Origin of the sequence: Mesorhizobium sp. M0243 (assembly GCF_040321775.1) — a bacterium.
Classification (GTDB): domain Bacteria; phylum Pseudomonadota; class Alphaproteobacteria; order Rhizobiales; family Rhizobiaceae; genus Mesorhizobium.
This window is the reverse complement of the sequence record NZ_JAMYSF010000005.1, coordinates 279,357-328,152: the sequence shown is the minus strand read 5'-3', so window position 1 is coordinate 328,152 and position 48,796 is coordinate 279,357. Positions and strand designations below refer to the sequence as shown.

General features: G+C 63.4%; 53 protein-coding genes (1 of these 53 running past the window's edge). 37 read left to right on the top strand and 16 right to left on the bottom strand.

Going from position 1 to position 48,796, the window contains the following annotated elements; genetic code table 11:
* Positions 1-118: 118 nt before the first annotated feature.
* Positions 119-2,809 carry an aconitate hydratase AcnA gene (gene acnA / locus NKJ11_RS09605; protein WP_352612836.1) on the bottom strand — a complete coding sequence of 897 codons (2,691 nt, stop codon included), beginning with the start codon at positions 2,807-2,809 and terminating at the stop codon, positions 119-121.
* Between the two features lie 280 nt (positions 2,810-3,089).
* Between acnA and ccmA the strand changes: the two genes are divergently transcribed.
* The 4 genes from ccmA to NKJ11_RS09585 all read left to right on the top strand — a co-directional run bounded on the left by ccmA (position 3,090) and on the right by NKJ11_RS09585 (position 5,255).
* Entirely contained in the window at positions 3,090-3,695 is a 606-nt protein-coding gene (gene ccmA / locus NKJ11_RS09600; RefSeq protein ID WP_352555580.1) for a heme ABC exporter ATP-binding protein CcmA, read from the top strand.
* Between the two features lie 25 nt (positions 3,696-3,720).
* Positions 3,721-4,386, top strand: a complete 666-nt coding sequence (gene ccmB / locus NKJ11_RS09595; RefSeq protein WP_352442575.1) for a heme exporter protein CcmB — start codon at positions 3,721-3,723, stop codon at positions 4,384-4,386.
* 123 nt (positions 4,387-4,509) lie between these two features.
* On the top strand, positions 4,510-4,677 hold the full coding sequence (gene ccmD, locus NKJ11_RS09590) for a heme exporter protein CcmD (protein WP_013528831.1): 168 nt from the start codon (positions 4,510-4,512) through the stop codon (positions 4,675-4,677).
* Complete coding sequence (locus tag NKJ11_RS09585) at positions 4,674-5,255, top strand: DsbE family thiol:disulfide interchange protein (RefSeq protein ID WP_352612838.1); 582 nt, start codon at positions 4,674-4,676, stop codon at positions 5,253-5,255. The genes ccmD and NKJ11_RS09585 overlap by 4 nt, the downstream gene beginning before the upstream one ends.
* Before the next feature lie 103 nt (positions 5,256-5,358).
* On the opposite strand, the gene NKJ11_RS09580 is transcribed toward NKJ11_RS09585, so the two are convergent.
* Positions 5,359-5,526, bottom strand: coding sequence for a hypothetical protein (locus NKJ11_RS09580; protein ID WP_013528833.1), 168 nt, complete (start codon positions 5,524-5,526; stop codon positions 5,359-5,361).
* A gap of 363 nt (positions 5,527-5,889) precedes the next feature.
* Here NKJ11_RS09580 and NKJ11_RS09575 point away from each other — a divergent pair, with 363 nt between their 5' ends.
* A complete protein-coding gene (locus tag NKJ11_RS09575; RefSeq protein ID WP_023811298.1) occupies positions 5,890-6,810 on the top strand; it encodes an SMP-30/gluconolactonase/LRE family protein in 921 nt (306 codons plus the stop codon).
* A gap of 73 nt (positions 6,811-6,883) precedes the next feature.
* On the top strand, positions 6,884-7,090 hold the full coding sequence (locus NKJ11_RS09570) for a tautomerase family protein (protein WP_023811297.1): 207 nt from the start codon (positions 6,884-6,886) through the stop codon (positions 7,088-7,090).
* A gap of 276 nt (positions 7,091-7,366) precedes the next feature.
* Here NKJ11_RS09570 and NKJ11_RS09565 read toward each other — a convergent pair whose 3' ends face one another.
* From NKJ11_RS09565 to NKJ11_RS09530, 8 genes are all read right to left on the bottom strand, one after another.
* Positions 7,367-7,897, bottom strand: coding sequence for an NADPH-dependent FMN reductase (locus tag NKJ11_RS09565; RefSeq protein WP_352793148.1), 531 nt, complete (start codon positions 7,895-7,897; stop codon positions 7,367-7,369).
* Positions 7,898-7,933: 36 nt separating this feature from the next.
* Positions 7,934-8,554, bottom strand: a complete 621-nt coding sequence (locus tag NKJ11_RS09560; protein ID WP_023811295.1) for a pyridoxamine 5'-phosphate oxidase family protein — start codon at positions 8,552-8,554, stop codon at positions 7,934-7,936.
* Positions 8,555-8,605: 51 nt separating this feature from the next.
* Positions 8,606-9,280 (bottom strand): septation protein A, encoded by a 675-nt coding sequence (locus tag NKJ11_RS09555; RefSeq protein WP_352793147.1) that lies wholly within the window; start codon positions 9,278-9,280, stop codon positions 8,606-8,608.
* 61 nt (positions 9,281-9,341) lie between these two features.
* On the bottom strand, positions 9,342-11,153 hold the full coding sequence (gene ftsY, locus NKJ11_RS09550) for a signal recognition particle-docking protein FtsY (protein ID WP_352793145.1): 1,812 nt from the start codon (positions 11,151-11,153) through the stop codon (positions 9,342-9,344).
* A gap of 12 nt (positions 11,154-11,165) precedes the next feature.
* Positions 11,166-12,479: a tRNA (N(6)-L-threonylcarbamoyladenosine(37)-C(2))-methylthiotransferase MtaB gene (gene mtaB / locus NKJ11_RS09545; RefSeq protein ID WP_352555106.1), complete on the bottom strand. Its 1,314-nt coding sequence runs from the start codon at positions 12,477-12,479 to the stop codon at positions 11,166-11,168.
* A complete protein-coding gene (gene dapF / locus NKJ11_RS09540) occupies positions 12,479-13,363 on the bottom strand; it encodes a diaminopimelate epimerase (protein ID WP_352793143.1) in 885 nt (294 codons plus the stop codon). Before dapF ends, mtaB begins: the two co-directional genes overlap by 1 nt.
* A gap of 96 nt (positions 13,364-13,459) precedes the next feature.
* Positions 13,460-13,621, bottom strand: coding sequence for a DUF1328 family protein (locus tag NKJ11_RS09535; protein WP_128304269.1), 162 nt, complete (start codon positions 13,619-13,621; stop codon positions 13,460-13,462).
* Between the two features lie 78 nt (positions 13,622-13,699).
* Positions 13,700-14,719 carry an MBL fold metallo-hydrolase gene (locus tag NKJ11_RS09530; protein ID WP_352793141.1) on the bottom strand — a complete coding sequence of 340 codons (1,020 nt, stop codon included), beginning with the start codon at positions 14,717-14,719 and terminating at the stop codon, positions 13,700-13,702.
* 262 nt (positions 14,720-14,981) lie between these two features.
* On the opposite strand from NKJ11_RS09530, the gene NKJ11_RS09525 reads away from it, so the two are divergent.
* The 13 genes from NKJ11_RS09525 to lpdA all read left to right on the top strand — a co-directional run bounded on the left by NKJ11_RS09525 (position 14,982) and on the right by lpdA (position 28,923).
* Positions 14,982-15,521 (top strand): protease inhibitor Inh/omp19 family protein, encoded by a 540-nt coding sequence (locus NKJ11_RS09525; protein ID WP_023811288.1) that lies wholly within the window; start codon positions 14,982-14,984, stop codon positions 15,519-15,521.
* A gap of 53 nt (positions 15,522-15,574) precedes the next feature.
* Complete coding sequence (zapE, locus tag NKJ11_RS09520) at positions 15,575-16,777, top strand: cell division protein ZapE (RefSeq protein ID WP_352793140.1); 1,203 nt, start codon at positions 15,575-15,577, stop codon at positions 16,775-16,777.
* 748 nt (positions 16,778-17,525) lie between these two features.
* The gene (mdh, locus tag NKJ11_RS09515) at positions 17,526-18,494 is read left to right on the top strand and encodes a malate dehydrogenase (RefSeq protein ID WP_013528846.1); all 969 of its coding nucleotides are present in this window, start codon (positions 17,526-17,528) and stop codon (positions 18,492-18,494) included.
* A gap of 43 nt (positions 18,495-18,537) precedes the next feature.
* Entirely contained in the window at positions 18,538-19,731 is a 1,194-nt protein-coding gene (gene sucC, locus NKJ11_RS09510) for an ADP-forming succinate--CoA ligase subunit beta (RefSeq protein WP_023811286.1), read from the top strand.
* Positions 19,732-19,735: 4 nt separating this feature from the next.
* Positions 19,736-20,107 carry a cupin domain-containing protein gene (locus tag NKJ11_RS09505; protein WP_023811285.1) on the top strand — a complete coding sequence of 124 codons (372 nt, stop codon included), beginning with the start codon at positions 19,736-19,738 and terminating at the stop codon, positions 20,105-20,107.
* 64 nt (positions 20,108-20,171) lie between these two features.
* The gene (locus NKJ11_RS09500; protein WP_023811284.1) at positions 20,172-20,402 is read left to right on the top strand and encodes a hypothetical protein; all 231 of its coding nucleotides are present in this window, start codon (positions 20,172-20,174) and stop codon (positions 20,400-20,402) included.
* Entirely contained in the window at positions 20,392-20,811 is a 420-nt protein-coding gene (locus NKJ11_RS09495) for a PIN domain-containing protein (RefSeq protein ID WP_127296323.1), read from the top strand. Before NKJ11_RS09500 ends, NKJ11_RS09495 begins: the two co-directional genes overlap by 11 nt.
* 15 nt (positions 20,812-20,826) lie before the next feature.
* Positions 20,827-21,729, top strand: coding sequence for a succinate--CoA ligase subunit alpha (gene sucD / locus NKJ11_RS09490; protein ID WP_352555110.1), 903 nt, complete (start codon positions 20,827-20,829; stop codon positions 21,727-21,729).
* 120 nt (positions 21,730-21,849) lie between these two features.
* Positions 21,850-24,837, top strand: a complete 2,988-nt coding sequence (locus NKJ11_RS09485) for a 2-oxoglutarate dehydrogenase E1 component (RefSeq protein ID WP_352793139.1) — start codon at positions 21,850-21,852, stop codon at positions 24,835-24,837.
* A 47-nt stretch (positions 24,838-24,884) separates the two neighbouring features.
* Positions 24,885-26,165, top strand: coding sequence for a 2-oxoglutarate dehydrogenase complex dihydrolipoyllysine-residue succinyltransferase (gene odhB / locus NKJ11_RS09480; protein WP_023811280.1), 1,281 nt, complete (start codon positions 24,885-24,887; stop codon positions 26,163-26,165).
* A gap of 57 nt (positions 26,166-26,222) precedes the next feature.
* The gene (locus NKJ11_RS09475) at positions 26,223-26,741 is read left to right on the top strand and encodes a hypothetical protein (protein WP_352793138.1); all 519 of its coding nucleotides are present in this window, start codon (positions 26,223-26,225) and stop codon (positions 26,739-26,741) included.
* Complete coding sequence (locus NKJ11_RS09470) at positions 26,738-27,493, top strand: SDR family oxidoreductase (RefSeq protein WP_127296321.1); 756 nt, start codon at positions 26,738-26,740, stop codon at positions 27,491-27,493. Before NKJ11_RS09475 ends, NKJ11_RS09470 begins: the two co-directional genes overlap by 4 nt.
* A gap of 23 nt (positions 27,494-27,516) precedes the next feature.
* Positions 27,517-28,923 carry a dihydrolipoyl dehydrogenase gene (lpdA, locus tag NKJ11_RS09465; protein ID WP_352793136.1) on the top strand — a complete coding sequence of 469 codons (1,407 nt, stop codon included), beginning with the start codon at positions 27,517-27,519 and terminating at the stop codon, positions 28,921-28,923.
* A gap of 114 nt (positions 28,924-29,037) precedes the next feature.
* Here the strand turns inward: lpdA and NKJ11_RS09460 are convergent, their stop codons facing one another.
* Positions 29,038-29,382 carry a hypothetical protein gene (locus tag NKJ11_RS09460; RefSeq protein WP_352793135.1) on the bottom strand — a complete coding sequence of 115 codons (345 nt, stop codon included), beginning with the start codon at positions 29,380-29,382 and terminating at the stop codon, positions 29,038-29,040.
* 192 nt (positions 29,383-29,574) lie between these two features.
* On the opposite strand from NKJ11_RS09460, the gene NKJ11_RS09455 reads away from it, so the two are divergent.
* The gene (locus NKJ11_RS09455) at positions 29,575-30,045 is read left to right on the top strand and encodes a DUF2867 domain-containing protein (RefSeq protein ID WP_352793133.1); all 471 of its coding nucleotides are present in this window, start codon (positions 29,575-29,577) and stop codon (positions 30,043-30,045) included.
* 2 nt (positions 30,046-30,047) lie between these two features.
* Here the strand turns inward: NKJ11_RS09455 and NKJ11_RS09450 are convergent, their stop codons facing one another.
* Entirely contained in the window at positions 30,048-31,118 is a 1,071-nt protein-coding gene (locus NKJ11_RS09450) for a TraB/GumN family protein (protein WP_352793154.1), read from the bottom strand.
* 124 nt (positions 31,119-31,242) lie between these two features.
* Positions 31,243-32,181: a tyrosine recombinase XerC gene (locus NKJ11_RS09445; protein WP_352630957.1), complete on the bottom strand. Its 939-nt coding sequence runs from the start codon at positions 32,179-32,181 to the stop codon at positions 31,243-31,245.
* 129 nt (positions 32,182-32,310) lie between these two features.
* Here NKJ11_RS09445 and rimM point away from each other — a divergent pair, with 129 nt between their 5' ends.
* Positions 32,311-32,910, top strand: coding sequence for a ribosome maturation factor RimM (gene rimM / locus NKJ11_RS09440; RefSeq protein ID WP_352793131.1), 600 nt, complete (start codon positions 32,311-32,313; stop codon positions 32,908-32,910).
* The gene (trmD, locus tag NKJ11_RS09435) at positions 32,907-33,611 is read left to right on the top strand and encodes a tRNA (guanosine(37)-N1)-methyltransferase TrmD (protein WP_352555118.1); all 705 of its coding nucleotides are present in this window, start codon (positions 32,907-32,909) and stop codon (positions 33,609-33,611) included. Before rimM ends, trmD begins: the two co-directional genes overlap by 4 nt.
* Here trmD and NKJ11_RS09430 read toward each other — a convergent pair.
* The gene (locus NKJ11_RS09430; protein WP_352555119.1) at positions 33,593-34,345 is read right to left on the bottom strand and encodes a sulfite exporter TauE/SafE family protein; all 753 of its coding nucleotides are present in this window, start codon (positions 34,343-34,345) and stop codon (positions 33,593-33,595) included. The two genes, trmD and NKJ11_RS09430, sit on opposite strands and share 19 nt — an antisense overlap.
* 328 nt (positions 34,346-34,673) lie before the next feature.
* On the opposite strand from NKJ11_RS09430, the gene rplS reads away from it, so the two are divergent.
* The 7 genes from rplS (at position 34,674) to leuC (ending at position 40,665) form a co-directional block, all read left to right on the top strand.
* On the top strand, positions 34,674-35,222 hold the full coding sequence (gene rplS, locus NKJ11_RS09425) for a 50S ribosomal protein L19 (RefSeq protein ID WP_023811269.1): 549 nt from the start codon (positions 34,674-34,676) through the stop codon (positions 35,220-35,222).
* A 140-nt stretch (positions 35,223-35,362) separates the two neighbouring features.
* On the top strand, positions 35,363-35,797 hold the full coding sequence (locus NKJ11_RS09420) for an organic hydroperoxide resistance protein (protein ID WP_023811268.1): 435 nt from the start codon (positions 35,363-35,365) through the stop codon (positions 35,795-35,797).
* On the top strand, positions 35,794-36,297 hold the full coding sequence (locus NKJ11_RS09415) for a MarR family winged helix-turn-helix transcriptional regulator (protein WP_352793130.1): 504 nt from the start codon (positions 35,794-35,796) through the stop codon (positions 36,295-36,297). The genes NKJ11_RS09420 and NKJ11_RS09415 overlap by 4 nt, the downstream gene beginning before the upstream one ends.
* Positions 36,298-36,473: 176 nt before the next feature.
* On the top strand, positions 36,474-37,271 hold the full coding sequence (locus tag NKJ11_RS09410; protein ID WP_128304255.1) for a transporter substrate-binding domain-containing protein: 798 nt from the start codon (positions 36,474-36,476) through the stop codon (positions 37,269-37,271).
* A 210-nt stretch (positions 37,272-37,481) separates the two neighbouring features.
* Positions 37,482-38,294 (top strand): amino acid ABC transporter permease, encoded by an 813-nt coding sequence (locus tag NKJ11_RS09405; protein ID WP_352793129.1) that lies wholly within the window; start codon positions 37,482-37,484, stop codon positions 38,292-38,294.
* A gap of 54 nt (positions 38,295-38,348) precedes the next feature.
* Positions 38,349-38,984: a class I SAM-dependent DNA methyltransferase gene (locus NKJ11_RS09400; protein ID WP_352555123.1), complete on the top strand. Its 636-nt coding sequence runs from the start codon at positions 38,349-38,351 to the stop codon at positions 38,982-38,984.
* A gap of 271 nt (positions 38,985-39,255) precedes the next feature.
* Positions 39,256-40,665: a 3-isopropylmalate dehydratase large subunit gene (gene leuC / locus NKJ11_RS09395; RefSeq protein ID WP_023811262.1), complete on the top strand. Its 1,410-nt coding sequence runs from the start codon at positions 39,256-39,258 to the stop codon at positions 40,663-40,665.
* Positions 40,666-40,704: 39 nt separating this feature from the next.
* Here the strand turns inward: leuC and NKJ11_RS09390 are convergent, their stop codons facing one another.
* Positions 40,705-41,022, bottom strand: coding sequence for a hypothetical protein (locus NKJ11_RS09390; RefSeq protein WP_352442073.1), 318 nt, complete (start codon positions 41,020-41,022; stop codon positions 40,705-40,707).
* Positions 41,023-41,181: 159 nt separating this feature from the next.
* On the opposite strand from NKJ11_RS09390, the gene NKJ11_RS09385 reads away from it, so the two are divergent.
* Both NKJ11_RS09385 and NKJ11_RS09380 read left to right on the top strand, forming a co-directional pair.
* Positions 41,182-42,378: a GGDEF domain-containing protein gene (locus NKJ11_RS09385; RefSeq protein ID WP_352555124.1), complete on the top strand. Its 1,197-nt coding sequence runs from the start codon at positions 41,182-41,184 to the stop codon at positions 42,376-42,378.
* A 75-nt stretch (positions 42,379-42,453) separates the two neighbouring features.
* On the top strand, positions 42,454-43,671 hold the full coding sequence (locus NKJ11_RS09380; RefSeq protein WP_352793128.1) for a GGDEF domain-containing protein: 1,218 nt from the start codon (positions 42,454-42,456) through the stop codon (positions 43,669-43,671).
* Positions 43,672-43,732: 61 nt separating this feature from the next.
* Here the strand turns inward: NKJ11_RS09380 and NKJ11_RS09375 are convergent, their stop codons facing one another.
* Positions 43,733-44,095 carry a hypothetical protein gene (locus NKJ11_RS09375; RefSeq protein WP_352793127.1) on the bottom strand — a complete coding sequence of 121 codons (363 nt, stop codon included), beginning with the start codon at positions 44,093-44,095 and terminating at the stop codon, positions 43,733-43,735.
* A gap of 262 nt (positions 44,096-44,357) precedes the next feature.
* Between NKJ11_RS09375 and NKJ11_RS09370 the strand changes: the two genes are divergently transcribed.
* From NKJ11_RS09370 to NKJ11_RS09345, 6 genes are all read left to right on the top strand, one after another.
* Positions 44,358-44,786, top strand: a complete 429-nt coding sequence (locus tag NKJ11_RS09370) for a hypothetical protein (protein ID WP_352793126.1) — start codon at positions 44,358-44,360, stop codon at positions 44,784-44,786.
* A gap of 261 nt (positions 44,787-45,047) precedes the next feature.
* Positions 45,048-45,467 carry a succinate dehydrogenase, cytochrome b556 subunit gene (gene sdhC, locus NKJ11_RS09365; RefSeq protein WP_128304249.1) on the top strand — a complete coding sequence of 140 codons (420 nt, stop codon included), beginning with the start codon at positions 45,048-45,050 and terminating at the stop codon, positions 45,465-45,467.
* 2 nt (positions 45,468-45,469) lie between these two features.
* Complete coding sequence (gene sdhD, locus NKJ11_RS09360; protein ID WP_128304248.1) at positions 45,470-45,865, top strand: succinate dehydrogenase, hydrophobic membrane anchor protein; 396 nt, start codon at positions 45,470-45,472, stop codon at positions 45,863-45,865.
* A 1-nt stretch (position 45,866) separates the two neighbouring features.
* The gene (gene sdhA, locus NKJ11_RS09355; RefSeq protein ID WP_352793125.1) at positions 45,867-47,702 is read left to right on the top strand and encodes a succinate dehydrogenase flavoprotein subunit; all 1,836 of its coding nucleotides are present in this window, start codon (positions 45,867-45,869) and stop codon (positions 47,700-47,702) included.
* Between the two features lie 9 nt (positions 47,703-47,711).
* Positions 47,712-48,491: a succinate dehydrogenase iron-sulfur subunit gene (locus NKJ11_RS09350; RefSeq protein WP_013528877.1), complete on the top strand. Its 780-nt coding sequence runs from the start codon at positions 47,712-47,714 to the stop codon at positions 48,489-48,491.
* A 7-nt stretch (positions 48,492-48,498) separates the two neighbouring features.
* Positions 48,499-48,796 carry the 5' end (the start) of a nucleotidyltransferase domain-containing protein gene (locus tag NKJ11_RS09345; RefSeq protein ID WP_245472976.1) on the top strand. 515 nt of this gene lie beyond the right edge of the window, so 298 of the gene's 813 nt are visible here — the first part of the coding sequence; its start codon is at positions 48,499-48,501; its stop codon lies off the right edge, out of view.

Sequence of the window (48,796 nt, the reverse complement as noted above, 5' to 3'; positions counted from 1 at the left end):
ACATGTGTACAAGACACAGTAGGGCAATAGCTGACTCGGGGAATAGCGCAAAAGGGGAATAGGGGAATAGGGGAATAGGTCTTCACCTTCCCTACTCCCTTACTGCCCTACTCCCTTACTAAGCAGCAAGATCGCGCAGCACGTATTGCAGGATGCCGCCGTTCTTGAAGTAATCGAGCTCATCCAGCGTATCGATGCGGCAGATGATCGGCACATTCTTCACCGTGCCGTCGCCATAGGTGACCTTGGCGATCATCGTCTGGCGCGGTTTGATGGTGCTCAAGCCGTCGATCTCGACCAGCTCGTCTCCCTTGAGGTTGAGCGATGCCCATGAGGTGCCTTCCTCGAAGACGAAGGGGATAACGCCCATGCCGACCAGGTTCGAGCGATGGATGCGCTCGAAGGACTGGGCGATGACCGCGCGGACACCGAGGAGATTGGTACCCTTGGCAGCCCAGTCGCGCGACGAGCCGTTGCCGTATTCGACGCCGGCGAAGACAACCAGCGGCACGCCTTCCCTTTTGTACTCCATCGCCGCGTCGTAGATCGATTCCTCTTCCTTCGACGGGTAGTGGATGGTGTAGCCACCCTCGCGGCCGTTCTCGCCCAGCATGTGGTTGCGGATGCGGATGTTGGCGAAGGTGCCGCGCATCATCACCTCGTGATTGCCGCGCCTTGTGCCGTACTGGTTGAAGTCGGCGACGCCGACACCGTGATCGGTGAGGTATTTGCCGGCCGGCGAGGCCGCCTTGATCGAACCCGCCGGCGAAATGTGGTCGGTGGTGATCTTGTCGCCGAACAGGCCAAGCACGCGGGCGCCCTTGATGTCGCCGATCTTGCCGAAACCTGATGTCATGCCAGCGAAATAGGGCGGGTTCTGCACATAGGTCGAGTTGTCGTCCCAGGCATAGGTCTGGCCTTCCGGCGCCTTGACGTTCTGCCAGTACTCGTCGCCCTTGAAGACGTCGGCATATTTGCGGGCGAACAGCTCGCGGGTGACGTTCTTCTCGATGAACTCCTGGATCTCGGCCGAGCTCGGCCAGATATCCTTGAGGTAGACCGGCTCGCCGTTCTTGTCCTCGCCGAGCGGCTCGGTGGTCAGGTCCTTTGTGACGGTGCCGGCCAGCGCGTGCGCGACGACCAGCGGCGGCGAGGCCAGATAGTTCGCCTGCACGTCGGGCGAGACGCGGCCTTCGAAGTTGCGGTTGCCGGACAAGACCGCGGCAGCGATCAGGCCCTTGTCGTTGATGGTCTTCGAGATCGGCGCCGGCAGCGGGCCGGAATTGCCGATGCAGGTGGTGCAGCCGAAACCGACCAGGTTGAAGCCGATCTGATCGAGTTCCTTCTGCAGGCCGGATTTCTCCAGATACTCGGCGACCACCTGGCTGCCCGGCGCCAGCGAGGTCTTCACCCATGGCTTCTGCTTCAAACCGAGGCGGTTGGCGTTGCGGGCCAGGAGGCCGGCGCCGATCAGCACACTCGGGTTCGAGGTGTTGGTGCACGAAGTGATGGCGGCGATGACGACGTCGCCATGACCGAGATCATGGTCGGCGCCTTCGACTGCGTAGCGTTTGGAGATTTCGGCGGCCTTCTTGTATTCGGTCTCCATCGCCTTGGCGAAACCTTCCGGAATGCCTTCCAGGGCGACGCGGCCCTCGGGCCGCTTGGGTCCGGCCATCGACGGCACGACGGAGCCAAGTTCCAGCTCGAGCAGATCGGTGAACACCGGATCGGTCGAGCCGGTCTCACGCCACATTCCTTGAGCCTTGGCATAAGCCTCGACCAGCGCGATGCGGTCCTCGCTGCGGCCGGACATTGTGAGGTAGCGGATGGTTTCCGAGTCGACCGGGAAGAAGCCGCAGGTGGCGCCATATTCGGGCGCCATGTTGCCGATGGTGGCGCGGTCGGCCAGCGTCATGTTGGAGAGGCCCGGCCCGAAGAACTCGACGAACTTGCCGACGACGCCCTTCTTACGCAGCATCTGGGTGACGGTGAGCACGAGGTCGGTGGCGGTGACGCCTTCTTTGAGCTTGCCGGTGAGGCGGAAGCCGATCACCTCAGGCAAAAGCATGGAGACAGGCTGGCCGAGCATGGCCGCCTCGGCCTCGATGCCGCCGACGCCCCAGCCGAGCACGCCAAGGCCGTTGATCATGGTGGTGTGCGAATCGGTGCCGACGCAGGTGTCGGGATAGGCTGTCGTTTCGCCGTCCTCGGTGTTGGTCCACACCACCTGGCCGAGATATTCGAGGTTGACCTGATGGCAGATACCGGTGCCGGGCGGCACGACGCGGAAGTTGCGGAACGCCTGTTGGCCCCATTTGAGGAATTTGTAGCGCTCCTCATTGCGCTCATATTCCAGCTCGACATTGCGGGCAAAGGCCATCGGCGTGCCGAATTCGTCGACGATGACGGAATGGTCGATGACGAGGTCGACCGGCACCAGCGGGTTGATCTTCTGCGGATCGCCGCCGAGCGAAGCCATGGCGTCGCGCATCGCGGCAAGGTCGACCACGGCCGGAACGCCGGTGAAATCCTGCATCAGCACGCGGGCCGGGCGATAGGCGATCTCGACACCGGCGGTGCCCTTGTCGGTCAGCCAGCCGGCCACCGCCTGGATCGATTCCTTGGTGACGGAGCGGCCGTCTTCGTTGCGCAGCAGGTTTTCCAGCAGCACCTTCATCGAATAGGGCAGCTGCGAGATGCCGGTGAGGCCGTTCTTCTCGGCCTCGATGAGGTCGAAATAGGCATACTCCGCGCCGCCTGCGGTCAGCGTGCGGCGGCAATTGAAACTGTCGAGGGATTTTGACACGTGCGATCCTTGTCTGTTCAGCCTGAAAGGGAACGGACGCCGATGGCATGCAATCACGCGCAAAGGTGCGGGTACGGCCATTTCCGCTGTCCGTTCCCAAGCAACCCGAGCCGTTCAAGGCGGCGCGTGCGCTGGTTCGGCGCTAATTCTGTTCCCGTGCCGACCGCTGGCACGGATGCACCGCATATAGAGAATTTTCTGGAATAGTTCTAGACAGTTGGAAAGCAAATTTGTGCGATGCGGCAGCGGCCGCGACACATGGTTTCAGGGCAGGCGAGGAATGCGGCTGATCGCCGAAAATCTGTGCGGCGAGCGAGGCGGCGAGGCGGTGTTTTCCGGCATCGATTTTGCCTTGGAGGAGTGTCGGGCGCTCATCGTCACGGGGCCGAACGGATCGGGCAAGTCGACCCTGCTGCGGGTCATCGCCGGGCTGCTGCCGGTGGCGCAAGGCAGCGTGAGGATCGAGGGTGGCGGCGAAGCGTTTCCGTCTGTTGCCTCGGCCTGTCACTACCTTGGCCACCAGAACGCAATGAAACCGGCGCTCAGCGTGGCGGAGAATTTGCGCTTCTGGCGCGACTTCAACGGCGACGGACAGCTCGGCGTCAAAGAGGCGCTGGAAACGGTCGGGCTCGGTGGCATCGGCCACCTGCCATTCGGCTATCTATCGACCGGGCAACGGCGCCGGGCGGCGATCGCGAAACTGCTGGTCAGCCACCGGCCATTGTGGTTGCTGGATGAGCCGACAGCAGGGCTGGACAAGGCGTCGGAGGCGCGGTTTGCGGGGTTGATGGCCAAGCATTGCACGGATGGCGGGATGATTGTCGCGGCGACGCATCTGCCGCTGGGGATCGAGGGGATGGAGTTGAGGATGGGGGAAACGGGTTGATGATGGCGCGCGAGCATCTCATACCATGCTAGCCCTCTTCCTGCGCGACATCCGCCTCAACATCCGTGCGGGCGGCGGGGCGCTGACCGGGGTCATCTTCTTTCTCGCCGTCATCGCCACCATCCCGTTCGGAGTAGGGCCGGACCTGAAGCTGCTGGCCCGCATCGGGCCGGCCATCCTGTGGATCGGCGCGCTGCTGTCCTGCCTGCTCGGTCTCGACCGGCTGTTCCAGGCCGACCGCGAGGATGGCTCGCTCGATCTCCTGGTGCTCGGCAATGATCGCCACATGCTGGCCTTGACGGTGCTGGTGAAATGCCTGGCGCATTGGGCGGGCAGTGTGCTGCCGCTGGTGGTCGCCGCGCCCCTGCTCGGGCTGTTCATGAACATGGAGCCGCTCGGCATCGGCGCCACGGCGCTGACGCTGCTGGTCGGCACCCCGGCAATCACGTTCATCGGCGCCGCCGGTGCTGCGGTGGCAGTGGCGCTGCCGCGTGGCGGGCTGCTGATCTCGGTACTGGTGCTGCCGCTGACCATTCCGGTGCTGATCTTCGGCGTTTCGGCAAGCTATGGGGCGACCGCCAATCCCGATCCGTTTCTGCAGCCCTTCCTCATTCTTGCCGCGCTAACCCTGTTTCTTGGCGTGCTGGGTCCGGTCTCGGCGGCGCTGGCGCTGCGCCATGGCACGGATTGACGCGGCGTATGACTGCGGCGCGGCGACCGATTGCGAAGCCGACGGAGCGAGGCTAAGGAAAAGCATGTCTAGACTGGGCGACATGATCGGCTTGGAAGGCCGCACTTCAGCGGGGCCTGCCGCGTGAGCGCGCATGCACTCTACGTGACCGCCGCCTATGGCATCACTGCCGTGGTGCTGGCCGGATTGATCGGCTGGATCCTGCTCGACCAGCGGGCGCGCAAGCGTGAGCTTGCCGAACTGGAGGCGTCCGGCGTGAGGCGTCGCTCCGACAAGGTCGCAAAGCCATGAGCATCGAAACGGAAACGCCGCCCCCGCGCACTCGTCGCCTGTTCGTGCTGTTGCCGCTGCTGATCTTCCTCGGCCTGGCCGGACTGTTCCTGTCGCAGCTGCTGTCGGGACGCGATGTTTCGGAAGTGCCGTCGGCCCTGATCGGCCTGCCTGCACCGCAAACCAGCCTGCCGGCGCTGGAGGGGTCAAACCTGCCGGGGCTCGATTCGAAAACCTTCGCCGGCAAGGTCACATTGGTCAACGTCTTCGCGTCGTGGTGCGCGCCATGCCGCGAAGAGCACCCGGTGCTTCTGGCGCTGTCGCAGGACAAGCGTTTCACCATGGCGGCGCTGAACTACAAGGACCGGCCCGAAAACGCACGCCGGTTCCTCGGCGATCTCGGCAATCCGTTCCAGGCGATAGGGGTCGACGAAGCGGGCCGCGCGGCGATCGACTGGGGCGTCTATGGCGTGCCGGAAACCTTCGTCATCGGCAAGGACGGCAAGATCGCCTACAAGCATGTCGGCCCGCTGACGCCCGAGACGGCGAGGGATCTCTTACTGCCACAGATCGACAAGGCGCTGGCGGCGTCGAACTGACGTCGCGACGCGCCTATACGCGTAGCTTCGTCATCCTTGGGTCTTCGCAACGCTACGCGTCGCTACGCCCAAGGATGGCGAACGTGATGAGGCGATCGAATACTCAGCCGTAGATCTGCTTGTGGATCTGGTAGAGCATTTCCGAGCGGTCGGCGCGCATGTCGGCCAGATCGCGGCTGGAAAAGCTGTCGATTTCGGCGACCAGGCGGTTGTAGTGCTTGCGCTTGGCAATGCTGTTGCGAGCGCGGGTCATGAGACTGTCGAGGATCATAGCAAGGTTCCTTTTTGGCGCCGCGTTTCGGCGGCCGTTTCTTCCTCCCTTGATCGATACGAAGCATGACATAGTAATTGTGCATTGCAAAAAGAAGATGTTGCAATGCACCATTGCGCTGAACGCATAGCCGGTTAATGCGGCGCTAAAGCGCGTCGCGTTTGAACGGATTCAGGCGACGCGCTTCAGGTCTTTGTTTTTATGCATGTCGTTCTCCCAAAACCGGGGCCACTTTTGGGCGACATGCATTAACGTCATGCGCAGAGCCGGCAAGCGATCTTTTGCATGCACTGTGCGTACCCACATTGCCTTCTGTCCCTCCGGCTGTCTTGATCCGGTGTCATTGATGCCGGGAGGAAAAGCATGGCGGCTGCGGACTATTATGAAATTCTCGATCCGCGCTTCGCGCGCCTGTTCAACGGCAACGCGCAGGTCGAGAAGCTGTTCACCGGATGCCAGTGGGCGGAGGGGCCGGCCTGGTTCGCCGCCGGCCGCTATGTCGTCTGGTCCGACATCCCCAACAACCGCATGCTGCGCTATGACGAGACCGACGGCAATGTCAGCGTCTTCCGGCAGCCGTCCGGCAATTCGAACGGCAACAGCGTCGACCGGCAGGGCCGGCTGATCACCTGCGAGCATTCGGGCCGCCGCGTCAGCCGCACCGAGTTCGACGGCTCGGTCACCACGATCGCGGCCAAATGGAAGGGCAAGCGGCTGAATTCGCCCAACGACGCGGTGGTGAAATCCGACGGTTCTATCTGGTTCACCGATCCGAGCTACGGCATCGATACGGATTATGAGGGCGACAGGGCCGAGAGCGAAATCGGCGCCTGCCATGTCTACCGGGTCGATCCCGGCACCGGCGAGGTCGAAGCCGTCATCACCGACATGGTCCGGCCCAACGGCCTGGCCTTCTCGCTAGACGAGAGCCAGCTTTATGTCGTCGATACCGGCCGCACGCATGGCGCGCAGAATCCGGCGCATATGCGGGTGTTCAATGTCGGCAAGGGCGGCAAGAAGGTTTCGGGCGAGAAAGTCTTCGCCGACTGCACGGCCGGCCTGTTCGACGGCTTCAGGCTCGACGAGGACGGCCGCATCTGGACCAGTGCCGCCGACGGCATCCATTGCTACGATCCGGACGGCACGCTGATCGGCAAGGTCAAGGTACCGGAAGTCACCGCCAACTGCGTGTTCGGCGGCAACAAGCTGAATTGCCTCTACATCGCCGGCACCACGTCGCTCTACATGGTGCGGCTGATGGTCAACGGCGCCAAGACATACTGAGACTTGAGCACTGGCGGCCGTTCGATGGTTTCATCGAAGCGGATCGCGAGCACGAACATCCCGGGAGGAAAAAATGCCATTCGTCAACATCCGCATCGTCAAGGAAGTGATATCAGCCGATCCGGCGGGCAAGAAGGCGGACATCGCCAAAAAGGTCACGGCGGCCATCATGGACGCCACCGGGCTGAGCAACGACGATGTCTGGGTGGTTTTCGAGGAGGTCAATGCGCGTGATTGGTATGTTGGGAAGACGGATGTGGAGACGCTGCGAAAGGGTTGATTTCGAAGGCATGGCGAAGCCCCTTTCCTTCGTCATCCTAGGGCGAAGCAGTCGCGAAGCGACGTCGCGGAGACCCTAGGATCCATGCCGCGACTTTCGAGCAGGGCACAACGGTGCAATACTGTCTTTGGCGGTCCGTGTAGTATCCAACGTTAGGCTGCCCTTCTTGGACCGATGCATTCTCGGCAAAGGTCGCGGCATGGATCCTAGGGTCTGCGCCGCGTCGCTTCGCTCCTTGCTTCGCCCTAGGATGACGAATGCGTGGTGGGTCGGCACTCAACGGGCGCGGATAAAGTCCGCGAAAGCATTCAGCGCATCGCGCATCGCTTGCCGGTTCGCCGGCTCCGCCAGGATGCTCTCGACCTCCGGCGGCTTCTTGCCGAGCAGGGCAATCTCCAGCACATCGTCGCAAAGCGCGAACGACATGGTGCGCATGATCTCGGCCAGTGCGGCGCGGGCGAACAGCGAGCGCGGCGAGGCGTGCACCAGCATAGCCGGCTTGGCGACGGCGGCGTCGCGCGAGACCAGCCAGTCGAGCCCGTTCTTCAGCCCGCCCGGCACGCCATGGGCATATTCCGGACAGGAGACGATCACGCCGTCGGCTCGGGTGACGGCATCGATCAGTTCGGAGGCTTCGAGCGGCGTCCGCTCGCCCTCGTTGTCGGGATTGAAGATCGGCAGACAGCCAAGCCCGTCATAGACGCTGACGCGGCAGCCGGACGGTGCGTTGCGCGCCAGTGCTGCGATCAGGGCCGAATTGGTGGAAGCCGCGCGCAGGCTTCCGGAAATGGCAAGAATGTTCAGCAAGATGGACCAGTCAGGACGAATCGTGGGTCGAAAAACCTACCACATCGTCTTCTTGTATTCCTCGTCGAGCCAGCGGTCGGTCGCCTCGGCGGAATCGGCAACCGCCAATTGATCGCGCATGATCTGGCCGAGCGTCGGCAGCGTCGCGCGGTCGTACCAGGTTTCCGGCTTCCACAGGTCCGAGCGCATGAAGGCTTTTGCGCAGTGCATGTAGGCGGCCTTGACGCTGACCACGACGACGCTTTGCGGCTCCCTACCGTCGACGGCGAGCCGTTCGCGCAAATTTGCGTCGACGGTGATGCGGGCATCGCCGTTGACGCGCAGCGTCTCGTTCATGCCGGGAATGAGGAAGAGCAGCCCGACAGAGGGATTGAGGAGAATGTTTTCCAACGTGTCGAGCCGGTTGTTGCCGGGCCGATCGGGAATGGCGATGGTGGTGTCGTCGAGAACGGTGGCAAAGCCCGGCTTGTCGCCCTTCGGCGTCACGTCGGCATTGCCGGCACCGTCGGACGAGCCGATCAGCACGAACGGGCTCTTGCCGATGAAGGAGCGGCAATGGCCGTCAAGTTTTTTCAGCTCCTTGCGGATAGAACCGTCGGTCGGCCGTGGCGTCTTGTAGATCGTCCTCAACTGGTCGCGCGTGGTGATGAATTCCATGTCCCTCTCCCCAGAACGGTTCATTGTTTCACGAACGCAGAACCGCTTTTTCTATTTTCCGGTTCTCTCTTCTTTGCCGGCCTTGTCCTCGAGTGAATGACGCAGGATCAGCGGCATCTGGCTGAAGGTGAACAGAAGCGTGATCGGCATGATGCCCCAGACCTTGAAAGTAACCCAGGCGTTGGTGGAAAAATTGCGCCACACCACCTCATTGACGATGGCCAGGAACAGGAAGAACAGGCCCCAGCGGAAGGTCAGTTTCCGCCAGCCTTCGGCGTCGAGGCTGAAGGCCGAATCGAAGACATAGCCAAGCAGCGACTTGCCGAAGTAGAGCCCGCCGAGCAGCACGCCGCCGAACAGCGTGTTGACGATGGTCGGCTTCATCTTGATGAAGATGTCGTCCTGCAGATAGAGCGTCAGCGCGCCGAAGATGAAGACGACGACGCCCGACACCATCGGCATGATCGGCAAGGTGCGGGTGAGCAGCCACGAGGCGATCAGGGCGATTGCCGTGGCGGCCATGAACAGCCCGGTGGCGACGAAAATCGGCCCGCCGAACTCGGCCAGAACAGGGAATTTCTGCACCAGCCATCCGCCGCGCGCATTGGCGAAGAAGAACACCATCAACGGACCCAGCTCCAGCACTAGCTTGAGCAGCGGATTGACGCCTTCCTTCTTCTGCTTCTGCGGGTCCGACGGATCGCGTTCGAGAATGGGTGGGTTCATGGAATCTCTTTCTTGCGCATGATCTGATCCAAAAAGTCTGCAACTTTTTGGGACATGCTTGTTAAGCTACTCCAGCGATCGCCCTGGCGAATTCGCTTGCCGAGAAAGGTTCGAGGTCGTCGACCTGTTCGCCGACGCCGATGAAATAGACCGGCAATTTGTGCTTTGCCGCGATCGCCACCAGAATACCGCCGCGCGCCGTGCCGTCCAGCTTGGTCATCACCAGGCCGTTGACGCCGGCGATATTGCGGAAGATCTCGACTTGGTTGAGCGCGTTCTGGCCGGTGGTGGCGTCGACCGTCTGCAGCACGGTGTGCGGTGCTTCCGGGTCGAGTTTGCCAAGCACGCGGACGATCTTTTCGAGCTCCGCCATCAGTTCAGTCTTGTTCTGCAGGCGGCCGGCGGTGTCGATGATCAGCACGTCGGAACCGGCCTCCTTGGCCTTCTCGAAGGCGTCATAGGCCAGTCCCGCGGCATCGGCGCCGATCTTTGAGGCGATCACAGGCGATTTCGTCCGCTCGCCCCAGATCTTCAGTTGCTCGATCGCGGCGGCGCGAAAGGTGTCGCCGGCGGCGAGCATCACCGACAGGCCACCATCGGTGAGCTTGGCGGCCAGCTTGCCGATAGTTGTGGTCTTGCCGGTGCCGTTGACACCGACCACCAGGATGACATGCGGCTTGTGTGAAAGGTCGAGCTCCAGCGGCATGGCGACATGGGCCAGCACTTTTTCCACCTCGGCCGCCATGATGGCGCGGACCTCGGTGTCGGAGACGTCCTTGCCGTAGCGGCTGGCGGCCAGCGCGTCGGTAACGCGCAAGGCCGTCTCCATGCCGAGATCGGCACGGATCAGCACATCCTCAAGGTCCTGCAAAGTCTCTTCGTCCAGCTTGCGCTTGGTGAAGACGCCGGCAATGTTGCCGGTGAGCTCCTTGGAGGAGCGGGCAAGCCCGTCCTTCATGCGCTGGAACCATGAGCGCCTCGGTGCCGGCTCCGGCGCCTTCTGTGGCTCGGCCTTCTGCTCGACCTTCTTGGTGACGGTCACCTTGCCGGGTGCGGCTTTTGGCTCCGGCGCGGGTTGTGGAAGAGACTGCGGCTCGGGCGCAATTTCCGCAATGACCGGCTGCGATTCCATCGGCGCCGGCTGGCGAATGGGAGGTGCGATTTCGGCAGGCGGGGCTTCGGGCGTCGGTGCTGAAACTTCTTCCTTCTCCCCGTCTTCAGACGGAGAGAAGGTGCCAGCAGGCGGATGAGGGGCGGCGCTGACCTCTGATAATGGCTGAGCAGGGGCCGGCCCCGGTGTCGGCACCTCGATCGGGGCTGGTGTCTCGGCCGGAACCTCGGCAGGCGTCGGCACTTCGACCGGTTCCGGTTCCGGCTGCTGTTCCGGGCGTGACGGGACGATCTCCGGCTCGGCCGGCGCGGGTGGCGGGACCTCCTGCGGCTGCGGTTCGGGAGCAGGCTCCGGAACGGCGGGAGGTGTTGGTATCTCCTCGGGCGCCGGCGGCTCGGCAGGCGTCTCGGGCGCGGGTTCTTCTTCCGGCTCGGGCTCCGGCAGGGGTTCCGGCTCGGAGGGAATAGTCGGCTCCGGTGCTGGCGGAATGGCCGGTGCCGGCTCGGGCACCGGCTTCTCGACAGGCGCCGATTCCGGCGCGGGGATCACTTCCGGCTCGACCGTCGTCGGCGTCGGCGCAGTTTCCGCCTCGCGCTCCAGCTCGTCACGCTTCAAGAACTCCGGAACGACCTGCTCGGCCGCCGGCTTCAGCGCCTCGAGCGCTTCCCATTTGATCGGCGGCAGCGGGGCGGTCTCGTCGACCCGCTCCTCGACCACCTCTTTCTTGCCGAACGAAAATATCTTCTTGAAAAAACCAGCCATGCTTTGCGTTTCTCAGGCCGCGCGGGCGGCGAGGGGCGCCGCGATCAGCCTGCTACCATCGTGGCCTGATATATCGGCCTCGACGATCTCACCCGGTGCGCCCGTGCCGAGTGCGGCAAGCGTAAAACCCTCGGTGCGGCCAAGGCCGTCGCGCTCGATCAGGATCGACTGACGCGTACCGGTGAGCGACGACAGATGCCTGATATACGCAACTTCACCGGCGGCGCGCAGCCGGGCGGCGCGCTGCTTGACCAATTCGCGGCGGAGCTGGGGCATGCGCGCGGCAGGCGTGCCTTCGCGTGGGCTGAACGGGAAGACGTGGAGATGGGTCAGGCCACACTCCTCGACGATTTTTTCCGAGTTCTCGAACATTTCGTCGGTCTCGGTCGGGAAGCCGGCGATGATGTCGGCGCCGAAGACGATACCGGGGCGCAGCTTGCGCACATCCTCGCAGAAGCGGATCGACTGGTCGCGCAGATGCCGGCGCTTCATCCGCTTCAGGATCATGTCGTCGCCCGACTGCAGCGACAGATGCAGATGCGGCATCAGCCGCGGCTCGGTGGCGATGGCGTCGAGCAGATCGTCGTCGGCCTCGATCGAATCGATGGAGGACAGCCGCAGGCGCTTCACGTCCGGCACCTGTTTCAGGATTGTTTTCACCAGCCTGCCGAGCTTCGGCGCGCCCGGCAGATCGGCGCCGAATGATGTCATGTCGACGCCGGTCAGAACGATCTCGGCATAGCCGTTGCCGGCGAGCCGCTTGACCTGCTCGACCACGGCGCCCATCGGCACCGAGCGCGAATTGCCGCGGCCGTAGGGAATGATGCAGAAGGTGCAGCGGTGGTCGCAGCCATTCTGCACCTGGACGAAGGCGCGTGCCCGGCCCTCGATGGCGTCGACCATGTGGCCTGCGGTCTCACGCACCGAAAAGATATCGTTGACGCGTGCCTTTTCGGTGTCGTTGACGCCGAAATCCGGCAGTGCGCGATAGGAGTTGGCCTTCAGCTTCTCTTCATTGCCGAGCACGAGATCGACCTCGTCCATGGCGGCGAATTTTTCAGGCTCGGTCTGCGCGGCGCAGCCGGTGACGATGATGCGCGCCTGCGGGTTGTCGCGGCGCGCCTTGCGGATCGCCTGCTTGGCCTGGCGCACTGCTTCGCCTGTCACGGCGCAGGTGTTGAAGATCATGGCGCCACCTTCCAGCGCGCCCAGACCGGCACTTTCAGCCTCGCGCCGCATCACCTGCGATTCATAGGTGTTGAGCCGACAGCCGAAGGTGACGACATCGATGCCCTGGGACATCGGGCTCTTGGGCAGAGCGGACATCAGGCCGCGCTTTCGGTGTCGCGGGCCCATGTCCCGTTCGACGGGTCGAAGCTGCCGGAAAATTCCCATTCGGCGGCGCCCGTCAGGATCACGTGGTCATCGTCGCGCCATTCGACATGCAGCATGCCGCCGCCGGGGGTCAACAGACTGACGCTGTGGCCGGTCCGGTTGGTGCGGGCAGCGGCCACGACGGCGGCGCAGGCGGCCGAGCCGCAGGCCTTGGTCAGTCCGGCGCCGCGCTCCCAGGTGCGGATGATCATCGTTTCGGGCGAAGTAACCTGAGCGATGGTGATGTTGGCGCGCTCGGGGAACATCGGGTGGTTCTCGAGCAGCGGGCCGAAGCGGTCGAGCTCATAGGACCAGACGTCATTGTCGACCCAGAAGATGGCGTGCGGATTGCCCATCGAGACGACCGAGGGTGAATGCAGCACCGGCGCGTCGATCGGGCCGATCTGCAGCTCGATCATCCGGGTGTCGCGGAACTCCTCGGCCAGCGGGATATCCTGCCAGCCGAAGCGCGGCGTGGCCATATCGACCGAGATCGAACCGTCGGCGTGCTCGCGCGCGTTGAGGATACCGGCAACGGTTTCGAAGGTGAAGATCTTCTGGCCGGTCTCGGCGGCGAGCGCCTGGACGACGCAGCGCATGCCATTGCCGCAGGCCTGGGCACTGGTTCCATCGGAATTCAAGATGTCGATGAAAAAGGCGGTGCCCGGCGTCCTGGCGTCATGGATCGCCATGATCTGGTCGAAGCTGGTCGCGGCATCGGCATTCAGCGCAATCGCCGCCGCCGCCGTCACCCGGTCGGCACGGCCACGCATATCGGCAACGATGATCTCATTGCCGATGCCGTTCATCTTGGCGAAAGGGGCAGTGCTGGCCATTGCTCCGAAAAATTCCGTGTCCGTTTGGCGCTATATGGCGGAAACGGGCAGGAATTACCAGTGCGCAGCCGCTTGGTCACGGCGAAAGCGCCGGACTTACGTGACGGCGAAAATGCCCAGCACCATCAGCAGGAAAATGATCAGAACGATGCCGATAAGGATGCGCGCACCGGTGGCGGCGGCACCTGCCAGCGCCGGCATGCCGAGCAGACTCGCCGCCGCGGCGACGATCAGGAGAATGACGATCCATTTGAGCATGGCAATGCCTCGCAAACCGGCAGATTTTTCAACCACATGAAAACGCGGTTGCCGCGTTGGGGTTCCGTCGAAACCGGATCAGGGCGCTACGTGCTCCGGCACATCCCAGACCTCGCCCGGCCGCAAGGCGCGAAAACGCTCGCGTGGGATGCCTTGATCGTCGAGCGCCTCGGTCAATTTACGCGCCGGCTCGTCGATCGGTTCGTCGGTGAGCTGGAATGTGCCCCAGTGACAGCCGGCGGCATGGGCGGCATTGCATAGCGTCATGCCTTGCACCGCTTCCCAGGGATTCTGGTGCTGCGACGCCATGAACCAGCGCGGCTCATAGGCGCCGATCGGCAGGATGGCGAAGCGGAAGCCGCCATGTTTCTCGGCCATCAGCCGGTAGTTGACGCCATTGTGAAAGCCGGTATCGCCGGCGAAATAGAGCTTGCTGTCAGGCGTTTCGACGACGAAGCCGGCCCACAGCGCCATGCGCCGGTCGCGGGCGCCACGCGCCGACCAGTGATGCACCGGCTCGACATGGACGGCGGCGCCATTGCCGATCTCGACCCTGTCGCCCCAGTCATGCGCCGACAGTCGCATGCCGGGCACGGCGGCTTCGATGATGGCGTCGTTGCCGAGCGGGGTGAGCACCAGCGGGTCGTGGCCGGCCTTCAGCCGCTTCAACGTGGCGAGGTCGAGATGGTCATAGTGGTTGTGGCTGACCAGAACGAGGTCGATCGGCGGCAGGTCGGCAAAGGCGATGCCTGGCGCATTGATGCGTTTTGGTCCGGCGAAGGAAAGCGGCGACGCGCGCAGCGACCACACCGGATCGGTAAGAATGTTCAGACCGGCCGTCTGGACCAGCAAGGTGGAATGACCAACCATGGTCACTTCCAGCGCGGCGCCCTCGACCCGAGCCGTCGGTTTCGCCTGCGGAAAGGGGCTTGCATCGCTCGCCGGCCATTTCGAGCGCTGGCCATTCAACTGCCATTTCAGCAGGTCGGCGAAACGGCCGGGTGGCTGGCCGTCGGGATTGAAGAACAATGCGCCGTCGAAATGGTCGCTGGGCGGGCCGCTGTAATAGCGATTGGCGGCAGTCTTTCTCGCGGCCAATTTGCGGCTCCAGCAGGGTTTCGTTTTCCAGACATAGGCGCTAAGGCGGTTCGCGCAAGCGTCCACCGACGAAGTGTTGACCGGAATTCCCAAGCGACGCGCGACAAGCGGTCAGCCGTCCCCATTGCGATAAAATTGCAACACTTCTGGCTGCAAACTGTATTTTAACCATATCGGGTTGAAATTTCGCCACCTTCTCCATCTTGGTGGGGGTGAGATTGTGCGGACGGCTTCCCCCCAGCCGGATCCGACGGAGGTTGGAATGACTTTTTCGAAAACCGGTCTGGTGGCCGTATCGCTGGCGGCGCTCGTTGCGAGCGGCTGTTCGACCTCACGTTTTTCCTCGATGGATGACCAGCAGCCGGCACCGCTGGAGGCCGCGCCCGCCGGCAAGGTGACGGCGAACCAACTGCCGCCGCCGGCATCGCCCGGCACCACCGACCCTTCGCAATTCCCGACCGCTCCGGCGAACACGCAGGTCGCCGCGCTGCCTTCGGATGGTTCGGCGCCGGCCGGCGCTTCGGACGTGACCGCCGCCAGCGTCGCCGGTGTCTGGAACGCCAGCGTTGCGGGCCAGAGCTGCAAGGTGGCGACACCGCAGACCAAATTCGGCGCCGGCTTCCGCGCCGGTCCGCTGCATTGCCCGGCGCCGATGGACGGCATCAAGTCGTGGAACGTCGCCGGCAAGCAGCTGACGCTCTATGACGAGAGCGGCGGTGCGCTGGCGCGGCTCTATTCCTCGGGCGGCTCGAAATTCGACGGCCAGACTTCCAACGGCCAGCCGATTTCGCTTACGAGATAGTTTTTGTTTTACGCAATTCCGGTTCCCGGAATCGCTCCAGAACGACGTGACCGATGCATCTGCGTGACGGCCTCCAGACCCATGCGACCGTTAGGCAGCGCTACGACCATCTGGTGGAAACCGGTACGATCGACCGCGATCCGGCGCAGGAACGGATCGTTGCGGCGCTCGACCGGCTGACCGATGAGATCTCGGCCAAGCGGCTGGCGCATAAGTCGAGCGCGCTGGGCTGGCTGTTCGCCCGCAAGCGCGAGACGCATGAGGCCGTCAAAGGCCTCTACATCCATGGCGGCGTCGGACGCGGCAAGACCATGCTGATGGACATGTTCTTCGACTTGCTGCCGGTGCGGCGCAAGCGCCGCGTCCACTTCAACGACTTCATGGCCGACGTGCAGGACCGTATCCAGAAGCACCGGCAGGCGCGCAAGAATGGCGACGTCAGGGAAGACGATCCGATCCCGCCGGTGGCCAAGGCCCTTGCCGAGCAAGCCTGGGTGCTGTGCTTCGACGAGTTCTCGGTTACCGACATTGCCGACGCGATGATCCTGTCCAGGTTGTTTTCGGCGCTGTTTGCCAGCGGCGTGGTGCTGGTCGCCACCTCGAATGTGGCGCCGGAAAACCTCTACCGCGACGGGCTGAACCGCCAGCTTTTCCTGCCCTTCATCGGCATACTGGAGCGGCACACACAGGTGCTGGCGCTCGATGCCGACAAGGACTACCGGCTGGACAAGCTCGCCCGGACACCGGTCTATGTCACGCCGGCCGACGCGGCGGCGGACCAGCTACTCGACGAGGCCTGGCAAGCCATGACGCGGGGCGCGCCGACCGCCGAGACATCGATTGCCCTCAAAGGGCGGCAGGTGATCGTGCCGCGTGCGGCGGGCGATGCGGCGCGGTTCTCCTTCGCCGATCTCTGCGAGAAGCCGCTTGGCGCGCGTGATTTCCTGGCGATCGCCGGGCGCTTCTCAACCATTTTCATCGACCACGTCCCGGTGCTCGGCGAAGGCAAGCGCAACGAGGCCAAGCGCTTCATCCTGCTGATCGACACGCTCTACGACCATCGTATGCGGCTGGTGGCGAGCGCCGAAGCGCCGCCGCAAGCACTTTATGCAGCCAAGCGCGGCGTCGAAGTCTTCGAGTTCGAGCGCACCGCATCGCGGCTGATCGAGATGCAAAGCCGCGACTGGCTGGAGGATTGGGCGGAGCGGCAGAAAGGAAAGCCGGCGGTGTCGGAAGCGTCGCAGGCGCAGGCCTAAAGAAAGCAATTGGCAGCTTAGGCGCCCCGCTCATTCCTGCTTCGTTGAAGATTGGCGAAATCGCGTGGCAATCGATCTCCCCCCTTGAGGGGGGAGATGGCCGGCAGGCCAGAGGGGGTTGGTTCGACCGGGCGCGGCACAGATGGCGCCAGCGCTTCACGCGCGGCGACCCCCTCTGTCGCCTTCGGTGACATCTCCCCCCTTGCGGGCAGGGCTATCGCACATGGATTCTTGCGAAGAAGAACCCCCACCCTAACCCTCCCCACAAGGGGGAGGGAACGCTGCCGCGTGCCTTTAATTCTTCTTGGCGCCGAAAAGACAGGCGATGCTCCTGGGTCACCGCCAACGGAAGTCTCCCTCCCCCTTGTGGGGAGGGGTTAGGGGTGGGGGTACGTGCCGGGCAGACATCTCAGGAATTCCATATGCGATAGCCTGCCCTCAAGGGGGAGATTTGGCGACCGCCATCACAAGGGCGTCATCGCCGGTATCCAGCCTTACGATTTCCATCTTCATCGGCTACGTCTTCTCAAGCCGGCTTATAAACTTTGACGTTTACGTAAATCCCAAATGATCTAACCGATTGAAAACACTGACACCAAAATAATCGTTTGAATTTTTTCCATGCCGGGGCTATTGGGTGCGGCGAAAATTCGCGGTTCCCCGCAGCATTCCGGCCTCTTCTTCGACGCCGCCATCAAATCACCAGAGATTTGAGACGTCGTCACCGACAAAGGGAAAACATCCTCACATGGCACGCAACAAGATAGCGCTTATCGGCTCTGGCATGATCGGCGGCACGCTCGCTCACATGATCGGCCTCAAGGACCTCGGCGACGTGGTGCTGTTCGATATTGCCGAAGGTATCCCGCAGGGCAAGGGGCTCGATATCGCGCAGTCGTCGCCTGTCGATGGCTTCGACTCCAGGCTTACCGGCATCAACGACTATGCCGGCATCGAAGGGGCCGACGTCTGCATCGTCACCGCCGGCGTGCCGCGCAAGCCCGGCATGAGCCGCGACGACCTTCTGGGCATCAATCTCAAGGTCATGGAACAGGTCGGCGCCGGGCTGAAGAAGTATGCGCCGAAGGCCTTCGTCATCTGCATCACAAACCCGCTCGACGCCATGGTCTGGGCGCTGCAGAAATTCTCAGGCCTGCCCAACAGCCATGTCGTCGGCATGGCCGGCGTGCTTGACAGCGCGCGCTTCCGCTATTTCCTGGCAGAGGAATTCAAGGTCTCGGTCGAGGACGTCACCGCCTTCGTGCTCGGCGGCCACGGCGATTCCATGGTGCCGATGATCCGCTATTCGACGGTATCGGGCATTCCGCTGCCCGACCTCATCAAGATGGGCTGGACCTCGAAGGAGAAGCTCGACCAGATCGTGCAGCGCACCCGTGACGGCGGCGCCGAGATCGTCGGCCTGCTCAAGACCGGTTCGGCCTATTACGCGCCGGCAGCTTCGGCGATCTCGATGGCTGAAGCCTATCTCAAGGACAAGAAGCGGGTGCTGCCCTGCGCGGCGTATCTCTCCGGCCAGTATGGCGTCAAGAACACCTATGTCGGCGTTCCCGTGGTGATCGGCGCCGGCGGCGTCGAGCGCATCATCGAGATCGAACTCAACAAGAGCGAGCAGAAGATGTTCGACTCCTCTGTGGCGACGGTGCAGGGCCTGACCGAGGCCTGCGTCAAGATCGCGCCGCAACTCGCCTCCAAATGAATCTCCAGCAAGTGAACCCCCAGTCGATCCGGAGACCATCCAGATGAACATCCATGAGTATCAGGGCAAGGCGCTGCTGAAGAGCTTCGGCGCGCCGGTGGCCGAAGGCGTGCCGGTGTTCAAGGCGAGCGAAGCGGAAGCCGCCGCCAAGGCGCTGCCGGGCCCGCTCTATGTGGTGAAGAGCCAGATCCATGCCGGCGGACGCGGCAAGGGCAAATTCACCGAGCTCGGCCCGGACGCCAAGGGCGGCGTGCGGCTGGCGAAATCGGTGGCCGACGTCGTCGCCAACGCCAACGAGATGCTGGGCAACACGCTGGTGACCAAGCAGACCGGTCCGGCCGGCAAGCAGGTCAACCGCCTCTACATCGAGGACGGTGCCGACATCGAACGCGAGCTCTATCTGTCGATCCTGGTCGACCGTTCGGTCGGCCGCATCGCCTTCGTCGTCTCGACCGAAGGCGGCATGGACATCGAAGCGGTCGCCCATGACACGCCCGAAAAGATCATCACCGTCGCCATCGATCCGGAAAAAGGCGTCACAGCAGCCGACCTGAAGGCGCTCAACGGCGCGCTCAAGCTCGACGGCGATGCGGCCAAGGACGGCGATACGCTGTTCCCGATCCTCTACAAGGCCTTCGTCGAGAAGGACATGAGCCTGCTCGAGGTCAACCCGCTGATCGTCATGAAGAACGGCCGGCTGCGCGTGCTCGACGCGAAAGTGTCGTTCGACAACAACGCGCTGTTCCGCCACCCCGACGTGCTCGAACTGCGCGACACCACGGAAGAGGACGAGAAGGAAATCGAGGCGTCGAAATACGACCTCGCCTATGTCGCGCTCGACGGCAATATCGGCTGCATGGTCAATGGCGCCGGCCTTGCCATGGCGACGATGGACATCATCAAGCTCTATGGCGCCGAGCCGGCCAACTTCCTCGATGTCGGTGGCGGCGCATCCAAGGAAAAAGTCACGGCGGCGTTCAAGATCATCACCAGGGATCCGGCAGTCAAGGGTATCCTGATCAACATCTTCGGCGGCATCATGAAGTGCGACATCATTGCCGAGGGCGTCATTGCCGCGGTCAAGGAAGTCGGGCTGGAAGTGCCGCTGGTGGTGCGCCTGGAAGGCACCAATGCCGAGCTTGGCAAGAAGATCATCAACGACAGCGGCCTCAACGTGGTGTCGGCCGATGATCTCGACGACGCAGCCAAGAAGATCGTGGCGGCGGTGAAGGGCTGAGCGGATGCCTCCGCGCAAGATAAACCTCGTCGAGGCGGCGGATCGGACCATCACCAAGGTTTTCGATCCGCATATCGCCGGCGATGTCAACGACAGCCAGGCGAAGGTCGCCAAGTTCGGCGAGATGTTCGACTGGCATGCGCATGACAATGAGGACGAAGCCTTCCTCGTGCTGCGCGGGCGTATCGCCATCGATTTCCGTGACGGTCCCGTCGAGCTCGGCGAGGGCGATTTCATCGTCGTGCCGCGCGGCGTCGAACACCGGCCGCGCTCGCTGACTGCGGAACCCGTCGTGCTGATGTTCGAGCCGGCAACGACGCTCAACACCGGCAATGCCAAAAGCGACCTCACCGTCGCCGACCTGAAGCGGCTGTAACGAACTTGCGACTGCCACACAGTTACACATATACTGTGTGAAGTAGGCGCAGGAGAAAAGAGAAATGAAGAACATCACTCTGGCAGTCGAAGACGAGGTCTTGGAGCAGGTCAAGCTGACGGCCGCCGAACAGCGAACGACCGTCAACGCCATGGTGCGGGAGTTTTTCTCGGCAGTGGCCGCCAAGCGGTACGCCAAGGACGAGGCACGGCAGGCCCTTCTGCGGCTCGCCCGCGAGGCGGCAGGCGACATGGGTGGCAAGAAATGGAACCGGGAAGCTCTCTATGATCGCTGACTGCTTCCTCGACACGAACATTCTCGTCTATGCCGCCATCGGACACAAGGCCGAGCGCGCGAAGTATGAGCGCGCCGTGGAGTTGATCGCCAAGGAAGACTATTCGACCTCCGCACAGGTGCTGCAGGAGTTCTATGTCAACGTGACCAAGCGAGCTGAGGTCACACTGGCGCCGGCGAAGGCGGCCGAATGGGTCGCCGCGATCTCCATGAAGCCCTGCCAGGATCTGGATAGCGCCGTTGTAATGCGGGGCATCGCGAACGCGCAACGCTACCAGATTTCATATTGGGATGGCGCCATCATCGCCGCCGCCGAGCGCCTTGGCGTCAAGATACTCTACACCGAAGACCTCAACCACGGGCAGTCTTATGGCTCCGTGGTCGCCATGAACCCCTTCCGCAATCACTGATCAGGTCGCAAAAAAATGTCCATTCTCGTCGACAAGAACACCAAGGTGCTGGTGCAGGGCCTGACCGGCAAGACCGGCACGTTCCACACCGAACAGGCGCTGGCTTATCACGGCACGAAAATGGTCGGCGGCATCCACCCGAAGAAGGGTGGCGAGACGTGGACCGGCGCAAAGGGCGAGAGCCTGCCGATCTTCGCCACCGTCGCCGAGGGCAAGGAAAAGACCGGCGCCAACGCCTCCGTCGTCTATGTGCCGCCGGCGGGTGCCGCCGAGGCCATCCTGGAAGCGATTGAGGCCGAGATCCCGCTGATCATCTGCATCACCGAAGGTATCCCGGTGATGGACATGATCAAGGTCAAGGCGCGGCTCGACCGCTCGACGTCGCGGCTGATCGGGCCGAACTGCCCGGGCGTGCTGACGCCCAAGGAATGCAAGATCGGCATCATGCCCGGAAACATCTTCCGCAAGGGCTCGGTCGGCGTTGTTTCGCGGTCGGGAACGCTTACCTATGAGGCAGTGTTCCAGACCACCAATGTCGGCCTCGGCCAGACCACCGCCGTTGGCATTGGCGGCGACCCCGTCAAGGGCACCGAATTCATCGACGTGCTCGAAATGTTCCTCGCCGATGACGAGACCAAGTCGATCATCATGATCGGCGAGATCGGCGGTTCGGCCGAGGAAGACGCCGCGCAGTTCCTCAAGGACGAAGCCAGGCGTGGCCGAAGCAAGCCGATGGCCGGTTTCATCGCCGGGCGCACGGCGCCGGCCGGCCGCACCATGGGGCATGCGGGCGCGGTCATCTCCGGCGGCAAGGGCGGCGCGGAAGACAAGATCGCGGCGATGGAATCGGCCGGGATAAAAGTATCGCCCTCGCCGGCGCGACTAGGCACGACGCTGGTCGAGGCGATCAAAGGGTAAGGGAATAGGGGAGTAAGGGAGTAGGGCAGTAGGGAAAATAGCAGCGGCAAAAAGCCCTACTCCCCTATTTCCTTATTTCCCTCCAAAAACAGGAGACGGAGCCAGGCTCCGCGGACAAAAATGGCAAGACAAGATCAGGCCAACGACCAATTTTCGCTCACCTCATTCCTCTATGGCGGCAACGCCGATTACATCGACGCGCTCTACGCTGCCTATGAGGACGATCCCGCCTCGGTCAATCCCGAATGGCAGGAGTTCTTCGCCGGGCTGAAAGACGATGCCGGCGATGTGCGCAGGAACGCCAAGGGCGCCTCCTGGGCCAAGCCCTCCTGGCCGCTGCAGGCGAATGGCGAACTGGTCTCGGCGCTCGACGGCAACTGGGGCATCGTCGAGAAGACGATCGAAAAGAAGGTCAAGGACAAGGCGGTCACCAACGGCGTCGTCCTGTCCGATGCCGACGTGCACCAGGCGACGCGCGATTCGGTGCGCGCCATCATGATGATCCGCGCCTACCGCATGCGCGGCCATCTGCACGCCAATCTCGATCCGCTCGGCATCGCCAAGCCGCTCGAGGATTACAACGAGCTGTCGCCGGAGAACTATGGCTTCACCGAAGCCGACTATGACCGGCCGATCTTCCTCGACAATGTGCTCGGGCTTGAATTCGGCACCATCCGGCAGATGCTGGAAATCCTGACCCGAACCTATTGCTCGACGCTCGGCGTCGAGTTCATGCATATTTCGGACCCCGAGGAAAAGGCCTGGATCCAGGCCCGCATCGAGGGCGCCGACAAGGAGATCACCTTCACCGCCACCGGCAAGAAGGCGATCCTGCAGAAGCTGGTCGAGGCCGAAGGCTTCGAGCAGTTCATCGACGTCAAGTACAAGGGCACCAAGCGCTTCGGCCTCGATGGCAGTGAAGCGCTGATCCCGGCGCTGGAGCAGATCGTCAAGCGCGGCGGCCAGCTCGGCATGAAGGAGATCGTGCTCGGCATGGCGCATCGCGGCCGGCTGAACGTGCTCTCCCAGGTGATGGCCAAGCCGCACCGCGCCATCTTCCACGAGTTCAAGGGCGGCTCGGCCGCACCCGACGAGGTCGAGGGCTCGGGCGACGTCAAGTACCATCTCGGCGCCTCGTCGGACCGCGAGTTCGACGGCAACAAGGTGCATCTGTCCCTGACTGCCAACCCCTCGCATCTGGAAATCGTCGATCCGGTGGTGATGGGCAAGGCGCGCGCCAAGCAGGATTACCTGTTCGGCCGCAGCCGCGAGGAGATCGTGCCGCTGGAAGAGCGCGCCAAAGTGCTGCCGCTCTTGCTGCATGGCGATGCCGCCTTCGCCGGTCAGGGCGTGATCGCCGAGATCCTCGGCCTGTCCGGCCTGCGCGGCCACCGCGTCGCCGGCACGCTGCACTTCATCATCAACAACCAGATCGGTTTCACCACCAACCCGCGCTTCTCGCGCTCGTCGCCCTATCCATCAGACGTGGCCAAGATGATCGAGGCGCCGATCTTCCACGTCAATGGCGACGACCCGGAAGCCGTGGTGCACGCCACCAAGGTGGCGATCGAATTCCGCATGAAGTTCTTCAAGCCTGTTGTGGTCGATATGTTCTGCTATCGCCGCTTCGGCCACAATGAGGGCGACGAGCCGGCCTTCACCCAGCCGATCATGTATCGCAACATCCGCACCCACAAGACGACGGTCCAGATCTATGGCGACCGGCTGATCGCCGAGGGTCACATCAGCCAGGCTGAACTCGACCAGCTCAAGGCCGACTGGCGGGCGCATCTGGAATCGGAATGGGAAGTCGGCCAGCACTACAAACCCAACAAGGCCGATTGGCTGGACGGCGCCTGGTCGGGCCTGCGCACCGCCGACAACCAGGATGAACAGCGGCGCGGCAAGACCGCCGTGCCGGTCAAGACGCTGAAGGAAATCGGCAAGAAGCTGACCGAGGTGCCGAAGGATTTCGAAGCGCACAAGACGATCATCCGCTTCCTCGAGAACCGCCGCCAGGCGATCGAGTCGGGCGAAGGCATCGACTGGTCAACGGCCGAGGCGCTGGCCTTCGGCGCCATCCTGCTCGACGGCAATCCGATCCGCCTGTCGGGCCAGGATTCCGAACGCGGCACCTTCTCGCAGCGCCATTCGGTCCTTTACGACCAGCGCGACGAGACCCGTTACATCCCGCTCAACAATCTGTCGGCGGCTCAAGCTGGCTACGAAGTCATCAACTCGATGCTGTCGGAAGAGGCGGTGCTGGGCTTCGAATATGGCTACAGCCTGGCCGAGCCGAAGGCGCTGACCTTGTGGGAAGCGCAGTTCGGTGACTTCGCCAACGGTGCCCAGGTGGTGTTCGACCAGTTCATCTCCAGCGGAGAGCGCAAGTGGCTCAGAATGTCGGGCCTCGTCTGCCTGTTGCCGCATGGCTATGAAGGCCAGGGTCCGGAACACTCCTCGGCCCGGCTCGAACGCTTCCTGCAGCTTTGCGCCGAAGACAACATGCAAGTGGCCAACTGCACGACGCCGGCTAACTACTTCCACATCCTGCGCCGGCAGCTGAAGCGCGACTTCCGCAAGCCGCTGATCCTGATGACGCCGAAATCGCTGCTGCGCCACAAGCGGGCGGTGTCGACGCTGCCGGAAATTTCGGGCGAAAGCTCGTTCCACCGGCTGCTTTGGGACGACGCGCAACTGCTTTCCGGGCAGGCGATCAAGCTCACCAAGGATTCGAAGATCCGCCGCGTCGTGCTGTGCTCGGGCAAGGTCTATTACGACCTCTATGAGGAGCGCGAGAAGCGCGGCATCAACGACATCTATCTGCTGCGCGTCGAACAGCTCTATCCGTTCCCGGCCAAGGCGCTGATTACGGAACTGTCGCGTTTCCGCAATGCCGAGATGGCCTGGTGCCAGGAGGAGCCCAAGAACATGGGCGCCTGGTCGTTCATCGACCCGTATCTGGAATGGGTGCTGGCGCATATCGACGCCAAGCATCAGCGGGTGCGCTACACCGGCCGTCCTGCCGCCGCCTCGCCGGCGACCGGACTGATGTCAAAGCATCTCGCCCAGCTCGCCGCCTTGCTCGAAGACGCGCTTGGTGAATAGAGAATATCTGGGCGAACAACAGAACCGAAAGAAAACGGACAGGCACAATGGCTACCGAAATCCGCGTTCCCACTCTCGGCGAATCCGTCACTGAAGCGACCGTCGGCAAATGGTTCAAGAAGGTTGGCGATACAATCGCCGCCGATGAACCGCTGGTCGAGCTCGAGACCGACAAGGTGACGGTGGAGGTGCCTGCCGCCGCCGCCGGCACGCTGGGTGAGATCACCGTCAAGGAAGGTGAGACGGTCGGTGTCGGCGCGCTGCTCGGTTCGATTTCGGCAGGTGGCGCGGCCGCCGCTCCGGCTACCAAGCCGCAGGCGGTGTCGCAGGCCTCGTCGCCGGATGCCGCATCGACCGGCAAGCAGGCCGCGGCCGAGACCGCCAAGATCGCCGGCGACGCCGGCCCGGTCGAACCGCGCACCATGCCGCCCGCACCGGCCGCGGCCAAGCTGATCGCCGAAAGCAATCTCTCGGTCGACCAGATCTCCGGTTCGGGAAAGCGTGGCCAGGTGCTGAAAGGCGACGTGCTCGACGCCATCTCCAAAGGCGCGCCGTCACAGCCGGCAGAGACGCCGAAGGCGGCACCTGCACCGGTTGCCGTGCGCGCGCCATCCTCCGGCGACGACGCCTCGCGCGAGGAGCGCGTGCGCATGACCAAGCTGCGCCAGACCATCGCGCGCCGCCTCAAGGAAGCGCAGTCGACCGCCGCCATGCTGACCACCTTCAACGAGGTCGACATGTCAGCGGTGATGGCGCTGCGCACCAAATACAAGGACGTGTTCGAGAAGAAGCACGGCGTGAAGCTCGGCTTCATGGGCTTCTTCACCAAGGCGGTGACCCACGCGCTGAAGGAAATCCCTTCGGTCAATGCCGAGATCGACGGCACCGACATCATCTTCAAGAACTATGCCCATATCGGCGTCGCCGTCGGCACCGAAAAGGGCCTCGTCGTCCCGGTCGTGCGCAATGCCGACCAGATGTCGATCGCCGAGATCGAGAAGGACATCGGCCGGCTGGGCATCGCCGCGCGCGACGGCAAGCTGTCGGTCGCCGATATGCAGGGCGGCACGTTCACGATTTCCAATGGTGGCGTTTACGGGTCGCTGATGTCGACGCCGATCCTCAACGCGCCGCAGTCGGGCATTCTTGGCATGCACAAGATCCAGGAGCGGCCTGTCGTGGTCGGCGGCCAGATCGTGATCCGGCCGATGATGTATCTGGCGCTCAGCTACGATCACCGCATCGTCGACGGCAAGGAAGCAGTGACCTTCCTCGTGCGCGTCAAGGAAAGCCTGGAAGATCCGGAACGGCTGGTGCTTGATCTCTAGGGTCTGGTGCTGATCCGGCTGTTGGCATGCGTGCCGGAGGAAGGGATGCGCGGCAGAATGACGACCCGTTCCCTTAGCCTTTCCAAGGTGCTTCCGATCGCATCGATCGCGGCCGGCATGGTGCTGGCCGCCGCAAGTGCCCGCGCCGCATGTCCGATCGAGCTAGCCGTCTATGGCGACGCGCAGGGCGGCGCAGAGATCGATTTTACCCCGACCGGCACCTCGGCGACCGTCACCAACTCGTTCCGGATGATCCTCGACAACAATGTGGTGCTCAACGGCATCGTTATGTGGAACGAAGGCGTGTCGCGGCCGAACGGCGCGCTGATGTACAAATGCCCCGAAGGCGACGTCACCGGCGAGGAGCTTGCTGCCTGCACGCCCTGGCATGGCGTCATCTACACGTCGGATGACAAGGGCAACATCGGACTGCTGCCGGCCGAAGGGGTCGAAGCGCCGAAGACGCTGATCCTGCCGGACCTCGGGCCGGCGTTGCGCCAATCCTCGGCCTATGGCGGCAGCGGGTTTTCGAAAGTGCCGTGGGATGTGTTTGTCTTGAAGGGATGCCAGGAATGAGCGAGGCGAAAAAGGTGCTGCTGGTCACCGGCGGTAGCCGCGGCATTGGCGCCGCGGTCTGCCGGCTAGGATCGAAGGCCGGCTACCGCGTGGCGGTCAACTATGCCTCGAACCAGGCTGCCGCTGACGCAGTGGTCGCCGAGATCAAGGCCGGGGGCGGCGAGGCCTTAGCCGTCAAGGGCGATGTCGGCAGCGAGGCCGATATCGTGGCCATGTTCGAGGCCGTCGACCGCGCTTATGGCCGGCTCGACGCCTTCGTCAACAATGCCGGCATCGTCGACGTCAAGGCGCGTGTCGACGAGATGGACGTCGCGCGGCTGGAGCGCATGATGCGCATCAATGTCGTCGGCTCGTTCCTGTGTGCCCGCGAAGCGGTGAAGCGCATGTCGACCCGTCATGGCGGGGCGGGCGGATCGATCGTCAACATCTCGTCGGCGGCAGCGACGTTGGGCTCGCCGGGCGAATTTGTCGACTATGCCGCCTCCAAGGGTGCCATCGACACGTTCACCGTCGGGCTCGCCCGTGAGGTCGCACTGGAAGGCATTCGCGTCAATGCGGTGCGGCCCGGCCTCATCGATACCGAGATCCATGCCTCCGGCGGGCAGCCGGACAGGATAGAGCGGTTCCGCGACCTGCTGCCGATGAAAAGAGCCGGCACGGCTGATGAAGTCGCGGGCGCGGTTCTCTATCTTCTATCCGACGCCGCGTCCTATACGACGGGCGCGATCCTGAATGTAAGCGGCGGCCGCTGAGCGCCAAGCAAAGGGAAACAAACATGGCTTATGACGTCGTTATCATCGGATCGGGACCGGGCGGCTATGTCTGCGCCATCAAGGCGGCGCAGCTCGGGCTCAAGGTTGCGGTGGTCGAGAAGAATGCCACCTTCGGCGGCACCTGCCTGAACATCGGCTGTATTCCGTCGAAGGCGCTGCTCCATGCCTCCGAGATGTTCGCCGAAGCCGGCCATTCCTTCGACGCGCTCGGTATCGAGATACCAGCGCCGAAATTGAACCTGACGAAGATGATGGCGCACAAGGATGCGACGGTGTCGTCGAACGTCAACGGCGTCGCCTTCCTGTTCAAGAAGAACAAGATCGACAGCTTTCGCGGCACCGGCAAGGTGGTCGCGGCCGGCAAGGTCTCGGTGACCGGCGAGGACGGCAAGGTCGAGGAGATCGAGACCAAGAACATCGTCATCGCCACCGGATCGGATGTCGCCGGCATTCCCGGCGTCAAGGTCGACATCGACGAGCAGGTGATCGTGTCGTCGACCGGCGCGCTGTCGCTGGAGAAGGTGCCCGGCCATCTGGTGGTGGTCGGCGGCGGTGTCATCGGGCTCGAGCTCGGCTCGGTGTGGGCGCGGCTCGGCGCCAAGGTCACCGTGGTCGAATTCCTCGACACCATCCTGGGCGGCATGGACGGCGAGGTCTCCAAGCAGTTCCAGCGGCTGCTATCCAAACAGGGTTTCGAGTTCAAGCTCGGCGCCAAGGTCACCGGCGTCGCCAAGGCCAAGAAGGGTGCCACGGTCACCTTCGAGCCGGTCAAGGGCGGCGCCGCCGAGACGATCGAGGCCGATGCCGTGCTGATCGCCACCGGGCGCCGGGCCTATGCCGACAGTCTCGGGCTGAAGGAAGCCGGCGTCGAGGTCGACGAGCGCGGCCGCGTCAAGACCGATGGCCATCTCAAGACCAATGTCCCGGGCATCTATGCCATCGGCGATGTCATCGCCGGGCCGATGCTGGCGCACAAGGCCGAGGACGAGGGCGTGGCGGTAGCGGAAGCCATTGCCGGCCAGGCCGGCCACGTGAACTATGACGTCATTCCGAGCGTCGTCTACACCAGCCCGGAAATCGCCTCGGTCGGCAAGACCGAGGAAGAGTTGAAGAAGGCCGGCATCGACTACAAGGTCGGAAAGTTCCCGTTCAGCGCCAATGGCCGGGCGCGCGCCATGCTGCACACCGACGGTTTTGTGAAGATCCTCGCCGACAAGCAAAGCGACCGCGTGCTCGGCGTGCATATCGTCGGCTTCGGCGCCGGCGAGATGATCCACGAGGCGGCGGTGCTGATGGAGTTCGGCGGCTCGTCGGAGGATCTCGCCCGCACCTGTCATGCGCATCCGACGATGTCGGAGGCGATCAAGGAGGCGGCGCTGGCCACGTTCTTCAAGCCCATCCACATCTAAAAGGCCAATGCTTCGTCATCCTCGGGTTAAGCCCGAGGATGACGAAGGCACGGTGACACCACTAACCAAAACGGCCCGCTTTCAGCGGGCCGTTCGTATTTGATATCGAACCGATCAGTTGGCCGGTGCGGCAGGAGCCGGCGCTGGAGCCGGTGCGGGCGCTGGGGCCGGGGCCGGTTCTGCAGGGGCCGGAGCAGGTGCAGGTGCAGGTGCAGGCGCCGGTTCGGCTGGCTTCATCGGTTCTGCCGGTGCGGGCGCGGGGGCCGGTGTGCTGGCCGCCGGCGGCTCGGCGGGTGCCGGGTGCTCACCGCTTCTTCCAAAAACATAATACGCGACAACCGCCAGAATAACGACGACCAGCGCAATCAGCCAGCCACTACCGCCGCCACCACTCTGCTTGATGGTGGTGTTGGTGGTGTTGGGATTGAACGGGTCGTTTGGATTCGGTGCGTTCGCCATAAAAGTGTCCTCCGTGGATGAAAAATATCAATCAACACCATACAACGCGCAATCATTGAACTGGTTTCACGCTAGGGTTCGAAAACGCCAAAAACAAGGACAATCCGCCGTTCCGGAGCCGGAATGGCGTCGTTTCGCCACGCAGCGCGCCAAGTCCGTGCCTGCTATGGTCGATTCAGAGGATTTGCCGCGATGAATTCCACAGCGCTGATTGTCCCGAACCCCCACGACGCTCTTGCCGCCGCCCAGTTCGCCGACCGCTATGTGCTGGTCACCGAAGGTCTTTCATTGACCGCTCTCGGCGCCGCCGAACGGGCTTTGGGGCAAACGCCGCGCTGGGTTGGAAGGCTCATAGCGCTGCGCAATCTTGCCGTCAGGCCATTCCGGCTGAAGACGGGCCTGGAACCTGCCGTGTTGCCGGGCGGCAAGATCGGGATCTTTCCGCTTATCAGCCAGTCTCCCGGCAAAGTCGTGCTTGGCCTCGACGACCGGCATCTCGATTTCCGTGTCCTGGTCGAAGTCAGGGATCTTGGCGTGGGCCGGCAAGAGGTGGCCGCGACGACGATCGTCAAGACGCACAATTGGCTCGGGCGCGCCTATCTCGCGATCATCATGCCGTTCCACCGGATCGTCGTTCCGGCGATGCTGGCCCAGATCAGATAAGGTCACAGGCCTACAGGCGTGACGGTGTAACCGGCCTTGCGGAAATCCTCGACGAGGCCTTCGGGACCGGGAAGGTGGAGGGCGCCGACCGCCATGAAGACGTTGCCCCTGGCAAGGATCGGTTCGGCATGCTCGACCATCACCTTGTTGCGGCTGGTGATCATGGTTTCCTCGAACGCCGCGTAGCCCGCGGGGTCGTCCTGCTGGTCAGGCATGGCCGCGCGAAACAGCGGCCAGAACATGCCGGTGTCGCCGCGCTGGTAGAGCACGATCATGGTTTCGTTGATGTCGTTGACCTTGTCGCCGAGCTTCAGCGTGTCGACGAGGCCCTTCATGTGAAAGGCCAGCGGCAGCGAAGCCATGGCGCGCAGCTGGCTTTCAGCCGTCTCCAATCCTTCCACCGGCTTGCCGGCAGCCTTTGCACCCTCGGCCAGCTTGACGTCGAGCACCGGTGCGCCGCCGGACTGGCGGGCCAGCTCGCAGGCCGGCAGTGCCATCATGGCCGAGAGCATCCACGGCTTCATCTTGGCAACCGTTGCCGGAGGAATGCCGCGTGCGTCGAGCGCGGCGTTCATGGCCGCCGCATCGTCGGGCGACAGCAGCGACGCCAGCGTCGTCGAATCAGTGAACATCATCAGGTCCGGCTCCTGGAGCATCGCGACCATCATCTTCTGCTTGTCGAGCACGTCGGTGGTTTCGATGACGATGGTGCCGGCGGCGTCATAGGCTTTCTGCGCGTCGGGAGGCAGCGTGGTGACGCGCGGGTCGGTCATATGCATGGTGCCGAACAGGAAGGACGGCTTCTCGCCGGGCTTTTCCAGCTTCCACAACAGGCCCTTGCCGTTCGGTGTCGCTGCGGCTTCCGCTTCGATCTTGCGGTAGGTCGCCGGATCGTTCTTCTGCAAGGCCGACAGCATGTCGGCGCCGGTGCAGGTCGGGATTTCGGCATGCGCCTTGCCGGCCGCGAACAGCAGCACGGCGAGGAACGACAGGAAGAACAAAACATTGAGCGCGACGAGCAGCTTCAGCGACACGGAAGCTGCACGGTCGGCGATGGCGATGACGCGTTTCATGGTTCTGTCTTCATGTTTGACCATGATCTTTTCCGAAAACCGGGTCCCACTTTTCGGGATCATGGTCAGTTCTAGAACCGAAAAAGCGGCAAAACGGTTAATTGGTACTGCGAAATTGAAGGGTTCATGCCCGTGGATGGGCTGATTCGTAAATCTCGAGCAGCCTCGCGGTGTCGACGCCGGTGTAGATCTGCGTCGTCGACAGGCTGGCGTGGCCGAGCAGTTCCTGGATGGTGCGCAAATCGCCGCCGCTGCCGAGCAAATGCGTAGCGAAGGAATGGCGCAACGCATGCGGCGTCGCGGTATCGGGCAGGTTGAGCGCCGAGCGCAGTTTGGCCATGTCGCGCTGGACGATGGCCGGGTTGAGCGGGCCGCCGCGGGCGCCGCGAAACAGCAGGCCCTTGGGGTCGAGATGATAGGGGCAGAGCCGGCGATATTCGGCGATCGCCCGGAGCGCCACCGGCAGCACCGGCACCAGTCGCGTCTTGCCGCCCTTGCCGGTGACGCGCAGCACCGTGTCGTCCGCCGACGCCAGATCGGCGCCCGCCAGACCGAGCGCCTCGGAAATGCGCAGGCCGGAGCCGTAGAGCAGTGTCAGCACAGCGGCGTTGCGGGCCGCGATCCAGGGTTCTTCCGCCAATTGGCCTTCGATGGAAACAATATGCTTGGCGTCGCTCGCCGTCAGCGGCTTGGGCAGCGATTTGGGCTGGCGCGGTGCGCGCAGGGCTGCCGCACCCGCCGCATTGGCAAGGCCGCGCCGCTCGAGGAAACGCAGCAGCGAGCGGATGCCGGCGAGACCCCGGCCCAGCGTGCGGGCACCGGCGCCGGCATTGCGCCGCGCCGCGAGGAAGCCGCGCAGGTCGGCCGGGCGCAGATCGGCGATGTCCGAAATCCCGGGTGAGCCGCCGCAATGGCCGGTGAGGAAATGCAGGAACTGGCGCGTGTCGCGCTCATAGGCTTCCACCGTCTCGGGCGACAGCCGACGTTCTCGCGCCAGCATCTTCAGCCAGCTTTCGCGTGCCGCCTGGAGATCGGGTTTGGCCGGGATCAGGAATTCCTGCATGGCGTGCTTTCGACCTTTGTTTCATGCATGCCCGGCCATTTTCCGGCAGCCGGGTTAGGAAGCGGTGAAGAGCGCGTCATTGAAATGACGATCGGGGAGCGTTAGAGCAAAGCCAAAGGATTTAGCGCCATGAGCAAGCCCCAGAACCCTGTCCAGATGGCCGTGATCGGCGCCGCCCATGGCATCAAGGGCGAATTGCGGGTGAAGACCTTCACCGGTGAACCGCTGGCGCTGGCCGACTACGGCCCGCTCTACGCCCGTGACGGCCGCGCCTTCCAGATCATCGACATCAGGCCCGCCAACACCGTCGTCGTGGTCCGCTTCAAGGGCGTTGCCGACCGCAACGCGGCCGAGGCGCTGGCCGGCACGGAGCTGTTCGTCGACCGTTCGATGCTGCCGGACGACGGCGAGGAAGACGAGTTCTACCATGCCGACCTCGTCGGCCTCGAAGTCCGCGACGAGACGGGTGCCGCACTCGGCAAGATCGTCGCGGTGCACAATTTCGGCGGCGGCGACATTCTCGACGTGACGCTGGGCGGGCGCAAGGGCGTGCTGATCCCGTTCACACAGGCTGCCGTGCCGCAAGTGTCGATCGCCGAAGGCTTCGTCCGTGTCGACCCGGCGGCGGCCGGACTTGTCGAGGACGAGGATGGCGACGGCCCGCGAGAGGAAGACTTCGATCCGAAGGGCAGGCCGCGCGGACCGAGCGATGCCGGGGGCAACCGGTGAGTTTTTCCGCTTCGGTGCTGACGCTTTACCCCGAGATGTTTCCCGGCGCGCTCGGCCTGTCGTTGGCCGGCCGGGCGCTCGAGGCCGGCACGTGGTCGCTGGAGGCGATCCAGATCCGTGACTTCGCCACCGACCGCCATCGCACCGTCGACGACACGCCGGCTGGCGGCGGTGCCGGCATGGTGATGCGTGCCGATGTCCTGGCCAGGGCGATCGACCATGCTTCGCCGGAAGGCGACGCAAGGCCACGGCTGTTGATGAGCCCGCGCGGCAAACCGCTGACGCAGGCGCGCGTGCGCGAACTGGCCGCAGGGCCTGGCGCCGTCATCCTGTGCGGCCGCTTCGAAGGCGTCGACCAGCGGGTGATCGACGCGCGGGGATTAGAGGAAGTCTCGATCGGCGACTACATCCTCTCTGGCGGTGAGCCGGCAGCGCTTGTGCTGCTGGATGCCGTGGTGCGGCTGTTGCCCGGTGTGATGGGAAACGCCGTGTCGGGCGAGGAGGAGAGTTTCGAAAACGGCCTGCTTGAACATCCGCATTACACGCGGCCGCAGGAGTTCGAGGGACGCGAGATTCCCGATGTGCTGATTTCGGGCAATCATAAGAAGATCGCCGCATGGCGGCGGGCGCAGTCGGAAGCGCTGACGAAAGAGCGGCGTCCTGATTTGTTGGGCGCCGCCGCTCAGCCTTTCCAAAAGTAATAGAAAGCCAGAAACAGGCCGACGGCGACGACGAAGCCGCGCACCGCGTTTTGCGGCACGCGCTTGGCGATCCAGACGCCGGCATAGCCGCCGAGCGCGCCGCCCGGGATCATGATGATCGCCTGCGGCCAGGCGACGACGCCGCCCGAGACGAAGACGACGATCGCGACAGCGGCGATGACCATGGCCAGCATGTTCTTCAACGCGTTCAGCCGGTGGTAGTCGCCGGCTTGTGTCAGGCCGAGCGTCGCCAGCATCATCACGCCCATGCCGGCGCCGAAGAAGCCGCCATAGATGGCGGTGAGAAACTGCGCCAGGGAGCCGGCGAGCGAGCCCACCGCCGCTTCATGGCCGGGCTTCGGCACCGGTTTCAGCCAGGGGCCGGCGGCGAACAGGGCCGTCGCGGCTAGCAGCAGCCACGGCACCAGAGCGCGAAACGAGGGATTGTCGAGCGCCAGTAGGATCAGCGCGCCGGCCAGCGCCCCGATCGCCGAGATCAGACAGAGCAGCAGCGCGCCGCGCCAGAAATGCCTGATGTCGGCCGAATAGGCGAGCGTCGAGGTGATGTAGCCCGGAAATTGCGTCACCGAGGAGGTGGCGTTGGCGACGATCGGCGGCAGGCCGACCAACGTCATGGCGCCGAAGGTGATGAAGGTGCCGCCACCGGCGACCGCATTGGCGGCGCCTGACAGAAAGCCCGCCAGAAAGAGCAGGATGGCATCGAAGACAGACATGAATTGCGGCCGCTCAAAACTGTGTTATTTCAGGCTTAGAAAGCCTGAACGACCGGCGCAACCCGGCACGGCAGGATTACGATGGTGCCATGCGAGCAGAAAATGCGCTGCCAAGGCGTGACAAAGCGGCGAAATAGCTGTATGTGCCCGCCCGTACCGGCCAGAAAGAATCTGCCGGACCCGTCAACAATGACGGTGTAGTCGCCCCTGCCTGATGTTTCAAAGACAAATGTCTTGGAGACAAAGGGCATAGCCAAGCGGTCAATGGAACTGCAAGGCGAGTGTCGGACGCTCTGACTGTCGGAAGAACAAGAAGTGGACTTTTGAGATGGATATTCTCCGTCAGCTCGAGGCCGAACAGGCCGCCAAGATCGAAGCCAAGCGCAAGCTTCCCGAATTCCAGCCCGGCGACACCGTGCGCGTCCAGGTCCGCGTGACCGAAGGCACCCGCACCCGCGTCCAGGCCTATGAGGGCGTCGTCATCGCCCGCGCAGGCGCCGGCTTCCAGGAGAACTTCACGGTTCGCAAGATTTCCTACGGTGAAGGCGTCGAGCGCGTGTTCCCGGTCTACTCGCCGATGGTTGAAGGCGTTGAAATCGTTCGCCGCGGCAAGGTGCGTCGCGCCAAGCTCTACTACCTGCGCGATCGTCGCGGCAAATCGGCCCGTATTTCGGAAAACACCGGCGTGCGCGCCCGCAAGCTGAACGACGAGGAGCGCGATGCTCTGAACGCCGAGAAGGCCCGCATCGAGGCCGAGAAGGTGGCAGCCGCCGAGGCTCTGGCCGTCGAGAAGGCCGCTCAGGACGCCGCCGAGAAGAAGGCCGCCGCCGAGGCAGCTGAAGCCGCAAAGGCAGCCGAAGCAGCCACCGCCGAATAAGTTTTTCGGCGAGCAAGTTTGAAAAGGCGGCTTCGGCCGCCTTTTTTCGTTTCCGGGGGCTGGCTGGCGGAAAAGTCGGCGGTTGACTCGATTTACATCGTGTACTAAACAATCGTTCACGATTTAAATGGAGAAATGAAATGCCTGCATTGTATTCTACCCAAGCCCGCGCCGTCGGCGGCCGCGCCGGCCATGTCCAGAGCGATGATGGCTTGCTCAGCCTCGATCTTGCCATGCCCAAGGAGCTTGGCGGCAAAGGTGGCGCCACCAATCCCGAACAGCTTTTCGCCGCCGGCTATGCCGCCTGCTTCGAAAGCGCCATGCGCTTCATCGCCGGCAAGCAGAAACTGCCGCTGCAGGATGCCTCGGTGACGGCAAATGTCAGCCTGCACAGCAATGCGCAGGGCGGATTTGTGCTCGGCGTTTCGCTGGCAGCGGAAACAAAAGGTCTTGATCAGGCGGCGGCGGAAGCGCTTGTATCGGCGGCGCACCAGGTTTGCCCCTATTCCAACGCCATCAAGGGCAACATCGAGGTGGCGCTTTCGGCTAAGGCGCTTCCGGCAAAGGCAGCATGAACACAAAACAGACGAACGATACCACGCAGGCCTCGGCGGATTTCGCCGGGGTGCCGAAACTCGACGACCAAATCTGCTTCGCCCTCTATTCGGCTAGCGGGCTGATGACGCGGCTCTACCGGCCGTTGCTCGAACCGCTCGGCCTCACCTATCCGCAATATCTGGCGATGATGGCGCTGTGGGAGCGAGCGCCACGCACGGTGGGTGGGCTCGGCGAGGTGCTGGGTCTCGATTCGGCGACGCTGACACCCCTGCTCAAACGGCTGGAGGCGGGCGGCTTCATCACCCGCCGGCGCGACGCTGCCGACGAGCGCCGGGTGCTTCTGGAGCTGACAGCCAAGGGACAGTCGCTACGCGGGCCCGCCAAAGACGTTGCTGTCCAGATACTCTGCCAATTTCCCCGCCTCAGCGCGGTCGAACTGGATGGCCTGCACCGCATCCTGGCCAAGCTCATTGCTGGGCTGCGCGAGACGGACGCCAAGGCACCGGCGGCTGACTGACCGCCGGCCAAGGCACGGATCTCCCGGAATCTTCCGATCGAGAGCATTGGAATCCGATTTCGCCCCAGGCGACACGGCAGAGCGTCTTGCATGACGCTTGCGGAAAGCTAAAGTCGGCGCCGGATTTTCCTGCAAGCCCGGCCATGCCCGGGTCATCAATTCCCGGGGAGTGTGTCATGACCAAATCGAAACTGCTGCTGGCGGGCCTGCTTGCCCTCGTCCTGGCACCCGTTGCCGCCTTCGCGCAGGCGCTGCCCGACCTCGGCGGCAAGAAGGTGGTGGTTGTGACCGAAAACGCCTATCCGCCGCTGCAGTTCATCGATGCCAAGACCGGCAAACAGATCGGCTGGGAATATGACGCGATGAACGAGATCGCCAAGCGGCTCAATTTCACGGTCGAGTACCAGAACACTTCCTGGGACGCGATGATCCAGGCGGTTTCCGACAACCAGTACAACATTGGCATGACCGGCATCACCATCAAGGACGACCGCAAGGAGAAGGTCGATTTCTCCGACCCCTATATGCGCTCGGAACAGTTCATGCTGGTGCGCGGCGATGAGAGCCGCTTCACCGACGCCAAGACATTCGGCGCCTTCAAGGACGGGCTGGTCGGCGCGCAGGCCGGCACCACGCCCTTCTACACCGCCGTCTACAGCGTGCTCGACGGCAATGAGCAGAACCCGCGCATCAAACTGTTCGAGACGTTCGGCGCGACCGTGCAGGCCCTGAAATCAGGCGACGTCGATGTTGTTTTGACCGATGGCACCGCCGGCAAAGGCTATGTCGACGCCTCCGAGGGCAAATTGAAGCTGATCGGGGGGCCGCTCGGTACCGAGGATTTTGGGTTTATCTTTCCGAAGGGTTCGGACCTGGTGAAGCCGGTCAACGCGGCCATCGCGGCGCTGAAGGCCGACGGCACCCTCGATGCGCTCAACAAGAAATGGTTTCTTGATTACAAGATGGGGCAGTAGTTCGCTGAACCTCACGCAGACACGGCGCTTGAACACCCCCCTCTGCCCTGCCGGGCATCTCCCCCGCAAGGGGGGAGATCAGCTGTCCGCCCTGCCTTCGCGTACCTCCAGCATTGAAGAAAAGGCGCGGGCATTGAAGCTGCCAATCTCCCTCCTTGCGGGGGAGATGGCCGGCAGGCCAGAGGGGGGTGCCTTGGCGCAATCCTTCTGATGCAGGTCCCTTGCTCTTCCTCCAAAGCCGACTTCCCCTGGTGGCTCGTCGTTGCCGTAACCCTCGCGATCGCGGTGGCCGTCTTCGTCGCCACCAGCAACCTCTATACCCAGGTGTTCGCCACGGTCGCCAAGGGCATCGGCGTCACCATCTTCGTCACCGTGATTGCCTTCGTGCTGGCTTCGGCCATGGGTCTCGGCATCGCGCTGATGGGAATGTCCGGCTCGCGCTGGCTGCGCCAGATCGCGCGCTTTTATGTCGAGATCATCCGCGGCGTGCCGATCCTGGTGCTGTTGTTCTGGATCGCCTTTGCCGGTGCACCGGCCTTCGTCACGGCTTGGAACGCGCTGACCGCGCCGCTGCAAAGTGCGGCCCTGTTCGGCGAGCTTTTGGTGCGCGACGTGTCGCTGCTCTGGCGCGCCATCATGGCGCTGACCATCGGCTATTCGGCTTTCATCTCGGAGGTTTTCCGGGCCGGCATCCAGTCGGTGGAGAAGGGCCAGATCGAGGCGGCGAAGGCGCTTGGGTTGACCCGCGCTCAGCGCTTCCGGCTGATCGTGTTCCCACAGGCAATCCGCACCATCCTGCCGCCGCTCGGCAATGATTTCGTCGCGCTGGTCAAGGATTCCTCGCTGGTCTCGGTGCTCGGCGTTGCCGACATCACGCAGATGGGCAAGGTCTACGCCGCCGGCTCCTTTCGCTTCTTCGAGACCTATTCGATAACGGCCTACATCTATCTCATCCTGACCGTCGGACTGTCGCTGGCGCTCCGGGCGCTGGAGCGGCGGCTGCGCCGCCAGCACGAGGAATAGTTTTTCGGCGAAGACAGCATTACGATCCCCGAGCATTCCCGTTGAGGAGGTCCCATGATCGTCGACAAAGCCAATGCGGCGCTGGATTCCGTCTACACGGCCGACACGCCGGAAGCGCTTGAAGAGGCCTATGCCGCATGGGCCGCGACCTATGACACCGAGACCGCCTCGCTCGGCTACCTCCTGCCTTTCCTGATCACCGCCTGGGTGGCGCGCCATGTGCCGGCGGGCGATGGCCCCTTGCTCGATGCCGGCTGCGGCACCGGCCTGTCGGGACCGTCGCTGAAGGCGCTCGGTTACCGCGACATTGCGGGGCTGGACCTCTCGCACGATATGCTGAAGATCGCCGGCAGCCGCAATGCCTACAGCGAACTGAAGCAGGCAATGCTGGGCGACACGTTGCCATGGCCTGACGGCCACTTCCGCGCCTTCTTCTCGACCGGCGTGTTCACCATCAGCCATGCGCCGGCCTCTAGCCTGCACGAGTTGGTGCGCATCACCCGCAAGGGTGGCCATGCCATCTTCACCGTGCGTGACCAGGTGTTCGAAAGTGGCGGCTTTCAAGCCGTGTTCGATGAGCTGGAGCAAGCTGGGAAATGGCGACCGGTCGAGGAAAGCCCGTGGTTCCGCTGCTATGCGATCGCCGAGCCCGAAGCGCTGGTGAAGACGTTTGTGTTTGAAGTGATCTGAGCGGAGAGGTTTGGGTTCTGCGAAGACACGCCGCAATTGCCGAAAACCCAAAACATTGGTATGAGCCACGCCATGGAAGAGCTTTTTGGCGATCCGGCCTACAAGGGGTTCGTGCTGCAGGACAGGAAACGCCTGCCGTCGCGCTTTTCCGCGCGCGTGTCCGGGGCGCTGACCAGCCGACTACCCTAGGCCGACCTGTCCAGGTCGTTTTCGCCGGGCCGCAAGTCAGGCGTCTGCTCTTTCCCATTCTCATATCGACGGATTTACGCACATGAGCGCACCGCGCACCCTCTACGACAAGATTTTCGACGACCATGTCGTCGACCGCCAGGACGACGGCACCTGCCTGCTCTACATCGACCGCCACCTGGTCCATGAAGTGACCAGCCCGCAGGCCTTCGAAGGCCTGCGCATGACCGGCCGTAAAGTCCGACATCCGGAAAAGACGCTGGCCGTGGTCGATCACAATGTCTCGACCTCACCCGAGCGCAAGTTCGGCATCAAGAACGAGGAAAGCCGTATCCAGGTCGAGGCGCTGGCCAAGAACGCCAGGGATTTCGGCGTCGAATATTATTCCGAGAACGATATTCGCCAGGGCATCGTCCACATCATCGGTCCGGAGCAGGGCTTTACTCTGCCCGGCATGACCATCGTCTGCGGCGACAGCCACACCTCGACGCATGGCGCTTTCGGCGCGCTGGCGCATGGCATCGGCACGTCCGAGGTCGAGCATGTTCTGGCGACACAGACGCTGATCCAGCGCAAGGCCAAGAACATGCTGGTGCGTGTCGACGGCCAGCTGCCGCAGGGCGTCACCGCCAAGGACATCATCCTGGCTATCATCGGCGAGATCGGCACCGCCGGCGGCACCGGCTATGTCATCGAATATGCCGGCGAGGCGATCCGTGCCCTGTCGATGGAAGGCCGCATGACGATCTGCAACATGTCGATCGAAGGCGGTGCGCGCGCCGGCCTTATCGCCGCCGACGAGACGACCTTCGCCTATGTCAAGGACAAGCCTCGCGCGCCGAAGGGCGCGTCCTGGGATGCGGCACTCGAATACTGGAAGACGCTGCAGTCTGACGAGGGCGCGCATTTCGACAAGGTGATCGTGCTCGACGCGGCCAAGCTGCCGCCGATCGTCTCCTGGGGCTCGTCGCCCGAGGATGTGGTGTCGGTGCAAGGCATCGTGCCGAACCCGGACGACATCGCCGATGAAAACAAGCGCACCTCCAAGCAGCGCGCGCTCGACTATATGGGGCTGACGCCGGGCACCAAGATCACCGACATCACGCTCGATCGCGTCTTCATCGGTTCCTGCACCAATGGCCGCATCGAGGATCTGCGCGCCGTCGCCAAGGTGGTCGAAGGCAAGACGGTCAGCCCGCATGTCGATGCGATGATCGTGCCGGGTTCCGGCCTGGTCAAGGAACAGGCGGAAGCCGAAGGTCTCGACAAGATCTTCCTCGCCGCCGGTTTCGACTGGCGCGAGCCGGGCTGTTCGATGTGCCTGGCGATGAACGACGACCGGCTGAAGCCGCATGAACGCTGCGCCTCGACCTCGAACCGCAATTTCGAGGGCCGGCAAGGGTTCAAGGGCCGCACCCATCTGGTGTCGCCGGCGATGGCGGCCGCGGCGGCGATTGCCGGCCACTTCGTCGACATCCGGGAGTGGAAGTAACCCGGATTTGAACAGAACCCGAGCCTCGCCCGGCTCGGGTCAGCTCTTTCCGTCGCGGCGGACGAGTTCGTGGAACTCCTCGCGGCGTCCCGGCTGTTCGGCCGCGACCACAAGCGCAAGCTGTTGTTCCTCGAAGAGCTTGAACCATTCGTCCCATTCGACGAGCTCATAACCTCCCGCATTGAGCGGCCGTTCAGGCTGGTCCTGGTCCTGATAGGCATGCTGGCCGAAGACCAGCCTCAACATGGGCTGCGTCCCCGCCTCCGGCGATATGTCGACGATTGCGGGAAAGCCGGCGCGCCCGGCAGCCCATGAGCGGATCGCATCGTGGTTGGTCAGTGTGATTGTGTCGGCCATGGGTCGCTCCAGATTGTGAACGGAGGAACGCTGACCGGAGACTGCGGTTCCCTGACATTATTTTGAGGCGGCGGTCCTGCTTGCCGCATGGCTTAACCGCTTGTTTGGGCTTGCCCTCTAAGCTCTTCCCTGACGTAAGCTAGGGGAAGTCACAGTCGGTTGGACACGGGTCTGCTCATTGCGCTGCTCAACCCGACGATCGCGCTGGCGCTCGGCGCGGCGTTCCTTGTGCTATGGTCCTATCAGCGCCACCGCCCCTATCTGGCCGTTCTGGCGATCAGCTACAGTCTCTCGGCGGCTGGCTTCCTGCTCCAGTATTTCACCTTGCCCATCGGGATGCCGCTGACCAAGCTTACGTCGAACATCTGCTTCACCATCGCTGCCTGCTGCCTGTCCAGCGCCGTCATCCACCGTTATGGCCGCAAGGTGCCCTCTGTGGGGATCGCCGTGTTGGCGGGCGGCGGCCTGGCGTCGTTATGCTGGTTCCTGTTCGTCGCGCCGGATCTCACCTGGCGCATCCTGGCGATGAATTTCGCATTCGGCGGCATCAGCCTTCTGGTTGCCGCCGAACTGCGCCCGGTACGCAACAACGGCCCGACCGAAAAAATCCTGTTCGTGCTGTCGCTGCTGTCGGGCGTCAATTTCTTCGTGCGCACCCTTGCCGTCGTCATCGCGCATGGGCCCTTCGCCAGCTATGACGGGTTCTATGGCTCGTCCTACTGGACGACGGCGCTGCTGTCGCACGCGCTGCTCTCGCTGCTCATCGCGCTGTGCCTGTTTTCCGCCGCGGCACTCGACGTGTTGAAGGCATTGAAGACCGAGACCTATACCGACCCCCTGTCGGGCCTGCTCAACCGGCGTGGCTTCGAGGAGCGAGGCATGCTGCTCTTGCAGCACTGCGCCTCGGCCCGGTTCCCGGTCGCGCTAGTGCTGGCCGACCTCGATCATTTCAAGGCGCTCAACGATGTGCATGGGCATGGGGCGGGCGATCGGGTGATCGCCGACTTCGCCGCCAAGCTTCGGTCGGCGGCCGGCGCGCGCGGTGTTGCCGGGCGTATCGGCGGCGAGGAATTCGCGGTGCTGCTGCCCCTCAGCGATCTTGCGGCGGCGCGGCTGTTCGCCGAAGCGGTGCGCACCGTCTATTCGGCCGGCCATGTCGACGGGCTTCCCCCAGGAACGAAGGTGACGGCAAGCTTCGGCGTGGCGGCCCGCAGCGGTGGCGAGGCGCTGGAGCCGCTGATGCGCCGTGCCGACGATGCGCTCTACAAAGCCAAGAAGAACGGCCGCGACAGCGTACGCCTGTCCTATGAGCGGCCGGAAACGGCGTTCCTGCCGGAGCCGCTCAAGACCGGCTGAATCTGTCCGGGCGGGACGGCGTTAACGTCTTCTTCGCCCGTCGATGATTAGCTGTCGGCGCGGGTGCGGGAGAACATGAGCGGCGCCAACTTCATCCTGTTGATCAATCTGTCGGTTGCCGGCCTGCTGGCGGCATCCTTCATGGCGGTCGCCTTCCACGATGTCGGCCGGGCGCCGGCGCGCTGGCTGGCATTTGGCTATCTGCTGGGCATGGCCTATTCGGCCATCGAATTCTCCATTCCCGCTTTTTCCGACGCGCGGCTCCCGGTCGTTGCCGCCTTCGCGGTCTTCCTTGGCGCCACCATTGCGTTCAATGGCGGGCTTGCCCGCAAATACGGCGTGGCGCCGCCCTGGAAGCCGATGCTGTTTTTCCTGTTGGCCACCACCATAGCCGTGTATTTCGTGCAGGACCTGCCTCGCCAGTCGCTCATCCGCATCATGGCTTACCAGCTTCCCTATGCGGTCATGCAGTTCGTCGGGCTGGCCATCGTCTGGTCATCGAGGCAAAAGCTTGCCCGTCTCGATCGCATATTGATGGCCGTGCTGGCGGCGAGCGGCCTGCAGTTTGCCTCCAAGCCGTTCATCGCGCATGCGCTCGGCGGCTGGGGCGCCAATCCGCAGGCCTATCTGCAAAGCAACTACGCGCTGGTGTCGCAATCGCTCGGCACTGTCTTTGCGCTGGCGCTGGCGCTGCTGATGCTGGCCATCCTGGTTCGCGACGTGCTTGCCGAAGTGACGTCGAAGTCGGAGACCGACACGCTTTCGCGCCTGCTCAACCGCGGCGGCTTCACCCGCCATGCCGAGCTGGCGGTGCTTGGCGCGATGCGGCAAGGCGTGCCGGTCGCGCTGGTCATCGCCGACCTCGATCATTTCAAGAGCGTTAACGACAGTTTCGGCCATGCGTCAGGCGACCGGGTGATCGAGATTTTTGCAGGCTTCCTGCGCGAAGCCGCCGCCGCGCATCACGTTGCGGGCCGCATTGGCGGCGAGGAGTTCGCCATCATCCTGCCGGGAACCAACCTTGCCGCAGCGCGGCTGTTCGCCGAGGGCACGCGCAGCGCCTTTGGCGGGCTGCCCATCGACGGGCTGCCGGCTGACAACCGCTGCACCGCGAGCTTCGGCGTCGCCGAACTTCATCCGAGCGAAGGCTTTGCCGATCTGATGCGGCGCGCCGACCAGGCGCTCTATCAGGCGAAGAATGCCGGGCGCGATTGCGTGCGCGTCTCCGCCGGGCCTGCCGGCAACTGGTCGTCAGCCGGAATGGAAGCCAGAGCAATTTCAGGAAAAGTGTGAAACGGTTTCCCGGGAAAAGCGCATGGCGCTTTCCCTTGGGAAATTGCGTCCAACAAAGAGTCTAGCGGCAGGGGCTGAGCTCGGGCATCTCGCCATCGGAGAGACCGTACATATAGGAGCGGCCCTTCACCAGCACCGGCGGCCGGTAGCAATCGCTGTATCCGCTGATCTCGTCGGCTTCGTTCTCGTAGATCACCTTGGGCTGGCCGGCGCTGGTGTAGTCGGATAGCTGCTTGGCCAGCCTGCCTTCGCCGACGATGATGCGCTTGTAGCCGGCGGCGCTGTCGACGACGAGGTTGCCGAAGGAATCAGCGTAGACACGATCCTGATGCCGGGCGCCGGCGAGCGCTGGCGCTGCAAGGCCAACTACCGAGGCCGCTACGATGAGCGCCGCAAGGCGCGATCTGCCTGAATTCGAACGCATGGCGTCCTCCGTGTCTTGAGGGAAAGCCTCCTCGAATCAGAAATTAACGTTTTCTTAACCTTTGTTAAGAGGCCGGTGCGTTTGGCGGCAATGTCTCGGTAAACATGGTTAATATCCGTTAATATCCGACTGGATGGAAAACCCGTGGCCATCATTCGGCCATGCTCGGCCGCACCATCGCGGCTGGTGTCCGTCTCGGCGTCGGGATGACCTTGATCTTGGCAAAGCATCGCGGCTGGTTTGCCGCGCGGGAGGACAGCATATGACGCTACGCCGGCCGAATTGGGTGTCCGTTTTCCCGTTGCTCGGGGTCGTCGCTGGCTGTGTGCCACAGGACAGCGCGCCGAAGGCGGCCAATACCGTCGTCGTCTCACCTGCGCCGGCTCAGCAGTCCGTCGAAGCCGCGGCGCCTCCGGCAGCTGCAATCAAGATCATCACCGACCTTACCGCGCCGCGATCCGGCATAGGCGCGGCCACCTACAGATGCGGCAACAACGGTATGATTTCCATCCAAAATCTTGGCACGTCGTTGCGTGTGGTCGGGTCCGACGGCGCGACCGAGGAGTTTGCGGCGTCGCCCGCCAACCAGAGCAGCCGCTACCAGGCGGTCACGCATGACGCAATCGTGATCGACGGACGCGAGGCGTTGGTGATGAAGAAGGGGTCGACGCCGCAGACCTGCAAACGCTGACGCCAATCTCAACACCGCTGGGCCCTTGGGTCAGACATGTTGCACTGCAGCGATATCGAGCCGGCTTCGGGCCTCCCGGCCTAATCGATTGAAGCCCAAGCCGGCCCTTTTAGTCAGACTAAATTACGTTTTCGAAACGGTTTTCTGGCTTTGACGCGGTGCAAAAAGAGCATTAGAAACCGGCTGTCCGAAGTCGCAACCGGAAGCGGCAATGCCGCATTTCCACCTGAGGCTCCAGAGAGACGCCGAACTGGGGGAGCCATGAGCAAATCACCAGCCACCCGCGAATTTGTCAGACGTGAACGGCCGATTTCGCCGCACCTCACCGTGTACCGGCCGCCGATCACCATGACGATGTCGATCATTCACCGCATCACCGGTGGCGCGCTGTATTTCGGCACGCTGCTGGTCGCCCTGTGGCTGATGGCGGCGGCAAGCTCGCAGGCGACGTTCGATTGGGCCAATTGGGCCTTCGGCACCTGGCTCGGCCGGCTCATCCTGTTCGGCTACACCTGGGCGCTGATGCATCATATGCTGGGTGGCGTGCGCCATCTGGTCTGGGACACCGGCGCGGGTCTGGAGAAGCATACCGCCTCGAAGATCGCCTGGGCGACGCTGGCCGGCTCGATCCTGCTCACCCTGCTGATCTGGATCGCCGGCACTATGGCGCGGGGAGCCTGACCATGAGCGGCAAAAACACCGACATGCGCACGCCGCTGGCGAGGGTCCGCGGCCTCGGCTCCGCCCGTGAGGGCACCGGGCATTTCTGGCGCCAACGCCTCACCGCGATCGCCAACATCCCGCTGATCCTGTTCTTCGTCGGCTTCCTGATCGCGCTCAACGGCGCCGACTACGCACATGTGCGGGCAGCTCTTGCCAACCCGTTCGTGGCGCTAGTGATGGCCCTGGTGCTCATTTCCGGGCTTACCCATATGCGGCTCGGCATGCAGGCGATCATCGAGGATTACGTGCATGGCGAAGGCATGAAGCTGGCGCTGATCGCGCTCAATACATTTTTCACCATAGCGGTCGGCGTCGCCTCGATCTTCGCCCTGCTCAAGCTGGCATTCGGAGGCTGAGTTGGCCAAGGACGCGAAACAAGCCAACACGGCAGGCTATACCTTTGTCGACCACAAGTTCGACGTGGTGGTCGTTGGCGCCGGCGGCGCCGGCCTGCGCGCCACGCTCGGCATGGCCGAACAGGGGCTGCGCACCGCCTGCATCAGCAAGGTGTTCCCGACCCGCTCGCACACGGTGGCGGCGCAAGGGGGCATTGCCGCCTCGCTGTCCAACATGGGTCCCGATTCCTGGCAGTGGCACATGTACGACACCGTCAAGGGCTCGGACTGGCTGGGCGATGTCGACGCCATGGAATATCTGGTGCGCGAAGCGCCGGCCGCGGTCTACGAGCTCGAACATTACGGCGTGCCGTTTTCGCGCACCGAAGAGGGCAAGATCTACCAGCGGCCGTTCGGCGGCCACATGATGAACTATGGCGACGGCCCGCCGGTGCAGCGCACCTGTGCCGCCGCCGACCGCACCGGCCACGCCATCCTGCACACGCTCTACGGCCAGTCGCTGAAGAACAACGCGCAGTTCTTCATCGAGTATTTCGCGCTCGACCTGATCATGGAGCCGGACGGCACCTGCACCGGCGTCGTCGCCTGGAACCTCGATGACGGCACCATCCACCGTTTCTCCGCCAAGATGGTGGTGCTGGCGACCGGCGGCTATGGCCGCACCTATTTCTCGGCCACCTCGGCGCACACCTGCACCGGCGACGGCGGCGGCATGGCCGCGCGGGCAGGGTTCCCCCTTCAAGACATGGAGTTCGTGCAGTTCCACCCGACCGGCATCTATGGCGCCGGCTGCCTGATCACCGAGGGCGCACGCGGCGAGGGCGGCTATCTCGTCAACTCCGAGGGCGAGCGCTTCATGGAGCGCTACGCGCCGTCGGCCAAGGACCTTGCCTCGCGCGACGTCGTCTCGCGCTGCATGACGCTGGAAATCCGCGAGGGTCGCGGCGTCGGCAAGAACAAGGACCACATCTTCCTGCATCTCGACCATCTCGATCCCGCCGTCCTGCATGAGCGGCTGCCGGGCATTTCGGAATCGGCCAAGATCTTTGCCGGCGTCGACCTGACCAAGGAGCCGATCCCGGTGCTGCCCACGGTCCACTACAATATGGGCGGCGTGCCGACCAATTACTGGGGCGAGGTGCTCAATCCGACGGCGCTCAATCCAGACCAGGTGTCGCCCGGATTGATGGCTGTCGGCGAAGCCGGCTGTGCCTCCGTGCATGGCGCCAATCGGCTCGGTTCGAATTCGCTGATCGATCTTGTGGTGTTCGGCCGCGCGGCCGCGATCCGCGCCGGCCAGGTCATCGACCGCAAGTCGGCCATCCCTTCGCCCAACGAAGCCTCGGTCGAAAAGATCATGGACCGCTTCGACCGGCTCCGCCACGCCAACGGCTCGACGCCGACAGCGGTGCTGCGCGAGAAGATGCAGAAGGCGATGCAGGAAGACGCGGCGGTGTTCCGCACGCAGGAATCGCTGGAGAGCGGCTGCAAGCGCATTTCGCAGCTCTGGGGCGAGTTGAAGGACATCAAAGTGTCCGACCGCTCGATGATCTGGAACTCCGATCTGGTCGAGACGCTGGAGCTGGAAAACCTGATGGCCAATGCCATCACCACGGTCTACAGCGCCGAGGCGCGCAAGGAGAGCCGTGGCGCGCACGCACGCGAGGACTTTTCGGCGCGCGACGACGCGGTCTGGCGCAAGCATACGCTGGCCAGGCTGAGCGAAGACGGCAAGGTGACGCTCTCCTACCGGCCGGTGCACACTGAGCCGCAGCTGGCTGAAAAGGACGGCGGCATCAGCCTCGCCAAGATCGCGCCCAAGGCCAGAGTGTATTGAGGATCGAACATGGTTGAACTCACGCTCCCCAAGAATTCGCAGATCAAGCCGGGAAAGACCTGGCCCAAGCCCGAGGGCGCCACCAATCTGCGGGAGTACCGCATCTATCGCTGGTCGCCGGACGATGACGAGAACCCGCGCATCGACACCTATTTCGTCGACATGGACGATTGCGGGCCGATGGTGCTCGACGCGCTGCTGTGGATCAAGAACAAGATCGACCCGACGCTGACCTTGCGGCGTTCCTGCCGCGAAGGCATTTGCGGCTCCTGCGCCATGAACATCGACGGCTCCAACACGCTCGCCTGCACCAAGGGCTGCGACGACATTTCCGGCGCGGTAAAAGTCTACCCGCTGCCGCATATGCAGGTGGTCAAGGATCTTGTGCCGGACCTCACCAATTTCTATGCCCAGCATGCCTCGATCCAGCCCTGGCTGAAGACGGTGTCGCCGGAGCCGGCCAAGGAGTGGCTGCAGAGCCATGAGGACCGCGAGAAGCTCGACGGGCTCTACGAATGCATATTGTGCGCCTGCTGCTCGACCTCGTGCCCGAGCTATTGGTGGAACGGCGACCGCTATCTCGGTCCGGCAACGCTCTTGCAGGCCTATCGCTGGCTGATCGATAGCCGCGACGAGGCCACCGGCGAGCGGCTCGACAACCTCGAAGACCCGTTCCGGCTCTATCGCTGCCACACCATCATGAACTGCGCGCAGACCTGCCCGAAAGGCCTCAACCCGGCCAAGGCGATCGCCGAGATCAAGAAGATGATGGTGGAGAGAAGGGTTTAGGCCCTGAATGAAGCGGCTACCTGCTGATTTTTCGCCGGACGCCGTTGCGGCAGTCCGGGCGCGACTCGACCTGGTGCGAACCCAAGGTGTGACGATCCTGTTCGCCATCGAAAGCGGCAGTCGCGCCTGGGGTTTCCCGTCTCCCGACAGCGACTATGATTGCCGCTTCGTCTATGTCAGGCCGGTGCCCGATCACCTCGTGCTGGAACAAGCACGCGACGTGATTGAATTTCCTATCGAAGGCGAGATCGATGCCGGCGGCTGGGATCTGCGCAAGGCCTTGCTGCTGGCGCTCGGCGGCAATG

Bases quoted from the DNA above. Each gene is read 5' to 3' on its own strand.
- ccmA (WP_352555580.1), top strand. From the start codon at position 3,090: ATGCGGCTGATCGCCGAAAATCTGTGCGGCGAGCGAGGCGGCGAGGCG.
- ccmB (WP_352442575.1), top strand. From the start codon at position 3,721: ATGCTAGCCCTCTTCCTGCGCGACATCCGCCTCAACATCCGTGCGGGC.
- NKJ11_RS09585 (WP_352612838.1), top strand. From the start codon at position 4,674: ATGAGCATCGAAACGGAAACGCCGCCCCCGCGCACTCGTCGCCTGTTC.
- NKJ11_RS09580 (WP_013528833.1), bottom strand. From the start codon at position 5,526: ATGATCCTCGACAGTCTCATGACCCGCGCTCGCAACAGCATTGCCAAG.
- NKJ11_RS09575 (WP_023811298.1), top strand. From the start codon at position 5,890: ATGGCGGCTGCGGACTATTATGAAATTCTCGATCCGCGCTTCGCGCGC.
- NKJ11_RS09570 (WP_023811297.1), top strand. From the start codon at position 6,884: ATGCCATTCGTCAACATCCGCATCGTCAAGGAAGTGATATCAGCCGAT.
- NKJ11_RS09560 (WP_023811295.1), bottom strand. From the start codon at position 8,554: ATGGAATTCATCACCACGCGCGACCAGTTGAGGACGATCTACAAGACG.
- NKJ11_RS09555 (WP_352793147.1), bottom strand. From the start codon at position 9,280: ATGAACCCACCCATTCTCGAACGCGATCCGTCGGACCCGCAGAAGCAG.
- ftsY (WP_352793145.1), bottom strand. From the start codon at position 11,153: ATGGCTGGTTTTTTCAAGAAGATATTTTCGTTCGGCAAGAAAGAGGTG.
- mtaB (WP_352555106.1), bottom strand. From the start codon at position 12,479: ATGTCCGCTCTGCCCAAGAGCCCGATGTCCCAGGGCATCGATGTCGTC.
- dapF (WP_352793143.1), bottom strand. From the start codon at position 13,363: ATGGCCAGCACTGCCCCTTTCGCCAAGATGAACGGCATCGGCAATGAG.
- NKJ11_RS09535 (WP_128304269.1), bottom strand. From the start codon at position 13,621: ATGCTCAAATGGATCGTCATTCTCCTGATCGTCGCCGCGGCGGCGAGT.
- NKJ11_RS09525 (WP_023811288.1), top strand. From the start codon at position 14,982: ATGACTTTTTCGAAAACCGGTCTGGTGGCCGTATCGCTGGCGGCGCTC.
- zapE (WP_352793140.1), top strand. From the start codon at position 15,575: ATGCATCTGCGTGACGGCCTCCAGACCCATGCGACCGTTAGGCAGCGC.
- mdh (WP_013528846.1), top strand. From the start codon at position 17,526: ATGGCACGCAACAAGATAGCGCTTATCGGCTCTGGCATGATCGGCGGC.
- sucC (WP_023811286.1), top strand. From the start codon at position 18,538: ATGAACATCCATGAGTATCAGGGCAAGGCGCTGCTGAAGAGCTTCGGC.
- NKJ11_RS09505 (WP_023811285.1), top strand. From the start codon at position 19,736: ATGCCTCCGCGCAAGATAAACCTCGTCGAGGCGGCGGATCGGACCATC.
- NKJ11_RS09500 (WP_023811284.1), top strand. From the start codon at position 20,172: ATGAAGAACATCACTCTGGCAGTCGAAGACGAGGTCTTGGAGCAGGTC.
- NKJ11_RS09495 (WP_127296323.1), top strand. From the start codon at position 20,392: ATGATCGCTGACTGCTTCCTCGACACGAACATTCTCGTCTATGCCGCC.
- sucD (WP_352555110.1), top strand. From the start codon at position 20,827: ATGTCCATTCTCGTCGACAAGAACACCAAGGTGCTGGTGCAGGGCCTG.
- NKJ11_RS09485 (WP_352793139.1), top strand. From the start codon at position 21,850: ATGGCAAGACAAGATCAGGCCAACGACCAATTTTCGCTCACCTCATTC.
- odhB (WP_023811280.1), top strand. From the start codon at position 24,885: ATGGCTACCGAAATCCGCGTTCCCACTCTCGGCGAATCCGTCACTGAA.
- NKJ11_RS09475 (WP_352793138.1), top strand. From the start codon at position 26,223: ATGACGACCCGTTCCCTTAGCCTTTCCAAGGTGCTTCCGATCGCATCG.
- NKJ11_RS09470 (WP_127296321.1), top strand. From the start codon at position 26,738: ATGAGCGAGGCGAAAAAGGTGCTGCTGGTCACCGGCGGTAGCCGCGGC.
- lpdA (WP_352793136.1), top strand. From the start codon at position 27,517: ATGGCTTATGACGTCGTTATCATCGGATCGGGACCGGGCGGCTATGTC.
- NKJ11_RS09460 (WP_352793135.1), bottom strand. From the start codon at position 29,382: ATGGCGAACGCACCGAATCCAAACGACCCGTTCAATCCCAACACCACC.
- NKJ11_RS09455 (WP_352793133.1), top strand. From the start codon at position 29,575: ATGAATTCCACAGCGCTGATTGTCCCGAACCCCCACGACGCTCTTGCC.
- NKJ11_RS09450 (WP_352793154.1), bottom strand. From the start codon at position 31,118: ATGAAACGCGTCATCGCCATCGCCGACCGTGCAGCTTCCGTGTCGCTG.
- NKJ11_RS09445 (WP_352630957.1), bottom strand. From the start codon at position 32,181: ATGCAGGAATTCCTGATCCCGGCCAAACCCGATCTCCAGGCGGCACGC.
- rimM (WP_352793131.1), top strand. From the start codon at position 32,311: ATGAGCAAGCCCCAGAACCCTGTCCAGATGGCCGTGATCGGCGCCGCC.
- NKJ11_RS09430 (WP_352555119.1), bottom strand. From the start codon at position 34,345: ATGTCTGTCTTCGATGCCATCCTGCTCTTTCTGGCGGGCTTTCTGTCA.
- rplS (WP_023811269.1), top strand. From the start codon at position 34,674: ATGGATATTCTCCGTCAGCTCGAGGCCGAACAGGCCGCCAAGATCGAA.
- NKJ11_RS09420 (WP_023811268.1), top strand. From the start codon at position 35,363: ATGCCTGCATTGTATTCTACCCAAGCCCGCGCCGTCGGCGGCCGCGCC.
- NKJ11_RS09415 (WP_352793130.1), top strand. From the start codon at position 35,794: ATGAACACAAAACAGACGAACGATACCACGCAGGCCTCGGCGGATTTC.
- NKJ11_RS09410 (WP_128304255.1), top strand. From the start codon at position 36,474: ATGACCAAATCGAAACTGCTGCTGGCGGGCCTGCTTGCCCTCGTCCTG.
- NKJ11_RS09405 (WP_352793129.1), top strand. From the start codon at position 37,482: ATGCAGGTCCCTTGCTCTTCCTCCAAAGCCGACTTCCCCTGGTGGCTC.
- NKJ11_RS09400 (WP_352555123.1), top strand. From the start codon at position 38,349: ATGATCGTCGACAAAGCCAATGCGGCGCTGGATTCCGTCTACACGGCC.
- leuC (WP_023811262.1), top strand. From the start codon at position 39,256: ATGAGCGCACCGCGCACCCTCTACGACAAGATTTTCGACGACCATGTC.
- NKJ11_RS09390 (WP_352442073.1), bottom strand. From the start codon at position 41,022: ATGGCCGACACAATCACACTGACCAACCACGATGCGATCCGCTCATGG.
- NKJ11_RS09380 (WP_352793128.1), top strand. From the start codon at position 42,454: ATGAGCGGCGCCAACTTCATCCTGTTGATCAATCTGTCGGTTGCCGGC.
- NKJ11_RS09375 (WP_352793127.1), bottom strand. From the start codon at position 44,095: ATGCGTTCGAATTCAGGCAGATCGCGCCTTGCGGCGCTCATCGTAGCG.
- NKJ11_RS09370 (WP_352793126.1), top strand. From the start codon at position 44,358: ATGACGCTACGCCGGCCGAATTGGGTGTCCGTTTTCCCGTTGCTCGGG.
- sdhC (WP_128304249.1), top strand. From the start codon at position 45,048: ATGAGCAAATCACCAGCCACCCGCGAATTTGTCAGACGTGAACGGCCG.
- sdhD (WP_128304248.1), top strand. From the start codon at position 45,470: ATGAGCGGCAAAAACACCGACATGCGCACGCCGCTGGCGAGGGTCCGC.
- NKJ11_RS09350 (WP_013528877.1), top strand. From the start codon at position 47,712: ATGGTTGAACTCACGCTCCCCAAGAATTCGCAGATCAAGCCGGGAAAG.